50 protein-coding genes and 1 tRNA gene (1 of these 51 running past the window's edge) are annotated in these 56,185 nt (G+C 70.8%); 25 read left to right on the top strand and 26 right to left on the bottom strand.

Going from position 1 to position 56,185, the window contains the following annotated elements; translation table 11 throughout:
• Window positions 1-80: 80 nt before the first annotated feature.
• The 3 genes from AO398_RS05600 to mfd all read left to right on the top strand — a co-directional run bounded on the left by AO398_RS05600 (window position 81) and on the right by mfd (window position 4,914).
• Window positions 81-377 (top strand): succinate dehydrogenase assembly factor 2, encoded by a 297-nt coding sequence (locus tag AO398_RS05600; protein WP_058191038.1) that lies wholly within the window; start codon window positions 81-83, stop codon window positions 375-377.
• A gap of 15 nt (window positions 378-392) precedes the next feature.
• Window positions 393-623 (top strand): hypothetical protein, encoded by a 231-nt coding sequence (locus AO398_RS05595; RefSeq protein WP_058191037.1) that lies wholly within the window; start codon window positions 393-395, stop codon window positions 621-623.
• Window positions 624-1,305: 682 nt separating this feature from the next.
• Window positions 1,306-4,914 carry a transcription-repair coupling factor gene (gene mfd / locus AO398_RS05585; protein WP_058191035.1) on the top strand — a complete coding sequence of 1,203 codons (3,609 nt, stop codon included), beginning with the start codon at window positions 1,306-1,308 and terminating at the stop codon, window positions 4,912-4,914.
• Between the two features lie 300 nt (window positions 4,915-5,214).
• Here the strand turns inward: mfd and AO398_RS05580 are convergent, their stop codons facing one another.
• A complete protein-coding gene (locus AO398_RS05580) occupies window positions 5,215-5,718 on the bottom strand; it encodes a VOC family protein (RefSeq protein WP_058191034.1) in 504 nt (167 codons plus the stop codon).
• A gap of 17 nt (window positions 5,719-5,735) precedes the next feature.
• Window positions 5,736-6,632 (bottom strand): AEC family transporter, encoded by an 897-nt coding sequence (locus AO398_RS05575; RefSeq protein ID WP_058191033.1) that lies wholly within the window; start codon window positions 6,630-6,632, stop codon window positions 5,736-5,738.
• A 294-nt stretch (window positions 6,633-6,926) separates the two neighbouring features.
• Between AO398_RS05575 and AO398_RS05570 the strand changes: the two genes are divergently transcribed.
• From AO398_RS05570 to AO398_RS05545, 6 genes are all read left to right on the top strand, one after another.
• Window positions 6,927-8,246, top strand: coding sequence for an MFS transporter (locus AO398_RS05570; RefSeq protein WP_058191032.1), 1,320 nt, complete (start codon window positions 6,927-6,929; stop codon window positions 8,244-8,246).
• 278 nt (window positions 8,247-8,524) lie between these two features.
• Window positions 8,525-9,889 carry a tlde1 domain-containing protein gene (locus tag AO398_RS05565; protein ID WP_058191031.1) on the top strand — a complete coding sequence of 455 codons (1,365 nt, stop codon included), beginning with the start codon at window positions 8,525-8,527 and terminating at the stop codon, window positions 9,887-9,889.
• Between the two features lie 104 nt (window positions 9,890-9,993).
• Window positions 9,994-11,043, top strand: a complete 1,050-nt coding sequence (locus tag AO398_RS05560; RefSeq protein ID WP_058191030.1) for a CoA ester lyase — start codon at window positions 9,994-9,996, stop codon at window positions 11,041-11,043.
• A gap of 421 nt (window positions 11,044-11,464) precedes the next feature.
• Window positions 11,465-11,824: a hypothetical protein gene (locus AO398_RS05555; protein ID WP_058191029.1), complete on the top strand. Its 360-nt coding sequence runs from the start codon at window positions 11,465-11,467 to the stop codon at window positions 11,822-11,824.
• A 135-nt stretch (window positions 11,825-11,959) separates the two neighbouring features.
• Window positions 11,960-13,279, top strand: a complete 1,320-nt coding sequence (locus AO398_RS05550; protein ID WP_058191028.1) for an efflux RND transporter periplasmic adaptor subunit — start codon at window positions 11,960-11,962, stop codon at window positions 13,277-13,279.
• A 10-nt stretch (window positions 13,280-13,289) separates the two neighbouring features.
• Window positions 13,290-16,553 carry a CusA/CzcA family heavy metal efflux RND transporter gene (locus tag AO398_RS05545; protein ID WP_058191027.1) on the top strand — a complete coding sequence of 1,088 codons (3,264 nt, stop codon included), beginning with the start codon at window positions 13,290-13,292 and terminating at the stop codon, window positions 16,551-16,553.
• Here AO398_RS05545 and AO398_RS05540 read toward each other — a convergent pair.
• The 8 genes from AO398_RS05540 to AO398_RS05505 form a co-directional block, all read right to left on the bottom strand.
• Window positions 16,451-19,630: a CusA/CzcA family heavy metal efflux RND transporter gene (locus AO398_RS05540; RefSeq protein WP_058191026.1), complete on the bottom strand. Its 3,180-nt coding sequence runs from the start codon at window positions 19,628-19,630 to the stop codon at window positions 16,451-16,453. The two genes, AO398_RS05545 and AO398_RS05540, sit on opposite strands and share 103 nt — an antisense overlap.
• Complete coding sequence (locus AO398_RS05535; protein WP_058191025.1) at window positions 19,627-21,054, bottom strand: efflux RND transporter periplasmic adaptor subunit; 1,428 nt, start codon at window positions 21,052-21,054, stop codon at window positions 19,627-19,629. The genes AO398_RS05540 and AO398_RS05535 overlap by 4 nt, the downstream gene beginning before the upstream one ends.
• Window positions 21,051-21,416, bottom strand: a complete 366-nt coding sequence (locus AO398_RS05530) for a FixH family protein (protein ID WP_058191024.1) — start codon at window positions 21,414-21,416, stop codon at window positions 21,051-21,053. Before AO398_RS05530 ends, AO398_RS05535 begins: the two co-directional genes overlap by 4 nt.
• 121 nt (window positions 21,417-21,537) lie before the next feature.
• Entirely contained in the window at window positions 21,538-21,963 is a 426-nt protein-coding gene (locus tag AO398_RS05525) for a hypothetical protein (protein ID WP_058191023.1), read from the bottom strand.
• Window positions 21,964-22,133: 170 nt separating this feature from the next.
• Window positions 22,134-22,784, bottom strand: coding sequence for a carbonic anhydrase (locus AO398_RS05520; RefSeq protein WP_244498673.1), 651 nt, complete (start codon window positions 22,782-22,784; stop codon window positions 22,134-22,136).
• 326 nt (window positions 22,785-23,110) lie between these two features.
• On the bottom strand, window positions 23,111-23,515 hold the full coding sequence (locus AO398_RS05515) for a DUF393 domain-containing protein (protein ID WP_058191021.1): 405 nt from the start codon (window positions 23,513-23,515) through the stop codon (window positions 23,111-23,113).
• Window positions 23,516-23,770: 255 nt separating this feature from the next.
• A tRNA-Ile gene (locus AO398_RS05510) sits at window positions 23,771-23,846 on the bottom strand.
• Window positions 23,847-23,884: 38 nt separating this feature from the next.
• The gene (locus tag AO398_RS05505; protein WP_058191051.1) at window positions 23,885-24,550 is read right to left on the bottom strand and encodes a DNA-3-methyladenine glycosylase; all 666 of its coding nucleotides are present in this window, start codon (window positions 24,548-24,550) and stop codon (window positions 23,885-23,887) included.
• A 239-nt stretch (window positions 24,551-24,789) separates the two neighbouring features.
• On the opposite strand from AO398_RS05505, the gene AO398_RS05500 reads away from it, so the two are divergent.
• The 3 genes from AO398_RS05500 to AO398_RS05490 all read left to right on the top strand — a co-directional run bounded on the left by AO398_RS05500 (window position 24,790) and on the right by AO398_RS05490 (window position 26,016).
• Window positions 24,790-25,347 (top strand): metallophosphoesterase, encoded by a 558-nt coding sequence (locus tag AO398_RS05500; protein ID WP_058191050.1) that lies wholly within the window; start codon window positions 24,790-24,792, stop codon window positions 25,345-25,347.
• A 54-nt stretch (window positions 25,348-25,401) separates the two neighbouring features.
• Window positions 25,402-25,704 carry a hypothetical protein gene (locus AO398_RS05495; protein WP_058191020.1) on the top strand — a complete coding sequence of 101 codons (303 nt, stop codon included), beginning with the start codon at window positions 25,402-25,404 and terminating at the stop codon, window positions 25,702-25,704.
• 72 nt (window positions 25,705-25,776) lie between these two features.
• The gene (locus tag AO398_RS05490; protein ID WP_058191019.1) at window positions 25,777-26,016 is read left to right on the top strand and encodes a hypothetical protein; all 240 of its coding nucleotides are present in this window, start codon (window positions 25,777-25,779) and stop codon (window positions 26,014-26,016) included.
• A 205-nt stretch (window positions 26,017-26,221) separates the two neighbouring features.
• On the opposite strand, the gene AO398_RS05485 is transcribed toward AO398_RS05490, so the two are convergent.
• Window positions 26,222-26,971, bottom strand: coding sequence for a sigma-70 family RNA polymerase sigma factor (locus AO398_RS05485; protein WP_058191018.1), 750 nt, complete (start codon window positions 26,969-26,971; stop codon window positions 26,222-26,224).
• Window positions 26,972-27,244: 273 nt separating this feature from the next.
• Here AO398_RS05485 and AO398_RS05480 point away from each other — a divergent pair, with 273 nt between their 5' ends.
• From AO398_RS05480 to AO398_RS05455, 6 genes are all read left to right on the top strand, one after another.
• The gene (locus AO398_RS05480) at window positions 27,245-28,426 is read left to right on the top strand and encodes a YihY/virulence factor BrkB family protein (RefSeq protein ID WP_058191017.1); all 1,182 of its coding nucleotides are present in this window, start codon (window positions 27,245-27,247) and stop codon (window positions 28,424-28,426) included.
• Between the two features lie 293 nt (window positions 28,427-28,719).
• Complete coding sequence (locus tag AO398_RS28130) at window positions 28,720-29,172, top strand: acyltransferase (protein ID WP_210171925.1); 453 nt, start codon at window positions 28,720-28,722, stop codon at window positions 29,170-29,172.
• A gap of 218 nt (window positions 29,173-29,390) precedes the next feature.
• Window positions 29,391-30,695 (top strand): LarC family nickel insertion protein, encoded by a 1,305-nt coding sequence (locus AO398_RS05470; RefSeq protein WP_058191016.1) that lies wholly within the window; start codon window positions 29,391-29,393, stop codon window positions 30,693-30,695.
• Entirely contained in the window at window positions 30,692-31,507 is an 816-nt protein-coding gene (locus tag AO398_RS05465) for a hypothetical protein (RefSeq protein WP_058191015.1), read from the top strand. Before AO398_RS05470 ends, AO398_RS05465 begins: the two co-directional genes overlap by 4 nt.
• Entirely contained in the window at window positions 31,504-32,184 is a 681-nt protein-coding gene (gene larB / locus AO398_RS05460; protein WP_058191014.1) for a nickel pincer cofactor biosynthesis protein LarB, read from the top strand. The genes AO398_RS05465 and larB overlap by 4 nt, the downstream gene beginning before the upstream one ends.
• A gap of 55 nt (window positions 32,185-32,239) precedes the next feature.
• Window positions 32,240-33,364, top strand: coding sequence for an aldo/keto reductase (locus AO398_RS05455; RefSeq protein ID WP_058191013.1), 1,125 nt, complete (start codon window positions 32,240-32,242; stop codon window positions 33,362-33,364).
• A 34-nt stretch (window positions 33,365-33,398) separates the two neighbouring features.
• Here the strand turns inward: AO398_RS05455 and AO398_RS05450 are convergent, their stop codons facing one another.
• Complete coding sequence (locus AO398_RS05450) at window positions 33,399-35,672, bottom strand: xanthine dehydrogenase family protein molybdopterin-binding subunit (protein WP_058191048.1); 2,274 nt, start codon at window positions 35,670-35,672, stop codon at window positions 33,399-33,401.
• Between the two features lie 144 nt (window positions 35,673-35,816).
• Window positions 35,817-36,362, bottom strand: a complete 546-nt coding sequence (locus AO398_RS05445) for a PepSY domain-containing protein (protein WP_058191012.1) — start codon at window positions 36,360-36,362, stop codon at window positions 35,817-35,819.
• 221 nt (window positions 36,363-36,583) lie between these two features.
• Between AO398_RS05445 and AO398_RS05440 the strand changes: the two genes are divergently transcribed.
• From AO398_RS05440 to AO398_RS05430, 3 genes are all read left to right on the top strand, one after another.
• The gene (locus AO398_RS05440; protein WP_201025712.1) at window positions 36,584-37,822 is read left to right on the top strand and encodes an alanine--glyoxylate aminotransferase family protein; all 1,239 of its coding nucleotides are present in this window, start codon (window positions 36,584-36,586) and stop codon (window positions 37,820-37,822) included.
• Between the two features lie 108 nt (window positions 37,823-37,930).
• Window positions 37,931-38,218, top strand: a complete 288-nt coding sequence (locus tag AO398_RS05435; protein ID WP_058191010.1) for a hypothetical protein — start codon at window positions 37,931-37,933, stop codon at window positions 38,216-38,218.
• Between the two features lie 51 nt (window positions 38,219-38,269).
• Entirely contained in the window at window positions 38,270-38,518 is a 249-nt protein-coding gene (locus tag AO398_RS05430) for a hypothetical protein (protein ID WP_058191009.1), read from the top strand.
• 12 nt (window positions 38,519-38,530) lie between these two features.
• Here the strand turns inward: AO398_RS05430 and AO398_RS05425 are convergent, their stop codons facing one another.
• On the bottom strand, window positions 38,531-39,295 hold the full coding sequence (locus AO398_RS05425) for a 3-hydroxyacyl-CoA dehydrogenase (RefSeq protein WP_058191008.1): 765 nt from the start codon (window positions 39,293-39,295) through the stop codon (window positions 38,531-38,533).
• 304 nt (window positions 39,296-39,599) lie between these two features.
• Here AO398_RS05425 and AO398_RS05420 point away from each other — a divergent pair, with 304 nt between their 5' ends.
• Window positions 39,600-40,334 (top strand): GDSL-type esterase/lipase family protein, encoded by a 735-nt coding sequence (locus tag AO398_RS05420; RefSeq protein WP_058191007.1) that lies wholly within the window; start codon window positions 39,600-39,602, stop codon window positions 40,332-40,334.
• A 125-nt stretch (window positions 40,335-40,459) separates the two neighbouring features.
• On the top strand, window positions 40,460-40,708 hold the full coding sequence (locus tag AO398_RS05415) for a hypothetical protein (RefSeq protein WP_244498672.1): 249 nt from the start codon (window positions 40,460-40,462) through the stop codon (window positions 40,706-40,708).
• A 17-nt stretch (window positions 40,709-40,725) separates the two neighbouring features.
• Here AO398_RS05415 and AO398_RS05410 read toward each other — a convergent pair whose 3' ends face one another.
• Complete coding sequence (locus tag AO398_RS05410) at window positions 40,726-41,598, bottom strand: LysR family transcriptional regulator (protein ID WP_058191006.1); 873 nt, start codon at window positions 41,596-41,598, stop codon at window positions 40,726-40,728.
• Between the two features lie 88 nt (window positions 41,599-41,686).
• Here AO398_RS05410 and AO398_RS05405 point away from each other — a divergent pair, with 88 nt between their 5' ends.
• A complete protein-coding gene (locus AO398_RS05405) occupies window positions 41,687-42,661 on the top strand; it encodes a quinone oxidoreductase (RefSeq protein ID WP_058191005.1) in 975 nt (324 codons plus the stop codon).
• Between the two features lie 115 nt (window positions 42,662-42,776).
• On the opposite strand, the gene AO398_RS05400 is transcribed toward AO398_RS05405, so the two are convergent.
• Complete coding sequence (locus tag AO398_RS05400) at window positions 42,777-45,029, bottom strand: cyclic nucleotide-binding domain-containing protein (protein WP_058191046.1); 2,253 nt, start codon at window positions 45,027-45,029, stop codon at window positions 42,777-42,779.
• Window positions 45,030-45,361: 332 nt separating this feature from the next.
• Here AO398_RS05400 and AO398_RS05395 point away from each other — a divergent pair, with 332 nt between their 5' ends.
• Entirely contained in the window at window positions 45,362-46,750 is a 1,389-nt protein-coding gene (locus AO398_RS05395; protein WP_058191004.1) for a hypothetical protein, read from the top strand.
• Between the two features lie 27 nt (window positions 46,751-46,777).
• Here AO398_RS05395 and AO398_RS05390 read toward each other — a convergent pair whose 3' ends face one another.
• The 10 genes from AO398_RS05390 to AO398_RS05345 form a co-directional block, all read right to left on the bottom strand.
• Window positions 46,778-47,047, bottom strand: a complete 270-nt coding sequence (locus AO398_RS05390) for a hypothetical protein (protein ID WP_058191003.1) — start codon at window positions 47,045-47,047, stop codon at window positions 46,778-46,780.
• A 203-nt stretch (window positions 47,048-47,250) separates the two neighbouring features.
• The gene (ssuD, locus tag AO398_RS05385; protein ID WP_058191045.1) at window positions 47,251-48,426 is read right to left on the bottom strand and encodes an FMNH2-dependent alkanesulfonate monooxygenase; all 1,176 of its coding nucleotides are present in this window, start codon (window positions 48,424-48,426) and stop codon (window positions 47,251-47,253) included.
• A gap of 116 nt (window positions 48,427-48,542) precedes the next feature.
• Window positions 48,543-49,400: an ATP-binding cassette domain-containing protein gene (locus AO398_RS05380; RefSeq protein ID WP_058191002.1), complete on the bottom strand. Its 858-nt coding sequence runs from the start codon at window positions 49,398-49,400 to the stop codon at window positions 48,543-48,545.
• Complete coding sequence (ssuC, locus tag AO398_RS05375; protein WP_058191001.1) at window positions 49,400-50,182, bottom strand: aliphatic sulfonate ABC transporter permease SsuC; 783 nt, start codon at window positions 50,180-50,182, stop codon at window positions 49,400-49,402. The genes AO398_RS05380 and ssuC overlap by 1 nt, the downstream gene beginning before the upstream one ends.
• Window positions 50,182-51,183: a sulfonate ABC transporter substrate-binding protein gene (locus AO398_RS05370; protein ID WP_058191000.1), complete on the bottom strand. Its 1,002-nt coding sequence runs from the start codon at window positions 51,181-51,183 to the stop codon at window positions 50,182-50,184. Before AO398_RS05370 ends, ssuC begins: the two co-directional genes overlap by 1 nt.
• A gap of 5 nt (window positions 51,184-51,188) precedes the next feature.
• Window positions 51,189-52,139: an aliphatic sulfonate ABC transporter substrate-binding protein gene (locus tag AO398_RS05365; RefSeq protein WP_058191044.1), complete on the bottom strand. Its 951-nt coding sequence runs from the start codon at window positions 52,137-52,139 to the stop codon at window positions 51,189-51,191.
• A gap of 8 nt (window positions 52,140-52,147) precedes the next feature.
• The gene (gene msuE, locus AO398_RS05360) at window positions 52,148-52,726 is read right to left on the bottom strand and encodes an FMN reductase (RefSeq protein ID WP_058190999.1); all 579 of its coding nucleotides are present in this window, start codon (window positions 52,724-52,726) and stop codon (window positions 52,148-52,150) included.
• Window positions 52,727-53,302: 576 nt separating this feature from the next.
• Complete coding sequence (locus AO398_RS05355; RefSeq protein ID WP_058190998.1) at window positions 53,303-53,503, bottom strand: hypothetical protein; 201 nt, start codon at window positions 53,501-53,503, stop codon at window positions 53,303-53,305.
• Window positions 53,504-53,845: 342 nt separating this feature from the next.
• Entirely contained in the window at window positions 53,846-55,369 is a 1,524-nt protein-coding gene (locus AO398_RS05350) for a carbohydrate porin (RefSeq protein WP_058190997.1), read from the bottom strand.
• Window positions 55,370-55,441: 72 nt separating this feature from the next.
• Window positions 55,442-56,185: the 3' portion of a Gfo/Idh/MocA family oxidoreductase gene (locus AO398_RS05345; protein WP_058190996.1), read on the bottom strand. 192 nt of this gene lie beyond the right edge of the window; 744 of the gene's 936 nt are visible here — the last part of the coding sequence; the start codon falls outside the window, past its right edge; its stop codon occupies window positions 55,442-55,444.

Genomic DNA, 56,185 nt, shown 5'->3' with positions numbered 1-56,185 from the left:
TCTGAAACCCGGATCCTGGATCCATGGCGCCCGGCCGCCTATCTTCACCCTGCCTACCCTCCGACCGGAAGTCCCACAAAATGTCCGGCACCACCCGCACCAGCGCCGACCTCGATCCGCGCCGCCGCCGCCTGCTCTTCCGGTCCTGGCACCGGGGCATCCGCGAGATGGACCTGATCATGGGCCGCTTCGCCGATGCGGAGATCGGGACCCTGTCGGAGGTGGAACTCGACCAGTTCGAGGCGCTGATCGAGGTGCCGGACCGCGACCTGTTCAAGTGGCTCACCGGCGAGGCCGAGACGCCGTCGAACTACGACACGTCGGTCTGGCGGCGCGTGCGGGCGTTCCACCGGCACGACGCGCCGATCCATTCCTGAGAGCGAGATCCCGCGATGGACGAGCCCAAGCCCCCCTACGACCACCCGGCCCGGTCGATCGCCACCGAGATCGTGGTCCGCATCATGCTGGAGATGATGGAGCGCAGCGACCCGGCGCTGCGCTCCGAGATCCTGCGCCAGGCCACCGGCCGGGCTGCCACGATGACCGAGGGCATGCCCAACGCCGACTTCTTCCGCGGCCGGGTCGAGGCGGCGCTGGCCGAGATCGTCGGGCCCGACGCGTAGGGTTCAAGGGCTCAGCGCCCCTTCCCGGCTGCCCGCAAGGGGGGCTGCCCAATCAGGTTTTCGCCTTTGAACAGGTCACGATGTGACTCCTGGCGGGCGCGGGTCCCCTCTCCCGTGCGGGAGGGGGGACAGGGTGAGGGATGCGCCTCCTCCTGATGAACCTGTCCCCTCACCCCTGCCCTGTCCCACACGGGAGAGGGCGCGAGTGGCAGTCTGCAAGAGCGACAGCGCCTCGAACCTGTGTCGCTTGCTCCCAGAAGGCATTGTCGAGACTGGGATGATCCGGGTCGGATGCGCCCATGCGCTCTATCTCTTCGTCCGTCAGGGCCGCGAGCTTGACGCGGTCGCTCCGGGTAACCACCGGCGCGGAACGCGCCATCGCGATGACGTTGCAGCAGCGTTCCATCCGCCAGGCGCGTGAACAGGATAGCGTCGTCATGCGCCATGGCGGATTCCCCTGTGATCGTCCGACGCGGTGAAAGTGCCGCGCCTCCAGCAAGAGCGCCTGCTTCCCCGAATCGCACTTGAACACGCGTTCCATGCTGGAGCGTAGCCGCCATATAGGGCACCGTCAGCCACCCCAACGCCGCCGCCGGGATGCTTTATCACGACGGCTCAATGGGCTAACGCCGGCCCGCGTCAGCCCTCCCTGTGCCCGGCGGGACTCCCCGCGAAAGACCCGATGGCCAAGCCCCAGCCGAAATCCTCCCCGAAGCCCCCTGCCCCCGCAGCAAAGCCGCAGGTCGCGCGCTTCGCCCTGCCGAAATCCTCGGCGCTCGCGCAGGTGCTCGAGGCCCTGAAGCGCGGCGACAGCCCGGTCCTGGCGAACGCGCCTGAGGGGTTCGACGCCCTGGCGGTGGCCGACCTCGCCCGGGCGCTGGCGCCCACCGTCGACGCCCCCGCGGTGCTGGTCCACGTGGCGCGCGATTCCGGGCGTTCGGCGGCGTTCCAGTCGGCGCTCGGCTTCGTCGCGCCCGAGATGGACGTGATGAACCTGCCGGCCTGGGACTGCCAGCCCTACGACCGGGTCTCGCCGACCACGGCCACGGCCGCCGCCCGGATGACCGCCTTGGCCCGCCTCGCCCGGACCCGCTCCGCCGAGGACCGCCCGCGCATCCTCTGCACCACGGTCAACGCCCTGGTGCAGCGGGTGCCGCCCCGGGGCCACATCGCCAAGGAGGCGTTCTCGGCCGCGATCGGCAACGTCGTGGCGATGGACGACGTGGTCGCCTGGGTCGAGGCCAACGGGTTCCTGCGCACGGGGACCGTGCGGGATACCGGCGAGTACGCGGTGCGCGGCGGCATCCTCGACCTGTCACCGCCGGGCCTGCCGGTGCCGATCCGCCTCGATTTCTTCGGCGACACGCTGGAATCGATCCGCGCCTTCGATCCGGAGACCCAGCGCACCACCGGCCAATTGCGCTCGCTCGACCTGATGCCGATGAGCGAGGTCCAGCTCACCACCGAGACGATCCGGCGCTTCCGCCAGGGCTACATCCAGAGCTTCGGCGCGGCGACCCGGGACGACCGGCTCTACGAGACCGTGAGCGAGGGCCGCCGCTATGCCGGCCTCGAGCACTGGATGCCGCTGTTCTATGACGGCCTCGACACCCTGTTCGATTATCTCGGCGGCGTGCCGCTGGTGTTCGACCCGCAGGTCGAGGACGCCGCCGCCGAGCGGATCAGCCTCGTGCAGGATTACTACCAGGCCCGCGAGGGCGCGATGAAGACGCCCCAGTCCGGCGTCGCCCCCTACAAGCCCCTGCCGCCGCGCGCCCTCTACCTGACCCCCAACGAGCTGAAGGAGCGGATCGCGACCGCCACGGTGGCGCGGCTGACGCCCTTCGCCCAGCCGGACTCGCCCGAGCGCGCGGTCATCGATTGCGGTGCCAAGGCCGGCCGCACCTTCGCCCCGGAGCGCGCGAACGAGAGCGCCAGCGTGTTCGACGCGGCGGTGGCCCATATCCGCGACCTCCAGGGATCCGGGCATCACGTGATCCTGGGATCCTGGTCCGACGGCTCCCGCGACCGGCTCTGCGGCGTGCTCACCGACCACGGCCTGAAGAAGCCGGTGGCGATCACCCGCCTTTCGGACGTCTACGCGCTCAAGCGCGGCTCGGACGCCGCCGTGGCGGTCTGGGGCCTCGAGGCGGGCTTCACGGTGGGCGAGCTCGCCGTCGTGTCCGAGGGCGACATCCTGGGCGACCGGCTGGTGCGCCAGAAGCGCAAGGCCAAGCGACCCCAGGACGTGATCCTAGAGGTGCAGGCGCTCCAGCCCGGCGACCTCGTCGTCCATGCCGACCACGGCATCGGCCGGTTCTCCGGCCTCAAGACGATCCACGCCGCCGGCGCCCCGCACGATTGCCTGGAGCTGAGCTATACCGGCGGCCTACTGCTGCTGCCGGTGGAGAATATCGAGCTCCTGACCCGGTACGGCTCGGAGGATTCGGAGGTCGCCCTCGACCGGCTCGGCGGCGGCGGCTGGCAGGCCCGCAAGGCCAAGATGAAGCGCCGCATCCTCGAGATGGCGGGCGAGCTGATCAAGGTCGCGGCCCAGCGCTTCGTCCGGAAGGCCCCGGTGCTCAAGGCGCCCGAGGGGCTCTACGGCGAGTTCGCCGCCCGCTTCCCGTTCGAGGAGACCGAGGACCAGGCCAACGCCATCGACGCGGTGCTGGACGACCTCAATGCCGGCCGACCGATGGACCGGCTGGTCTGCGGCGATGTCGGCTTCGGCAAGACCGAGGTGGCTCTGCGCGGCGCCTTCGCGGCGGCGATCGCCGGCAAGCAGGTGGCGGTGATCGTGCCGACCACCCTGCTCGCCCGCCAGCATTTCCGGACCTTCTCCGAGCGCTTCAAGGGCCTGCCGATCGAGGTCGCGCAGCTGTCCCGGTTCGTCTCGGCCGGGGACATGAAGCAGACCCGCGCGGGCCTGATCGCCGGCACGGTGGACATCGTGGTCGGCACCCACGCGCTGCTGGCGAAAAACATCGCGTTCAAGGATCTCGGCCTGATCATCGTCGACGAGGAGCAGCATTTCGGCGTCGCCCACAAGGAGCGGCTGAAGGCGCTCCAGGCGGATGTCCACGTGCTGACGCTCTCGGCGACCCCGATCCCGCGCACGCTCCAGCTCGCCATGACCGGCGTGCGCGAGCTCTCGATCATCGCCACGCCCCCGGTGGACCGGCTGGTGGTGCGCACCTTCGTGACGCCGTTCGATCCGCTGACCATCCGGGAGGCACTGCTGCGCGAGCGCTACCGCGGCGGGCAGTCGTTCTACGTCGTGCCGCGCATTGAGGACTTGGCGGAGGTCAAGAAATTCCTCGATGCCGAGATGCCGGAGATCAAGGTTGCGATCGCCCACGGCCAGATGGCGGCGGGCCAGCTCGAAGACGTGATGACCGCGTTCTACGAGGGCAAGTTCGACGTGCTGCTCTCGACCACCATCGTGGAATCCGGCCTCGACATCCCCACCGCCAACACGCTGATCGTGCACCGGGCCGACATGTTCGGCCTGGCCCAGCTTTACCAGCTGCGCGGCCGCGTCGGCCGCTCGAAGGCCCGGGCCTACGCGCTGTTCACGACCCCGGCCAACCGCCAGCTCACGACCCAGGCCGAGCAGCGGCTCAAGGTGCTGCAGACCCTCGACACCCTCGGCGCGGGCTTCCAACTCGCCAGCCACGACCTCGACATCCGCGGCGCCGGCAACCTCCTGGGCGACGCCCAGTCCGGCCACATCAAGGAGGTCGGCTACGAACTCTACCAGCAGATGCTGGAGGACGCGGTCACGGCGCTCAAGGCCGGCATCGAGGACGTGCCCGAGGAGGCGTGGTCGCCGACCATCGCGCTCGGCGCCCCGGTGACCATCCCGGAGACCTATGTCGAGGATCTCGGCGCGCGGCTGTCCCTCTACCGGCGGCTCGCCACCCTCCAGGACGATGCCGAGATGGAGAGCTTCGGGGCCGAGATGATCGACCGGTTCGGGCCGCTGCCGCCGGAGGTGGAGCAGCTCCTCAAGATCGGCACGATCAAGATCCTGTGCCTCAAGGCCAATGTCGAGAAGGTCGAGGCCGGCCCGAAGGGCGTGGTCGTGCACTTCCGGGACAAGTCCTACGCCAACCCGCAGGGCCTGGTGGCGTTCGTGGCCGAGCAGGCCTCCTTCGCCAAGGTCCGGCCCGACATGAGCGTCGTGTTCGTGCGCGAACTCACCACGATCCCGGCCCGGCTCAAGACCGCCACTGAGGTGCTGCGCAGCCTGGTGAAGATCGCCGAACGGGTGAAGAAGGCGGCGTGAGGGGGGGGCCGAGCAACACTCCTCCCACCCACCTCCTCATCCTGGGCGCCGGAACGCAGCGCAGGCCTTAGAGGAGGGCTCCGGCCAGCCGCGCGATCCCTGGAGGCGCCTTCGAAGCTGCTAGGCGGCAGCTCAGGATGACGTGGCCTGGATCGGCGGACCGTTGGTTGCACCGCCAGCCCCACAGGCGGGCGCGAGGCTGTGGTAGGTAGTCTCGCGCAGGGCGTCCCGTTCCGCGCGTTCAGCTGACGGTGACCTTGACGCATGCGGCGATCCGGCAGCCTGCGCCGCCGGATCGATTCAACACCAAGTGCCCGTCGGCACCTTGGTGAAGCTCTTGAGTTCGATGGCGTTGCCCGAGGGGTCGAGCACGAACAGCACCCACTGTTCGTGGCCTTTCTCAAGAAAACGCTTGTGCGGCTCCAGGACGAACGCGGTGCCGGCCTCGACGAGGCGCTTGGCAGCGGCGTGGAAGGCCTCCACGTCGAGGGCCGCCCCGAAATGGGGGACCGGCACATCCTCGGCGTCGACCTCGCGGTGGAGATTCCCGGCGTTGTAGCCCGCGACCTCGTGCAGCGTGAGCTGGCTGCCGAAGAAGTCGAAATGCACCGATGTCGGGGTGCACCGGCGCTCGCGGCAGCCGAGGAGCGTGTCGTAGAAATGGCGCGCCTCGGCGAGGCTTCGGCAGCAGGTGCTCAGGTGCATCGGGAACAGGGTCGCCTCGGCCTGCCTCGCTGCGGCGGCGTCCGGACCGTCCGAGTGTCCGGGAAGCCCCGAAGCTCTGTCGTTCGTCGCGCGTTCCATGGCTGGATCCTCCCGCTTCAAGCCTGATTCAGCAGGCTCATCAAGATGATCGGTGTCGAAGCGATCGATAGGATCGTCGAGACGAAGACGACACCGGCAACCTCTTCGGGCTGATTGTTCCATCTCTGGGCAAAGAGGAACGTGTAGACGGCCGATGGCATCGAGCACTGCAGGATGAAGGCTGGTCTCTGGATCCCCCGCATCCCGAACACGAACGCGACGAGCAGTCCGATCACCAAACCCAATCCGATGCGCAGTGCGGATGCCGCCAGGGCGTGGTTGATCGCCGGAACCGACAGCTTCGCCAACGACGCGCCGAGCAGGAGCAGCATCAGCGGGACGGCCATGCCGCCGACGAGGGTCAGGGTGTCGACAAGAGCCTTCGGGACGGGGATCCGACAATAGGCCGCCGCGGCGCCGACGATGACCGCATAGATCAATGGCATCCGCAGGATCGCCCGCCAGTTCGAGCGTCCCGAGATGATCGCTTGGCCGATCGTGTAGTTCGCGATCGAAGAAAGGGCGAAGAAGATCACGGCGTGCGCCAAGCCCGGCGGCCCGAAGGCGTAGAGGGCGATCGGCAGTCCGAGATTGCCCGCGTTGGGGAAGGCGATCGCGGGCAAAAACGTCGTCACCCGCAGGCCGAGGGCCATGATCAGCGGCGCACCGAGCAGCGCGAAGAGAGCCAGCGCCACGACCGAGGCGGCAGCCGTCGAGACGAAGATCTCCGGCTCAAGCTGCGTCTTCAGGAGTGTCGATACGATCAGGCAGGGTGTGGCGATGTCCGTGGCGATGGGCGTCAGGATCGCGCCGTCCAGCTTTCGACCAGAAATGACCCAGAGATATCCGGTCAGCCCGACGCATATGACCGGAAGGACGCATTCGATGACCTTGATGGCAAGTTCATAGCCCATGTGTCGTCAGTCTTGATGAGATGTATGCGGAGCTGATCGGCGCGAATCATCTCGGAATGTGCTTGGTGTATCTGTAGCGTAAGCGAAGAAGATCGAAAGTCTACTGTCTGCGACACGGTCGGCCCGCGGGTGCGTTGGGCCTGGCGGTCGGTCCCCGGTCCGGCAGGACCTCTCCTGCCCACCCGGCTCCTCCTGGCGGTGAACCCTCCAGCCGCGACCCGGGGGACGGTCGCGCGGTCGTTGCACACCCGGCCCATCTCTGCTCTCTCTTCCCGAGGCTCAGGAGACGCATGAATGGCAAACCCGGCGCAGGCCACCGGCGCGCCCGAGCCGGTGAAGGCCGCCACAGGCGCCTTCCTCACGCCCCTGTTCACCGACCGGCGCGTCGCCGCGGTGCTCGGGCTCGGCTTCGCCCAGGGCATCCCGTTCCTGCTCGTCTACGCGACGCAATCCGCCTGGCTCGTCCAGGCCAAGGTGCCGCTGGCGACGATCGGGCTGATGAGCGAGCTGACCATCGCGTACAAGCTCAAGTTCCTCTGGGCGCCGTTCCTCGACCGCTACGATGCGCCCCTGTTCGGGCGCTGGCTCGGGCGGCGGCGCGGCTGGATCGTGGTCTCGCAGATCCTGGTGGCGCTGGCGCTGGCCGGGGTGGCCTTCGGCGACCCGGCGAACTGGCTCGCCTGGACGGTGGCCTTCTCGCTGGCGCTCGGAGTGGCGGGCGCGACCCAGGACGTGGTGATCGACGGCTGGCGCATCACCGTCGCGCCGCCCGAGCGCCAGGCACTGATGTCGTCCTGGGCCGAGATCGGCTTCCGGATCGGCAACCTCGCGGCCGGGGCAGGCGCCCTCTACCTGTCCGATGCCTACGGCTGGCGCGTCGCCTACCTGTGCATGGCCGTGCTGCTCGCCCCCGGCACGATCGCGGCGCTGCTGGCCCCGGAGCCGCCCCCCGCGCCGCCGCAGGAGGGCGGTTTCGTCGGGACGGTCTGGGCGCCGATCCGCGACCTGCTCGCCCGCCTCGGACCCCTCGCGGCGGCGGTCCTGGCGCTGGTGGCGGGCTTCCGGATGCCCGGCTACGTCTCGAACGCCATGGCGATCCCGCTGTTCAAGACCTTGGGCTACACCAACACCGACATCGCCACGGTGACGAAGCTGTTCGGCTTCTGGATCGCGCTCGGCGGCACCTTCCTGGCGAGCGCCATCATCCCGCGGATCGGCATGATGGCGAGCCTGCTGATCGGCACCGTGGTGGCCTCGGCCTCGCATCTCGCGCTGGCCTATCTCGCCTGGCACGGCGGCCATGGCGGGGCGGCCTTCTGGACCTTCGCGGTCACGGTCGGGATCGACGGCTTCGCCTACGCCTTCGCGTCGATCGTGCTCATCACCTACATGTCCCGGCTCGCGGCCACCGAGCACGCGGCCAGCCAATACGCCCTGCTGACCTCGCTCTGCGCCCTGCCGGGGAGCGTGCTCGCCGGGTTCTCGGGCTTCGTCATCGAGCAGACCGGGTTCGCGTGGTTCTTCGTCGGCACCGCCCTGATCGGCGTGCCGGTGGCCCTGCTGTGTCTCCTCGTGGCGCGCCGTCACGGGCCCATGGAGGCGCCGGCGGCCTGACGGGCGGCAGGCCGCTTTCCGCGGGCGTCAGTCTTCGGGAGGGCGGCGACCGATGTTCGGACCGATACTCTGGTGTTCCGCGCCGCTTCGACGGGTGTTCCATGTCGGCCCGCGCGAGGCATCCGGGTCTTTAGCCAAGATTAACCATGGGGATGCCTAATGGGCTGGACGGTTGATGTCCTCCCCAGACGGGCAACCCAGGCCACGTGCGCGGAAAAAGCCTCCGCGGGCGAACGGCGGCGGCTGCCAAGTGGGGAAGCGCGTACGCGAGTTCCCGCATGGCCCAGGTTGCGTATTCCCGACCCGCGTACCGCGACGCGGCCCCGATCCCGGCGCTTGCCCAGGCCTTTGCCCCGGCGCCGTACCCGCGCCTCGCCTACGAGACGCCCGACGCGCCCCCGACCCGGGCCCCCTACCCGAGCGCCATGCGGCGCGCCCGCCGCCGCGCCCGGCTGACGGCGCTGATCTCGCTGGCCGCCCTGTCCATGGCCGGCTGGACCGTGCTGACCCTGCCGCACGGCCTGCCGATCACCCTGCCGACCTTCGGGAGCGAGCCCGCTCCGGTGGCCGAGGTGCAGCCCGTCCCCGAAGCCCGGCCCGCGCCGCGGCCGAGCATCGCCTGGATCCTCGATCCGAGCCCGGCTTTGGGCTCGGGCGCCGCCACGGCCTTCGGGGCGCCGCCCCCGGCCGCGTCCTTCCAGGTCGCAGTGGCCGAGCCATCCCCGGCGGTCCGAGAGATCGCCCAGCGGGTCGCCCGCAAGGTGGTCCAGGCCAGGATGGCGTCGGTCGAGCCGGCCCTGGCTCCCGTCGTGCAGGCCCCCGTTGTACGAGCCCCGATCGCGCAGGCTCCTGTCGTTCAGGCCGCTGCCGTGCCCGCCAAGACAGCCGCGCCGGTCCGGATCGCCGCCGTAGAGCCGACGCCCGCGGCCCTCGCGCCGAGCGTCGTTCCGCTCCCGGTCGCCCGGCCGTCCGAGCTGCGGCGCCCGGCCGTGGCTCCGGCCCCTCGGGTCGCCACCCGCGCCCTGCCCCGCACCCGCGACGTGTTCCGCGCCGCCATGGCGGAGGAGCCGTCCTTCCTCGAGAAGCTGTTCGGCGTCGGCGCCGCCGCGCCCCGTTCCGAGCCGCGCCAGGCGCTGGCCTATGCCAGCCCGGACGCCCTGCCCCAGGAGGCCCCGCGCACCCGGATCAGCGCCGCCCCGGAATCGGTCGCCGGCACCGCCGTCTACGACATCAGCGCCCGGACCGTGACCCTGCCCTCCGGCGAGGTGCTGGAGGCCCATTCCGGTCTCGGCGAGGCCATGGACGATCCGCGCTACGTCCATCTGCGCATGCGCGGCTCGACGCCCCCCGCCACCTACGACCTGACCGAGCGCGAGCGCCTGTTCCACGGCGTGCGGGCGATCCGCCTCAACCCGGTGGGCGGCAGCGGCGCCATCCACGGCCGCGACGGCCTGCTCGCCCACACCTACATGCTGCGCCAGCCCGGCGCCTCGAACGGCTGCGTCTCGTTCCGCGACTACAACCGCTTCCTGCAGGCGTTCCTGCGGGGCGAGGTCCGGCGCCTCGTGGTGGTGGCCGGCAGCCGGGGCGACTTCTTCGGCGGCCGGGTCGGCATGGTCGACCGGCCGGGCCGGCGGGGCTGATCTGCGCCGAAAGTCGGAGGGGCGTTCGGCACGGCACGCCTTTACGTGCCCGCCCAAGCCTGCCTTACCGGGGCCAGACGCCAAGCCCTAACAAGAGGCACCCGATGAAACTGCCCCGCCGCTTCTTCCAGCCCCTCGCCACCGGCGCGCCGGCCCCGTTCCGCGAGCTGCCGGTGCGGCTGGAGCGGATGATCCATTTCGTCCCGCCCCACAACGACAAGGTCCGCGCCCGGGTGCCCGAGCTCGCCGGCACCGTCGACGTGGTGCTGGGCAACCTGGAGGATGCGGTCCCCGCCGACCAGAAGGAGGCGGCCCGCAAGGGCTTCGTCGCCCTAGCGCAGGCAACCGACTTCGCCGCCACCGGCACCGGCCTCTGGACCCGGATCAACGCCCTCAACTCGCCCTGGATCTTGGACGACCTGTTCACCATCGTCGCCGAGGTCGGGGACAAGCTCGACGTCGTGATGGTGCCCAAGGTCGAGGGACCGTGGGACATCCACTACGTCGATCAGCTGCTCGCCCAGCTCGAGGCCCGGCACGGGGTGACCAAGCCGATCCTGATCCACGCGATCCTGGAGACCGCCGAGGGCGTGGCCAATGTCGACGCCATCGCGTCGGCCTCCCCGCGGATGCACGGCATGAGCCTCGGGCCGGCGGATCTCGCGGCGTCGCGCGGCATGAAGACCACCCGGGTCGGCGGCGGCCACCCGGATTACCGGGTGCTCAGCGATCCCGCGGGCGACGCGCCCCGGGCCACCGCCCAGCAGGACCTGTGGCACTACACCATCGCCAAGATGGTCGATGCCTGCATGGCCAACGGCCTCAAGGCGTTCTACGGCCCGTTCGGCGATTTCTCCGACGGCGATGCCTGCGAGGCGCAGTTCCGCAACGCCTTCCTGATGGGCTGCGCCGGCGCCTGGACGCTGCATCCGAGCCAGGTGGCGATCGCCAAACGCGTCTTCGCCCCCGACCCCGCCGAGGTCGCCTTCGCGGCCCGCATCGTCGCGGCGATGCCCGACGGCACCGGCGCCGTGATGCTCGACGGCAAGATGCAGGACGACGCCACCTGGAAGCAGGCCAAGGTCATCGTGGATCTGGCCAAGCTGGTCGCCGCGAAGGATCCGGAACTGGCAGCGGTGTATCAGCTGGGGTAGCCCGCGGGCGATGGCGGGGCTTTGCCGCTCGTTTCGGAGAGGGACAATCGCCTGTGAAGACCGCAACGTGCCCGCTCTCCCGTGCGGGCTAGCAGATTCACAGATCGGCTTCGTTCTTTGACAGGCTTCTGAAACGCAACGCGTTTCCCCTCCCCACAAGGGGGAGGAGAGCGCGTCGTGCCGCACCGAAGACGATGCGTGAACATCATAGCCCGTGCGGGCGATGGGGCCTGAGCCGTGTTCGAAGACGTGTGTATCCGCTAGCCCGCAGCGGGAGGAGGAAGACGCACGTGCCTTGCTGGGCCCGCGCTTTCTTCGAGCCTGGGGCCGATCCAAGACCTGTCGCCCTCAGTCGAGCCCCCAACCCCCGGTCGAGGGCGGCCCTTGTGCGTCCGGGGCCGGATCGCCCATAAGAGCCGCGATGGAATCTCGGGTTCGGCATGGGCGCTCGGTGCGCGGCTGGTGGGCGATCGCCGGCCGCATGCTCGCGCTCGTCCTGGCGCTGTCGCTGGCCGGACCGGGCGTCAGCCTCGCATCGGACCTGGCGTTCCACGCGGGCGGCGAGCACGGCCGGAACGTGGGGCCGTCCATCGCGGATGCCGGCGGCGCCGTCGATCCCGGCGTGACCGCACATCTCCATTGCGGTTGCCATCAGGTCGCGCCCCTGGAGACCGGACTTGTTGCCCCGCCGGCGGGGCCAGGCCGGCCCGTCACGGACCGCATCGCCCGCGCCCTGCCCTCCATCATCCCCGACCGACTACCCCGGCCTCCCCGCGCCTGAGCTGACGCCGCCGCTCGTCGGCGCGCGTCCTGTCCGGGCGGCTTTGCAGGCGCCCGGCTCGCCCTCACGCGTCCTCTGAACGGGAGCCATCGGAGCCGCCGTGCGGCTGTGTGCGGTCCCGGCTGGGCAGGCCCCATGCGCATTCTCGTCTCCGCCCTCCTCCTAGCCGCCGGCATCGTCGTCGGCGCGACGGTTCCCACCGTGTCCGGCTTCGTCCGGGACAGCGTCGCGGCGATCGGCCGGGCCGGGCCCGCCGGCAAACCCGGCCCCGCACCGGCCGGGCACGATCACGACCCGCCGCGGGCCGCGTCGTCCGAAGGACCCGGCGATCATGACCCTGACGGTCACGGGCACGGGGAGCATGCCGAGGCCGGCGTGATCCGGATGAGCCCGGAGCAGGTGGCGTCCCAGGACATCACGGTCGCGCCGGTGACGGGCGGGACCCTGGCGCGCCACCTCCTCGTCCCCGGCACGATCACCCCGGATACCGACCGGATCGCCCGGGTCCCGGCCCCGGTGGTCGGGACCGTCGCGGAGATGCGCAAGCGCCTGGGCGATTCCGTCAAGACGAACGAGGTCGTCGCCGTGCTCGACAGCCGGGAGGTCGCCGACGCCAAGAGCGAGTACCTCACCGCCCTGGTCCAGGTCGAACTCCAGACCATCAACTTCGAGCGCCAGCAGAAGCTGCTGGCCTCGCGCTCGGCCTCGGAATCGGCGTTCCAGAGCGCCCGGGCGGCGTTCCTGGAGGCTCAGCTGCGCGCCGACCTGGCCCGCCAGAAGCTGTCGGCGCTCGGGCTCGACGCCGCCGCGGTCGCGGCCGCGCAGAAGCGCGACGAGGCGACCCCGACCCTCTCGACCCTGCGCCGCTACGAGCTTCGGGCGCCGCTCGCCGGCCGCGTGGTCGAGCGCCGGGTCGATGTCGGCTCGGCGGTGGGCAAGGAGGGCGACCCGGCCGATGTCTATCTCGTGGCCGACCTCTCTACGGTCTGGATCGAGCTGTCGGTGCCGACCCTCGACCTCGCCCAGGTGCAGGAGGGGGCGCGGGTCACCGTCACCCCGAGCCGGGAGGGGGGCGATCGCCGCGCGGAGGGGCGGGTGATCTTCGTGAGCCCGTTCCTCAACCCGGAGACGCGCTCGGCCCGGGTCGTGGTCGCCCTGCCCAATGCCGACTTGGCTTGGCGGCCCGGTACCTTCGTGACTGCCGAACTCGAGATCGCCCGGGAGGATGTGCCGGTCCGGGTACCCAAGGCGGCCCTCCAAACCGTGGCGGGCACGCGGGTGGTCTTCGTGCGCAATCCCGATGGCTTCGCGATGCGCGCGGTCGAGCTCGGGCGCGCCGACGATGAATCCTACGCGGTCACCGCCGGGCTCGCGCCGGGCGAGGCCATCGCGGTGGGCAATACCTTCCTGCTGAAGGCCGAGCTCGGCAAGGCCGAAGCCGGCCACGACGATTGAGGCGCCGGACATGCTCAGCCGCATCCTCGACGTTTCGATCCGCCAGCGCTGGCTGGTCCTGCTCCTCGTGCTGCTGGCGGCGGGCTTCGGCGCCACGGCGCTGACCCGGCTGCCGATCGACGCGGTCCCGGACATCACCAACAACCAGGTCCAGATCAACACCCTCGCCCCGGCTTTGTCGCCGGTGGATATCGAGCGCCAGGTGACCTACCCGGTCGAGACCGCGCTCGCCGGCATCAAGGGCCTCGACCACACCCGCTCGCTCTCGCGCAACGGCTTCTCGCAGGTCACCGCGGTCTTCGACGAGGGGCTCGACATCTACTTCGCCCGCCAGCAGGTCGCCGAGCGCCTGTCCCAGGTGAAGGGGGACCTGCCGCCCGGGGCCGAGCCGCATATGGGCCCGATCTCGACCGGCTTGGGCGAGATCTACATGTGGTCGGTCCATTACGCGAAGCCCGGCGAACGGGATGTGGCGGCCGCGGGCCGGCCGGGCTGGCAGCCGGACGGCAGCTACCTGACCCCGGAGAGCCAGCGCCTCGCCACCGCGCTGGAGCAGAACGCCTATCTGCGCACGGTCCAGGACTGGATCATCCGGCCCCAGATCCGGACCGTGCCGGGGGTGGCCGGCGTCGACGGCATCGGCGGCTACGAGAAGCAGTACCACGTCCAGCCGGACCCGACGAAGCTGACCGCCCTCGACCTGTCCTTCGCGGACGTCGTCCGGGCGCTCGAGGCCAACAACGCCAACCAGGGCGCCCGCTACCTGGAGGATAACGGCGAGGGCTACGTCGTGCGCGCCGCCGGCCGCCTGGAGAGCATGGAGGCGATCGCCGACGTGGTGGTGGCCACCCGCGGCGGCGTGCCGGTGCGGGTCCGGGACGTCGCCGCCCTGCGGTTCGGGCGTGAATTGCGCACCGGCTCGGGCAGCAAGGACGGCCGGGAGGCCGTGATCGGCACCGCGCTGATGCGGATCGGCGAGAACAGCCGCACCGTTGCCGCCGCGGTCGACGCGCGCATGGTCCAGATCCGCCGCACGCTGCCCCCCGGGATCGTGGTGCAGACGGTGCTGGACCGGACAATCCTGGTCGAGGCCACGATCCGCACGGTGGCCCGGAACCTCGCCGAGGGCGCGGCCCTGGTGATCGCGGTCCTGTTCCTGCTGCTCGGCAACGTCCGGGCCGCCCTGGTCGCGGCCCTGGTGATCCCGGTCGCCATGCTGATGACCATCACCGGCATGGTCGAGGCAAAAATCTCGGCCAACCTGATGAGCCTTGGCGCCCTGGATTTCGGGCTGATCGTCGACGGGGCGGTGATCATCACCGAGAATGCCCTTCGCCACCTCGCCGAGCGCCAGCACGCGCTGGGGCGCCGGCTCGACCTGGAGGAGCGCCTCGAGACGGTCCGGGCCTCGGCCGAGGAGATGATCCGTCCGTCCCTCTACGGGCAGGCGATCATCATCCTGGTCTACGCGCCGCTCCTGACCTTCACGGGGGTCGAGGGCAAGATGTTCGAGCCGATGGCACTGACCGTGATCCTTGCGCTGGCCTGCGCGTTCCTGCTGTCGCTGACCTTCGTACCGGCCCTGATCGCCATCGTGATCACCGGCCGGGTCACCGAGGCCGACAACCCGCTGATCCGGGGCCTGAAGGCCGCCGCCCGGCCGCTGCTCGCCGGGGCGATCCGGGCGCCGGCGCCGTTCCTCGGGGCGGCCCTGCTGCTGCTCGCCGGGGCGGCGCTCCTGTCCACCCGGCTCGGCACCGAGTTCATCCCCCGCCTCGACGAGAAGAGCATCGCGCTCAACGCCAGCCGGATCCCCTCGACCTCCCTGACCCAGTCGCAGGCGATGCAGCTCAAGGTCGAGCAGGTCGTTGCGGCCTTCCCGCAGGTGGCCACGGTCTTCTCGAAGACCGGCACCGCCGAGATCGCCTCCGACCCGATGCCGCCGAGCGCCTCGGACACCTTCGTGATCCTGAAGCCGCAGGCGGATTGGCCCGATCCCACGCTCACCAAGGCGGCCCTGCAGGAGCAGATCGAGGCGGCGGTCGGGGCGCTCGCCGGCAACGTCTACGAATTCTCCCAGCCGATCCAGCTGCGCTTCAACGAGCTGCTGGCCGGGACCCGGGGTGACCTCGCCGTCAAGGTGTTCGGCGACGCCTTCGAGCCGATGCTGAAGACCGCCAACCAGATCGCCGCGATCCTGCGCGGCATCGACGGCGCCGACGACGTCAAGGTCGAGCAGATCGCCGGGCTGCCGTTCTTCGAGATCGGGATCGACCGGACCGAGGCGGCGCGGCTGGGCCTGAGCACGAGCGCGATCCAAGAGGTGATCGGCGCCGCGATCGGCGGCCGGGACGCCGGCTACGTGTTCGAGGGCGACCGGCGCTTCCCGATCGTGGTTCGCCTGACCGACGCCGTCCGGGAGGACCGCGAGGCCCTGGAGAACCTGCCCGTCCCCCTGCCCCCGGGGCCGAACGGCAAGGTCGCCTCCGTGCTCCTGCGGCAGGTCGCCAGCTTCTCGGTGACCGAGGGGCCGAACCAGATCTCGCGGGAGAACGGCCGGCGGCGCGTCGTCGTCACCGCCAATGTCCGTGGCCGGGATATCGGCTCGCTGGTGGCGGAGGCGGAGACGAAGGTCGGCGAGCAGGTCGCGCTGCCGGCCGGCTCCTCCGTGACCTGGGGCGGCCAGTTCGAGAACCTCGCCTCGGCCCGGCGGCGCCTGACCCTGGTGGTGCCGGCCTGCTTCGTCCTGATCTTCCTGCTGCTGACCTCGGCGCTGGCCAGCGCCCGCGACGCGCTGCTGGTGTTCTCCGCCGTGCCCCTGGCACTCACAGGCGGGATCGCGGCGCTGTGGCTGCGGGGCATGCCGCTGTCGGTGCCGGCCGCCGTCGGGTTCATTGCGCTCTCGGGCGTGGCGGTGCTGAACGGCCTGGTGATGCTGACCTTCATCAAGCAGCTGGTCGCCCAGGGCCGGCTCCTGCGGGCGGCGATCCTGGAGGGGGCCCTGACCCGGCTGCGGCCGGTGGCCATGACGGCACTCGTCGCCTCGCTGGGCTTCGTCCCGATGGCGCTGGCCACCGGTACGGGTGCGGAGGTGCAGCGGCCGCTGGCCACCGTGGTGATCGGCGGCCTGATCAGCGCGACCCTGCTGACCCTGGTGGTCCTGCCGGCCCTCTACGCCCGGTTCGGAAGGGCCGAGCGGGCCGCGGCCCCGTCCGGGGCAGAGCCCGGCAGGTCGGCCTCCGCCGGCAGGCCGCGGCCCTTGATCAGGCCGTAGACCGCTGGGATCACGATCAGGGTCAGCAGCGTCGAGGAGGCCATGCCGCCGATCATCGGCACGGCGATCCGCTGCATCACCTCGGAGCCCGCGCCGGTGCTCCACAGGATCGGCACCAGGCCGGCCATGATCGCCACCACGGTCATCATCTTCGGGCGGACCCGCTCCACCGCCCCGACCATGATGGCGGCGCGCAGGTCTTCCCGTGTGAAGGGCCGCCCGGCCCGCGCGGCCGCCGCGCGCCGCTCGGTGAGCGCCTGGTCGAGATAGACCAGCATCAGGATCCCGGTCTCGGCGGCGACGCCGGCCAGCGCGATGAAGCCCACCGCCACGGCAACCGACAGGTGGAAGCCCAACGCCCACATCAGCCAGACGCCACCCACCAGCGCGAAGGGCAGCGACAGCAGCACGATCAGCGTCTCGGTCACCCGGCGGAACACCAGGTAGAGTAGCAGGACGATCACCATCAGGGTCGCCGGCACGACGATCCGCAGCCGCGCCTCGGCCCGCTCCAAGGCCTCGAACTGGCCGCTCCATTGCAGCGTCATGCCCTCCGGCAGTGGCACCGCGCGGGCCACCACGTCCCGCGCCTCTCCGACGTAGCCGCCGAGGTCGCGCCCGGCGATGTCGACGTAGAGGTAGAGGGCGAGCCGCCCGTTCTCGGTGCGGATCGATGTCGGCCCGCGCGCGAGCTGGATCGACGCGACCGCGCCGAGCGGCACGGTCCCGCCGGTGGGCAGCGCCACCTGGACGTCGCCGGCGATGGCCTGCGGGTCGGACCGGAGGGCGCGCGGGTAGCGCACAGTGACGCCGTAGCGCTCGCGCCCCTCCACGGTGGTGGTGACGGTGGCCGCGCCGAGCGCCGTGGCGACCACGTCCTGGACGTCGCCGACGCTGAGCCCGTAGCGGCCGAGCGCCTCCCGGTCCGGGGTGATGTCGAGGAACGTGCCGCCCACGACCCGCTCGGCATAGGCGCTCGTCGTGCCCGGCACCGTGCGGAGCGCCGCCTCCACCGCCCGGGCGACCGTTTCCATCGCCGAGAGATCGGTGCCGAACAGCTTGATCCCCACGGGGGTGCGGATGCCGGTGGCGAGCATGTCGATCCGGGCGCGGATCGGCTGGGTCCAGGCGTTGGACACGCCGGGAAACTGCAGCGCCTTGTCCATCTCGGCCCGCAGGCTCGCGAGCGTCACCCCGGGCCGCCACGCCTCCGGGGCTTTGAGCCGGATGATCGTCTCGAACATCTCCAGCGGCGCCGGATCGGTCGCGGTGCCGGCGCGGCCCGCCTTGCCGTAGACCGAGGCGACCTCCGGAAACGTCTTGATGATCCGGTCCTGGGTCGCCAGCAGCTCCGCCGCCTTGGTGACGGAGAGGCCCGGCAGGGTGGTGGGCATGTAGAGCAGCGTGCCCTCGTTGAGCTCGGGCATGAATTCCGAGCCGAGCTGGCGCGCCGGCCAGAGCGTGGCGGCGAGCACCCCGAGAGCCAGGAGGAGCGTCAGGATCCGGGCCCGCAGCACCGCGGCGATCAGCGGGCGGTAGGCTCCGACCAGGAGGCGGTTCACCAGGTTGCGGTGCTCCGGCACGATCCGGCCGCGCACGAACAGGATCATCAGCGCCGGCACCAGGGTCACCGACAGGAGCGCGGCGGCGGCCATCGCGAAGGTCTTGGTGAAGGCGAGCGGCCCGAACAGCCGGCCCTCCTGGCTCTCCAGGGTGAAGATCGGCAGGAACGAGACCGTGATCACCAGGAGGGACAGGAACAGAGACGGCCCGACCTCGGCGGCGGCCTCGACCAGGATCTCGGCCCGGGGGCGGTCCGGGGGCGCGCGCTCCAGGTGCTTGTGGGCGTTCTCGATCATGACGATGGCGGCGTCGATCATCGCCCCGACCGCGATGGCGATGCCGCCCAGACTCATGATGTCGGCGCTCAGCCCCAGGGCGCGCATGGCCGAAAACGCCATCAGGATCGCGACCGGCAGCATCAGGATCGCCACCAGCGCGCTGCGCAGGTGCAGCAGGAACACCACGCAGACCAGCGCGACGATGGCGCATTCCTCGACCAGGGTGTGGGTCAGCGTCGCGATGGCGGCGTCGATGAGCTGCGACCGGTCGTAGACCGGCACGATCTCGGTCCCGGCCGGCAGGCTCTTGGCGATCTCGGCCAAACGATCCTTGACGCTGGCGATGACGGCGCGGGCGTTCGCCCCGAAGCGCTGCACCACGATGCCGCCGGCGACCTCGCCCTCGCCGTCGAGCTCGGCGATCCCGCGCCGCTCGTTGGGTCCGATCTCCACCCGGGCGACGTCGCGCACCCGCACCGGCGTGCCGTTGTCGCTCTTGAGCACGACGGCGCCGAGATCCTGGGGGCCCTTGAGATAGCCCCGGCCGCGCACCACCACCTCGAACTCGGACAGCTCGATCGTGCGGCCGCCGATCTCGGCGTTGCTCGCCCGGATGGCATCGCGCAGGCGGTTCAGGCCGATGCCCTGCGCCCGCAGGCGGTTCGGATCGACCACCACGCTGTACTGCTTGACGAAGCCGCCCACCGGAGCGACCTCCGCCACCCCCTCCCCGCGCGAGGCGGCGAACCGGACCACCCAATCCTGCAGGGACCGGAGTTCGGCCAAAGTCCGCTGCCGGGCCAGGATCACGTATTGGTAGACCCAGCCGATGCCGGTGGCGTCGGGTCCGAGCGTCGGGGTCACCCCGGCGGGCAGGCGGCTGGCCGGGCCGTTGAGGGATTCGAGCACCCGCGAGCGCGCCCAGTACGGGTCGGTGCCGTCCGCGAAGATGATCGTGACGAACGAGACCCCGAACATCGAGACCCCGCGCACCACCTTGGAGCGCGGCACCGTCAGCATGGCGGTGGTCAGCGGGTAGGTGACCTGGTCCTCGACCACCTGCGGCGCCTGGCCCGGATACTCGGTGTAGACGATGGTCTGCACGTCCGAGAGGTCGGGGATGGCATCGAGCGGCAGGGTGCGCAGGGCCTGGATGCCCCCCGCCACCGCGAAGACGGTGCCGATCAGGACGAGCACACGGTTGCGCGCCGACCAGGCGATCAGCCGGGCGATCATCGCCCTCCCTCCCCTGCAGCCGGCGGGGCGGCGAGGCTGGCCAGGGCGGCCTTCAGGTTGCTCTCGGCGTCGATCAAAAAATTCGCCGCGGTGACGACCCGCTCGCCGGCCCGGAGGCCCGCGCGGATCTCGACATAGCCGTCGCCGCGCCGCCCGATCTCCACCGCCCGGGGCGCGAACCGGCCCTCCCCGGCCTCGATCAGCACCGCCTGGCGCGATCCGGTCTCGATCACGGCTTCCTCCGGCACCGCCACCACCGGCTCGGTGGCGCCCGTGGCGATCTCCACATCCGCAAACATGTCGGGCAGGAGCAGCCCGTCCGGGTTCGGCAATTCGATCCGGATGCGGGTCGAACGGGTCTCCCGGTTCACCTGCGGGTAGATCACCTCCACCCGGCCGGTGAGGCTGCGGCCGGGCACCCGCACGGTGGCGGCCTGGCCGACGCGGATGCCGGCGAGGTCGTGCTCCGGCACGTCGGCCAGGACCCAGATCCGCGACAGGTCGGCGATCCGGAACAGGGTGTCCCCGGCCGCGGCCTTCATGCCCTCAATGGCCCGCCGTTCAAGCACCAGCCCGTCCCGGGGTGAGGCCCAGGTGATGGCGCGGGGCACCGTGCGAGTGCGTTCCATCTCGGCGATCACCGCCTCGGAGACGTTGAGATTGCGGATCCGCCGGCGGGCGCCGTCGAAGCCCGGATTGGCGATCAGCTGCGCGGCGGCGGCGTTGATCTCCGGCGCGTAGACCGAGAGGAGGGGCTGGCCCTGCCGGACCCGGTCGCCGGTGGTGACGTCCTCGACATGGTCGACATAGGCGTCGGCCCGGGTCGCCACCACGGTGACCCGGCGCTCGTCCAGCGCCACGGTGCCGGGCACCCGGACCGGCCGCGACACGACCCGGCGCTCGACCACGGCGCTGCGCACGCCGGTGCGCTGGATCCGGCCCGGCGAGACCGTGACGGTGCTCGGGTCCGGATCGTCGCCGTCATAGACGGGGATGTAGTCCATCCCCATCGCGTCCTTCTTGGGCACCGGCGAGGTGTCGGGCAGGCCCATCGGGTTGCGGTAGTAGCGCACCGCTCGATCAGGCGTGGCAGGCCCGCCGCCCTCCCCCGCCGGGACGGAAGGTTCATCCGCGTCGGGCCGGTCGAAGCGCAGATCCTCGCTGGCCCGGACGGCCCGGAACAGGCGCCCGTCCCCCGTCATCATCGGCGACAGCGAGTAGACCGGCTTGCCGTCCGGATCCTGGTAATAGACCACCGGCCCCGCAGGCTTCGGCGCGGCAGCCGGAGCCTGTGAGGCGAAGCCCGCCCAGGCGCGGGCGACGGACAGGGGCGTTGCGCCGTCGCTCACGCGCCCCGCCCCATAGCCGGTGCCCCCCGCCGCCAGGGCGGCGAGGGTCCCGGCCAGCCAGGCCGCGCGGCTCACGGTACGGCCCGGACGACGAGCTTATCGCTCACCGTGCCGGTCTCGCCCTGGACCTTGGCCCCAAGCGACAGCCGCCAGCCGCCCGCCATGGTGAGCTGGGTCTTGAACCGGTAGAGGCCGGGCTCCGTGGACGGGAGCTGCGCCAGGGTCGAGGTCATCTCGTCCATGCTGTCGGGGGCCATGTCGATGCGCTTGGCGAAGATCACCGCGTCGGTGACGGGCTCGCCGCTGCGCGTGTCGACCAGGCGGACCGTCAGGACGGCCTCGCCGACCTTGGCCTCCCGGGTGACGAGCTCGAACCGGTAATCCGCCGGGGCAGCCCGCGCCGGGACGGACAGGGTGGCGCCGACGAGCGCGGCCATGCCGGCGCGCGCCCAGGATTGGGCAACAGAGTGAAAGGTCACGAAAAAATCTCCTGAACCACGATGGCCGGCCGAACGGGCGTGCGGCCTCACGCGGGCCTTGCGGCCCGCTTCATCGGGGTCAGGCTCGGGGCGGCTCGGGTGGCGGCGTCCCGGTGACGCTGGCGAAGCCCTCGGCGCGGCGCGCGAACGCGGCCGTCCCGGTGGCGAGCGGCACCGGCAGGCCAATCCCGGAGGGCGGCAGGGAGGCGAGGCTGCCGAGGCACAGGGCCATCAGCGGGCAGCCCTTGAGGCAGCCCTTTGCGCCATCGGCAGGGTGGTCCGCCGGCGTCGCAGCCTCGGGCGGGCAGCATGGCATGGCGTCCATCGCCGCCATGTCCATCGAAGCCATCGCGGGGCCATGCTCGTGCAACACAGGAGCCTGATCCGCCTGGACCATCGGCGCATGCATGCCGGCGACCGCCGCCGGGGCGGCGACCGGTGTCAGGGCAAGGCTCAGAACCGCCAGGAGCGGAAGCAGCCGCCGAAGGGCCAACCAGAGGATCACGGCGTTAGGATGCCAGCTTTCGCGGCTGGGCGGAAGCGCTTCGGTGGATGTTCGGCGCGACCGAACCAGGGCCGATCGCAGCAGCCCGGAGTCAAGGACGGGCGCCCGCGGGCGGCTCGGCGCATGTCGGGACGGAGGTCGCTCGCCGGCGAAGCGGGCGAGCGACCCCGCTACCCTTCGTTGAAGAAATCCACGTTGCCCGTATCCAGGCTGTAGGCGGCGCCGACCACGCGCAGCTTGCCGGTCTTCTGCGGGTCGGTGAGAAGCGGCTCGGCGGCCGAGCGCAGGCGCATCACCGTGCGATCGACGTTGGCGCGGACCGCGTTCTCCACGAGGTCGCCCGGCTTGTCCCGGACCGTCAGGACCGCGGGCACGATCGGCTCGATCATCTGGCCGATGGCCCCCGGGAAGGTGGTGTTGTTCCGGATCACGCTCACGGCGGCCTCGACGGCCCCGCAGCGACTGTGGCCCATCACCAGGATCAAGGGAACGCCGAGCTGCGCCACGGCATACTCGATCGACCCCAGCGCCGTCGTGTCGACCGTGTTGCCGGCATTGCGCACGATGAACAGCTCGCCGAGGCCGCGACCGAACAGGATCTCCGGCGAGACACGGCTGTCGGAGCAGCTCACCAGCACGCAGAAGGGCGTCTGCCCGAGCGCGATTTCGATGCGGCGCTCACGCCCCTGAGCGGAGCGCACCGGCGAGTCGGTGAGATAGTTGGTGTTGCCGTCCTTGAGCGCCTGGAGCGCCTGATCCGGCGTCATGTCGGTCTTCTTGGTGCTCGGCGCGGCAGCCCGGGCCGGGTGCGGCGTCGTCATCGCGGCGATCATCCCCGCGCCGAGACTGCAGCCGCATCCGAGAAGGTGCCGACGGCTCAGCATGTGCGTCATCGCGTTTCCCCTGGCCATCCCTGACGCCGTCAGTGCGCGCGCCGGATGAGAACCACACTGGCAACGATCCGGTCCCGATGGCCAATCCAGTCTTGGCCGCGCAAGGCCGCTTCCCGTGACATCATCTGCGTTTGTTACGCGGTCGGTCACAGGTTCGGCCGCATCGCGCGCCGGAGAGGTCTCATGAAATCGGGCTCCCGGAGATCCGCTGCGCGTTCCCGCAGTCATCGTCCGCGGAATGCGAAGTCACGGGTTCAGCGGTGCCGGCGGGCGACCAGCCGTGCCAGCCGTGGCCGCAGGGGCAGCGACAGTCGATAGGCCGCCTCCGCCAGCGGCAGGACGAGGGGCAGCCCGAAGACGCGCACCTCGACGAGGCGGCTGAGCCAGCGCCAATTCGGCAGGACCCGCCACAGCCGCGCGAACGCCGCCGCGCCCGACACCAGCCGACCGTCGGCGCCCCGCACGTGGAAGCGCCGCAGCGCGTCGCCCCGATCGAGATCCGGCCCGAGACCGACCTGCGGCGCGTCGCGCCCGACATCGACGAAGGCGATCCGCTCCGCCCCCCGGCAGTGCTGATAATGGCCGATCTCGGCCCGGCAGAGGGGACAGCCGCCATCGTAGTAGACAGTCAGGTCGGAGCCCATCGGATCAGTGCTCATGGTTTGCAGGGCGACGCCGCGCCCCGCGCCCGAGGCAGGAAAGGTGCGGCCGTCCGCGACCGGGTTTCGGTGCGGACTTCGAGGGAACGCCGGAGTGCCCGGATCGCCGCGTGAGCGGACGCTGTCTCAGGGTCGCAGATCGTCCGGCCTGTGGTCATGGGAGGCTGGGCCGAGGCCGTGCGAGGCCGCGAGAGCTGGGGTGCGGGCCGGGCCGGGCCGGAAACCCTGTCGTGCGCTGGTCCTTGGCAAAACGGGTGGTGGGCCCGGCAGGACTCGAACCTGCAACCAGACCGTTATGAGCGGTCGGCTCTAACCATTGAGCTACAGGCCCTGCGCCCGCGAAACGGATAGCCGATCGGGGGACGTCCGTCACCCGGATTCCGTCGTAGAGCGGGGGCGCCGGAGGCGGCGGGTGGGGAGGCTTGGCGGCTCGGCCGGGGTGGTGTCCTTGATGCGCCACAGGTAGCGGGCGAGGATCGAGCGGTAGGGCGCGAATGGGGCCGCGAGGGCGCGCGTGTCGGTGCCGCCGGTGAGCCGGCGCAGGCAGCCCACCGCCGCGACATCGCCCTCGGGCCAGATGTCGGGATCGTGGAAATGGAAGATGCCGACCATGTCGGCGGTCCAGGGGCCGACCCCGCGGATGCCGCACAGGATCGCGGCGCGCTCGGAATGGGGCAGGCCGACAAGCCCAGGGCCGAGCAGACCCGCCGCCTCGGCGGCGACGATCGCCTGAAGGGCACGGACCTTGTTGCCAGAGATCCCGCAAGCCCGCAGCAACGCTGGGTCGCCGACCTCGAATAGCCCGCGTGGGCTCCAACCCGCCGCCGCCGCGGCGGCCTCGACCCGCGCCCAGATCGCCGCCGCGGCCCGGGTGGAGAGCTGTTGGTTCACGACCTCGACGAACAGCCGGTCGGCCACGCAGGCCTGCAACGGCGGCTCGATCCGGGACGGGCCGGCCTGCCGGATTGCGGCTTCCAGAGGCGGATGAGCGCGGGCGGCGTCGAGCAGGTGCGCGTAGGCGGCAGGGTCGAGCATCGCGGCCAAGATAGGGAGGGGCCCGAGCGCCGGGCAATCGGGTGCGGCCTCAAGGCCTTCGACCAGGGTGCGCCGCCGCTTCGTCCCGAAAGCCCCGAAGCCACCGTCCGGGACGATGCTCCGTTCCGTGAGCCGCGGCCACGATGCCGCGCAAGCCTTGCCGGGCGCTCGCGCCGGTCCACCTCGGAGCGGCGCCGGATGCGACGGTGGGTTTGGACGGGACTCGCGGATTCGGCCTCATGGCGATCTTCTTCATCGCGGACACGCATTTCGGCGACCCGCACATCCTCCGCCATCGCGGGGCGCGGTACGACAGCATCGCGGCGCATGACGCGGCCCTGGTCGACGCCTGGAACGCTGTGGTCGGTCCGGAGGACATGGTCTGGCATCTCGGCGACTTCGCCGCGGGGGCGAGCCGCGAGCATTGCGCCGCGATGTTCGCGCAGCTCAACGGCATCAAGCGCCTGATCCGGGGCAACCACGATTCGAACCGCGTGCTCGACCTGCCCTGGGCCGAGCCCCCCATGGAGAGTGCCCGGATCTCGGTCCCGGACGCGCGGGGCCGGGAGCACCGTCTGTTCCTGTCGCATTACGCGCACCGGGCCTGGCCCGGCCTGTGGCGGGAGACCCGCCATCTCTACGGCCACAGCCACGGCTGGCTGCCCGATACCAGCCGCTCCTGCGATGTCGGGGTCGATGCCTGGGACGACCGCCCGATCGCCATCGACGCCATCCTGGACCGCCAGGACGCGGCCGAGCTGGTCCCGGAGGAGATCGCCCGCCACGGGCTGCGCTGACCTCCGCGGCGCATGCGCTATGTCAGAGGCGATCGAAGACCGCGCGAGGCCGCCATGACCGTACCCCCTGCCCCGCTCGACTGGGCCGCGACAGCTACGAAAGCCGCCGCGCAGGCCGCCGTCGAACTCGGCCTCGGAAGCGCCGCCTTAGCCGGCCTGGACGCGCAGGCCTGGGGGCGGATCCGCGGGCGCACTGCCGAGATCCTGGCCGTGCAGGGCAGCCCCCTGCCGCCGGATTGGGAGCGCACTCTGGCCCGGGCTCTGGGCCGCGCCGACGCGGATGCCCTGGCCCGCGACGAGGCCGACACAGTCCTCGCCGAGAAGGGCGAAGTGTTCGCGCCCGAGGACGACGCATAGAACTGGGGGCTGCCTGAGACTTCCTGGCGCCGGGTGGTTGCCGTCGCGCCCCTCCAGACCGATGTAGGCGGGATGCCACAGCCCGACCATCAGCGCGCCGCTCCGAGATCCGCGCCCCGGACCGCCCCCGCGGCCCTGCGGGTATTCCCGGTCGCGAGCGGCGCCCCGGCCCTCGACGCGCAGACACGGATGCGGCTCGGCCGCCAGCTGCAAGCGCTCTATGATCCGGTGATCGACGAGGCGCTGGATCCGAGGCTGGCGGAACTGCTGCACCAGCTCGACGCAGACCGGGCGGACGACGCGACGCGCTGACGCGTATGTCTCGAAGGGGCTCCCGTCGGTGGATCGGGGGGATGTCACACCGACGGGAGCTGAGCCGGGACGACGGATCGACCCAACCCGCCCTATGTCGCCCGGGAATCAGCCCGGGCGCCTTCACTTAAGTCAAATTTTTGGGTGAATACAGAGGCGGATCCACTGAAGACGGGTATTCGCCGGTGGATACCCTCAGGGCCCGTCAGGCCGTGGTTCCCGTCACCGACAGCATCACCCCGTCGTTGCCGATCTCGGCTCCGGTATAGCCGAGCATGCGGGCGAGCTGCTCCCGGGCGCGCCAGACCCGGCTCTTCACCGTGCCGATTTGGCAGTTCATGACGGCGGCGGCTTCCTCGTAGCTCAGGTTCTCGATCGCCACGAGGACCAGGGCCTCCCGCATCACCGGCGCGAGACGTTCGAGGGCGGCGCGTACGTCCTGGAGGTCGAGGTGGCCGCCCTGCTCCGGCACGCTGGTCAACCGCTCGGCATAGCTGCCGTCGGTGTCGGCAACCTCACGGCCGTGCTTGCGGTGCTGGCTGTAGAACACGTTGCGCAGGATCGTGAACAGCCACGCCTCCAGGTTGGAGCCGGGGGTGAAGCCGGCGCGCCCACGCCAGCCGCGCAGCAGCGTGTCCTGCACCAGATCGTCGGCCGCAGCCGGATCGCGGGTCAGTGAAACGGCGAAGCGGTGCAGGGCCGGGACCACCTTCAGCAGGCCGGCCCGGAACGTGGCCTCCCGCTCGCCCGCGTCCAGATTTTCATCCTTGGCGAGCGCAGCGTCGAGGCGCGCCAGCAGGTCGGCAAAGCGATCCGAGGCAGCCCCCGGGGTCAGGCCGACCCGATCGTAGGTGAGGCCGAGCAGGGCTCCGAGATGAATGCGGACCGCCTCCGGCAGGCCGTGCCGGACGTCGCGGGCCGGATCGAGCAGGGGATGGCCTTCTAGGTCGGGCATCAGGTCCGGGCGTCGGCGAACGGGCCGGTCGTGCCCGTCGAAACCGGTTGTGGCGTGCTTGCGTCGCCCTTGCCCCAACATGGGTTAGAACCCGCCGCATCGACGGTGAAACCGGTCCAATACAAGCAAGACTGCGGCACTGAGGGCTGGATGCTGCCCTGGATCACAACAGCCCGGCGAACCGGGACCGTGCCGCGGCGTTCCCCTCTGGGATCTGTGGGCCGTCGGGGGGCGGATTGCAGGCGATCCGTGACTCCGTGCCGAGGCGTAGCGATGGCTTTTCCCGATCCAGACCGCAGCGTGACCCGCGAGCCCGGGGGGGCGGCCTCAACGGTCTGGACCCTGGCCCTCGCCACCGCGCTCGTCGGCTTGGTCGCGTTCCCGCGCCGGGCGGCCGGCCCCGCCGGGCCGCAAGCGGATGCGCGCCCCCGGCCCGCCTTCGCGGGTTCCTCGGCGCACGAGCCTTCGCCCACGCATGAGGGCGACGACGCGAAGGCGGTCGCCCGGACCCAGGCCGATCGTGGGCGGGGCGCCAGCCATCCGGCCGAGATTCCCGCCAAGGGCTGGAAAGACATCGCGCTGCGCACCTATCGCGACATCGGCGAGAACCGACTGCCGCTGATCGCGGCGGGCGTGACGTTCTTCACCCTGCTGGCGATCTTCCCGGCTGTGGCGGCGCTGGTCTCCTGCTACGGCCTCGTAGCCGACGCCTCGACCATCAACGATCAACTTGCCAGCCTCCAAGGCATCATGCCCCAGGGCGCCCTCGACATCCTCGACGATCAGGTCAAGCGTCTGAACGAGAAGGGCAACACCGCGCTGGGCTTGAGCCTGATCGTCAGCATCGCCCTGTCGGTCTGGAGCGCCAATGGCGGCGTGAAGCACGTCTTCGACGCGCTCAACATCGTCTACAACGAGCGCGAGAAGCGCAATTTCGTCCTGCTCAACGTGGTCTCCCTCGGCTTCACCGCGGGAGCGCTGGCCTTCCTGATCCTGGCTCTGGCCGCGGTCGTGGTGCTGCCTGTGGTGCTGACTTATGTCGGGCTCGGCACCGATGCGTGGTGGCTGACCCTGGTGCGCTGGCCGGCGCTGCTCGTGGCGGTCCTGCTCGGGCTCGCCATGCTCTACCGCTACGGCCCGAGCCGGGACGCGCCGCGCTGGCGCTGGGTGACGCCCGGGGGCGCATCGGCCGCCCTGCTGTGGCTCGTCGCCTCGCTGCTGTTCTCCTGGTACGTCGCCCATTTCGGCAGCTACAACAAGACCTACGGCTCGCTCGGCGCGGCCATCGGCTTCATGACCTGGATCTGGATCTCCACCATGATCGTGCTCGCCGGCGCCCAGCTGAATGCCGAGATGGAGCACCAGACCGCCGAGGATACGACGGTGGGCGAGCCCCAACCGCTGGGCACGCGCCGGGCTCGGATGGCGGATTCCGTGGGGGCCGCCGCCGCGTGAGGCGACCGGCGCACCGCTCGCCGTGATCGGTGCGTTGCCGGTGCCTCGCCCGGATGCGGAGGCGGGGAACCCGGGCGCACGGACGAGCGCGCCGATGTTGACGCGCGACCTGATGCGCTTGCCCTGGGTGTCGTTTCTAGAATAATATTTGATTGTACCGTTGCATCATCGGCGGTCGGAGATGGGCTTCTAAATTGCTGGCGCCTTATTTATTCCGAATATACGTCTTCTTTGTTTTGAGCATATACAATCAGCTGCCAAATTTTTACGTGCTGAACGGTGTCCGATGTGCGTTGCTGCGCACTATTGGCGTTCGAATCGGGGCAAGATCCCATATTTCAAGTCCGCTCGTTTTCGAGCAAAGTCTCGGCGAAGAGACGGTACGCGGCCTTACGATCGGGTATCAAACGTTTGTCAATTCCGAAGTCCGGTTTGCGTGCCGAAATTCTCGGATCGCGATCGGCAATCGATGCATGATCGGTCCCAGGGTAAGCTTCGAAACATCGACCCATAATCTTGTGATTGAAGATTTTCATGATCGTGTCGATGAGACGCGTCTGACTTTCCATAGAGACATCGTCGTGCGCGATGGGGTCTGGATCGGGGTCGGCGCCATCATCTTGTGCGGTGTCACGATCGGAGAGCAATCGATCGTTGCGGCCGGTTCAGTCGTAACCAGAGATGTGGAGGCGGGAATATTGGTCGGCGGTGTTCCGGCGAGGATGATCAGGCGGATCGTCGCGTAGCGACATCAAACGTTGCGCCGGAGTCCCCGGTTTCGATCGGGTGCCCCATCCTGGGCCGAGCCCATGCGGCGACTCGCGCGGCACCGGCGGATTGAAGGCCCGGCCCGGACCCACGGCGATACGCCGCGTCGCCGGATCGGGGCCGTGTCCCTTGCCTTGGGCTCGCGGCGGCCGATCTGAGCAGCATCAGGATTCCGGTTCGGGCTCACCGACACACTATGCACATTCACCTCGACGCGCTCGGCGGCGTGGCCGGCGACATGTTCGCTGCCGCGCTGCTGGATGCCTTTCCCGAGCATCTGGATGGCGTGCGCGCGAGCGTGCGGGCGGTCGATCCGCGCATCGCCTGCGCGGCGTCCGCGCACAATGACGGCATCCTGCGGGGCTCGCGCTTCGCGGTCTCGGATCCCGGGGCGGAGGCAGCGCCTGCACCGCATCGGCATGGCGGCCACGCGGACCACCACCATCACGACCATCACCATCACGATCACCCGCACAGCCACGCCCACGATCCGGCGCATCACGGCCACCGGCCCTGGTCCGAGATCCGTGCGGAGCTGGAGCGGGCGGAGCTCGCGCCGGCCGTCCGGGCGCATGCGCTCGCGATCTTCGGGCACCTCGCCGAGGCGGAGGCCCGGGTCCATGGCATCGCGGTCGACGCGGTGGCGTTCCACGAGGTCGGCGCCTACGATTCGATCGCCGACATCGTCGCCGCCGCCCACCTGATCGCCGCGCTGGACGTGCGGAGCTGGAGCGTCTCGGCCCTGCCGCTGGGTTCCGGGCGGGTCCGGACCCAGCACGGTCCCCTGCCGGTGCCGGCCCCCGCCACCACGCTGCTCCTCGAAGGCTTTCCGACCCTCGACGACGGGATTGCGGGCGAGCGCGTGACCCCCACCGGCGCCGCGATCCTGCGCCATCTCTGCGGCCTCGATCCCGGGCGCGGCCGGCCCTCCTTCACGATCGGGCGGAGCGGCATCGGCTTCGGCACAAAGGTCCTGCCGGGCCTCAGCAATTGCCTGCGCGTCCTGGTACTCGACGAGGCAGCCGCATCCCGGCCGGACCGGGGCGAGCTCGCCGTCCTCGCGTTCGAGATCGACGATCAGTCGGGCGAGGACCTGGCCATGGGTCTCGACCGCCTGCGCGCGGAGCCCGGCGTGCGCGACGTCGTGCAGATGCCGGTCCTGGGTAAGAAGGGCCGGATGATGGCCCATATCCAGGTCCTGGTTCAGCCCGAGAGCCTGGAGGCGGCGATCGCCGCCTGCTTTCGCGAGACCACCACGATCGGGCTGCGCCACCACCGGGTCGCGCGCGCGGTGCTCGACCGCGAGGCCGTGACGGTCGCGCCGGAGGGGCACTCGGTCCGGGTCAAGGTGGTCGACCGGCCGGGCCGGGGCACCGCCAAGGCCGAGGCCGACGACGCCCTGCGCCAAGCGGGCCAGGCCGACCGGGCGCGCCTGCGCCGCGAGGCCGAGGCCCTCGCCCTGCAACAAATCACGCAAGAGTTCACGAAGGAGGAGCGGTGACGCGCGCGCATCTCGAAGCCGTGCTGGCGGAACTCGGGCCCGTCGCGGTGGCGGGAAGCGGTGGGGTCGACAGCCTGACGCTGGCCACCCTCGCCCACCGGCTGGCGCCGCGCGCGGTCTTCGTGGTCCACGCGGTCTCCCCCGCCGTGCCCGGCGAGGCGACCGCGCGGGTCCGGGCCGAGGCCGCCCGGGAGGGCTGGGACCTGCGGGTGATCGAGGCCGGCGAGTTCGCCGACCCGGCCTACCGGGCCAACCCCGTGAACCGCTGCTTCTTCTGCAAGACCAACCTGTACGGGGCGATCCGCAGCGTCACCGAGCGGCAGATCCTGTCCGGCGCCAATCGCGACGACCTCGGCGAGTACCGCCCCGGCCTCGACGCCGCCCGGGAGCACGGGGTGCGCCACCCCTACGTGGAGGCGGGCCTCGACAAAGCGGCCGTCCGGGCGCTCGCCCGCGACCTCGGCCTCGGGACTGTGGCCGACTTGCCGTCCGCGCCGTGCCTGTCGAGCCGGGTCGAGACCGGCATCCCGATCGAGCCCGAGACCCTGGGTTTCATCCACGCGGTCGAGCGGCTGGTCGGCGGCGCCCTCGATGCCGGCACGGGCGCCGGCCGGGCCGTCCGCTGCCGGGTGCGCGCCGAGGGCGTGGTGGTGGAACTCGATGCCGGCAGCCTCGCCGCCCTGGACTCGACGCGGCGCGAAAAGCTCGGGGCCGGCATCCGGGAGATCGCGCCGCCGCGGCTGTCCGGCCCGGTCCGGTTCGCCCCCTACCGGGTCGGCAGCGCCTTCCTGACCGGAGCCTCCCCGACATGAGCGTTGCGGACGAGTTCACCCTCGACTTCGCCCGGCCTGAGCGGATCGGCCTGGAGGAGGCGATCTTCTGCGCCGGCAAGAGCCCTGAGCAGATCGACGCGATCCTGGTCGCCGCCGGGGACCGGGGCGCCTCGCTGCTCCTGACCCGGCTCGACCCGGAGAAGTGCTCCCGCCTCGGGCAAGCGGCGCGGCTCGACTATTGTCCGGTCTCGCGCACGGCGGTGTTCGGGCAGCCCCCGGCCGTCGCCGGTCCGGCCCGGGTCGCCGTCGTTGCGGCCGGGACCTCGGACGTCCCGGTCGCCCGGGAGGCCCTGCGCACGCTCGGCTATGCCGGCCGGGCCGCGACGCTGTTCGCCGATGTCGGCGTCGCCGGCCTGTGGCGGCTGACCACGCGACTGGAGGAGATCCGGGCGCATCCGGTGGTGATCGTCGCCGCCGGAATGGATGCGGCGCTGCCGAGCGTGGTCGGCGGCCTCGTGGCCGGCGCGGTGATCGCGGTGCCGACCTCCGTGGGCTACGGCGTCGCCGCGGGCGGGCGCGCGGCCCTCGACGCGGTGCTGGCGAGCTGCGCCCCCGGGATCACGGTGGTCAATATCGACAACGGGTACGGGGCGGCCTGTGCCGCCCTGCGTCTGCTCAACGCGGCGAGCCGCCTCGCCCAGGAGGCCGAACGATGATGTCCCGCCACCCGTTACCGCACGAACCCCAATTCTTCCCGAACGGAGATATCCGATGGAACGCCGCAGCTTCCTCCAGGGCGCCGTGCTCGGCGCGGGCATCACGGGAACAGGCCTCGCGGGCGCCGGCAGCGCAGGTGCTGCCGTGAGCGTCCCGCCGCTTCCGAACACCCGGCCGCAGGACCCGGCCGACCTGCCGCTGATCTCCGATCCGGGCGAGCGCCGGGGCGAGATGCTCTACCGCACCTTCGGGCGAACGTCCGAAAAGATCTCGGCGATCGGGATGGGCGGGTTCCACCTCGGCAAGAGCGCGGTGACCGACGACGAGGCGACCAGGCTGATCCACGAGGGCGTCGATCGCGGCATCACCTTCATGGACAATTGCTGGGACTACAACGACGGCCGCTCCGAGCTGCGCATGGGCGCGGCGCTGGCCCAGGGTGGCTACCGGGACAAGGTCTTCCTGATGTCCAAGATGGACGGGCGGACCAAGGAAGAGGCGCTCAAGCAGATCGACCAGTCGCTCCTGCGCCTGCGCACCGACCGGATCGACCTCGTCCAGCACCACGAGATCCTGCGCTACGACGACCCGGACCGCGTCTTCGCGGAGGGCGGTGCCATGGAGGGCTTCCTGGAAGCCAAGAAGCAGGGGAAGCTGCGCTATATCGGCTTCACCGGCCACAAGGACCCGCGCATCCACCTGCAGATGCTGGCGGTGGCGCAGGAGCGCGGCTTCCAGTTCGATTCCTGCCAGATGCCGCTCAACGTGATGGACGCGCATTTCCGCTCGTTCGGCCATCTCGTGCTGCCGCACCTCGTGGCCGAGGGCATCGCGCCGCTCGCCATGAAGACCTTCGGCGACGGGGTGATCCTGAAGGCCGACGCGCCGATCAAGCCGCTGGAATACCTGCACTTCTCGCTGAACCTGCCGGTCTCGGTGGTGATCACCGGCATCCAGAACCAGCGCGATCTCGACCAGGCCTTCGAGGCGGTGAAGACCTTCAAGCCGATGGACAAGGCGGCGGTGGCCGAATTGCTGTCGCGCGCGAAGCCCTACGCGCTGGAGGGCAAGTACGAGCTATTCAAGACGAGCGCGACCTTCGACGGCACCGCCAAGAACGCCGCCTGGCTCGGCGAGGACGTGCAGAGCGTGAAGAAGCTCGCGCCGACGATGGAGTAAGGGCAGCCCGGGGGCCGGGCGCCCTTGCCCGCCCTCAGGCCACATCCTCCAGCTGGATCGGCAGCTTGCGGATCCGGCGCCCGGTGGCGTGGTGCACGGCGTTGGCGATGGCCGCGTTGACGCCGATGATGCCGAGCTCGCCCAGGCCCTTGAGGCCGAGGGCGTCGACCTGATCGTCCGGGTCCGGCACCAGCAGCGCCTCGACCTCCGGGGCGTCGGCCGAGGTCGGGACGAGATACTCGGCGAGATCCGGATTGCGGTAGGCGGCTCCGTCCAGCACGGTCTCCTCGAGCAGCGCCGAGCCGAGGCCCCAGATCATCCCGCCGGTGAGCTGGCTCCGGGCGGTCAGCGGGTTGAGGATCCGCCCCGCCGCGAAGGCGCCCGTGAGCCGGGCCACCCGGATCTCTCCCGTCTCGCCATGGACGTGGACCTCCGCGAACTGGGCCCCGAACCCCCAGGAGACCGAGCGCCCGCCCCCGCCGAAGGCCAGCCCGATATGGCCTTGCCGCAGGCTCGCCAGCGCCTTCTCCCGGTCGCCGCCCGCGGGCACGAACTCGGCCAGCGTCTCGACCCCCGCGGGGCCGATCGCGTCGGCCAGCGCGACGCCGGTGCCGTCCGGGGCTGAAAGCCGCCCGCCCGCCAGCGACAGGGCGCCCGGGTCCTGCCCAGCAAGCCCGCCGCCGGAGGCGGTCGCCGCCCGGGCCAGGTTCTCCCGGATCTGATCGCAGCCCAGCGCCAGGGCGTTCATCAGGCTCGTGGTCGTGCTCGACCCGCCCGAGATGCCGGCCGCCGGTAGCGCCGTGTCGCCGAGCCGGACCGTCACCCGCTCCACCGGCACGCCGAGACCCTCGGCCGCCCCCATGGCCAACAGCGTGGTGATGCCGTTGCCGATCTCGTGATGGGCGCAGGCGACCTCCGCGGTCCCGTCCGGGTTCAGCCGCACCCGCATCGTCGCGGCCGCGATCTTCACCGGCCGCACCGAGGCCGCGCAGCCCAGTCCCACCCGCCAGGGCCCGTCCCGCATCGTGCCCGGGCGCGGTGCCCGGCGGCCCCAGCCGAAAGCCCGCGCGCCGGCGTCGAAGCAGGCCATCAGCGGCCGGGTCGAGAACGGCTTGCCGGAGACGGGATCGATCGGGGTGTCGTTCAGCCGCCGCAGGGCGATCGGATCCATCCCGAGGGCCACGGCCGCCTCGTCGGCGGCGCTCTCCAGGGCGAACAGATAGGGTACCTCCGGCGGCGCCCGCATCGGCCCCGGCGTGTTGCGGTCGACCCGCACCGCCCGCTCCTCGGTTCGGATCGCCGGGCAGGCGTAGAGGCTGGCGGTGACCTCGGCGCCTTCCATGACGAACGGATCGAACCGCGACGTGACCGTCTCGGCCTCGTGCACCAGGGCGGTGAACCGGCCGTCGCGGTCGGTCCCGAGCCGGATGTCGTGACGCGATTCCGGCCGGTAATTGGCGATGGTGAAGCATTGCCGCCGAGTTGGCACCAGCGACACCGGCCGACCGAGACGTCTGGCCGCCAGGGCGACCAGGGCCGTGTGCTGCGACAGGGCGAATTTCGAGCCGAAATGGCCGCCGATCAGCCCGGATACGACCCGAACCTGTGTGGGGTCGAGGCCGAGCTGCGCTGCGAGCCCGTGCTGCACGGCGCCGACATAGCGGGTCGGCTCGTGCACAGTGAGCCTGTCGCCGTCCCAGGCGGCCCGGGTGGTGAACAGCTCGATCGGGTTGTGGTGCTGGACCGGGGTCTCGTAGCGCGCCTCGACCCGGATGGCGGCGTTGCGCCATCCGGCCTCGGCGTCGCCCCGGGCGATATCTTCGTGCTGAGCCTTGAGGTCCGCCAGCCGGACGGTCTCGGCCCCGGCCGCGTCGAAGCCGCCGGCGGCGGGCTCCTCCGCGTAGGAGACCCGAACCGCACCGGCGGCCTCCTCGGCCGCCTCCTGGGTCTCAGCCACGACCAGGGCTACGATCTGGCCCGCATAGGCCACCGCGTCGGAATCCAGCGGCCGGTGCGAGCTGTTGGCGTAGCCGCCGGCCATCAGGTGCTTCACCGGTGCCACCGCCCCGGCGAACGCCCGGTGGGTGAAGATCCCCAGCACCCCCGGCACCCGCTCGGCGGCGCCGAGGGCGAACCCGGTGACCCGGCCCCGGGCGATGGTGCTGGTGACCAGGGCGGCATAGGCCATCGTTTCCGGACCGGTCCGGTCGGAGGCGTAGAGCGCCCGTCCGGTCACCTTGTCGGGGCCCTCGACCCGGGTATGGGCCGTCCCGAGGATTCTCTGGGGGGCCTGCGTACCTGATTCCATGTTGGCGCTCCCGATCCGCAGTCTCGTTCGGGAGCAATCGCCGAGGCGGCCGCCCGGCTCCGCGTCCGAGCGCCGGGGCGACACCATGCAGCGGCGGGGCAGTTTTGGGGCTGCCCCGCCGCTTCGGATGGTGATCCTACAGGATCAGTCGACCACCTTGCCGTCCGGGCCGACCTTGACCGTCTGCTCCTTGTCGGCGCCGGCCACCTTGATCTCGTACTCGACCGCGGAGCCCTCCTTCTCGACCTCGGCCTCGTAGGCCTTGCCGCCGCCCGCCTTCTGCTCGGCGATGACCAGCGCGTCCTTGAGCGAGGTCTTGGCGTTCTGGAAGTCGGCGGGCTTCAGCCGGGTGAAGTAGCGCTCGATCGGCTGGTTCTCGGTCTTGTACAGGGCGCCGGTATCGGCGTTGATGCCGTATTCCACCAGCTTGCCGCTCGGGTAGACGACCTTGATCGCGTAGTGGGCCGGGTCCTTGCTGCCTGCCTTCTCGAAATCGGCGTCGATGGCGCGGCCGCCCTTCTCGTCGCCCTGCGCCTGGGCTGTGGTCAGTGCCTGAGCAAGGCTGACCTTGGCGACCTTGGCGACCTTCCACTCCTTCAGGTTGCTGTCGGTCTGGGTGGCGGTCTGGGCCAGGGCGAAGCTCGTGGAGAGCGCGAGCAGGCCGGCCGCGGTGGCAAAGCGTTTGATCATGGCGGGTTTCCCTTTGCGGGTTCGATCTTGGTGGCTTGGGTCTTGGGACCGAGAAACGCCGAGGCCCGGATGAGGTTTCCGCCGATGGGAAAAAACGCACCGCTTGATCGGAGGGCCGCGGATCCCTAGCACCGCTCCCAACCGCGACATGGCCCGAAGCGACATGGCCAGAGGATTGCGTCGCCCCGCCCGGAATGCGCGACAACGAAGGAAGACAGCCCGTGCTCGATCAGATCGGCGAGATCGACCCGCCCCAGCGGCTCCTGATGGGGCCGGGCCCCGTCAATGCCCATCCACGCGTGCTGCGCGCCATGTCGGCCGACCTGCTCGGGCAGTTCGACCCCGAGATGACCGCCTATATGAACGAGGTGATGGCGCTCTACCGCCCGATCTTCGGCACCGAGAACCGCTGGACATTCCTGGTCGACGGCACGGCGCGGGCCGGGATCGAGGCGGCTCTGGTGAGCCTGGTCGCCCCCGGCGAGCGGGTGCTGGTGGTCAATTTCGGCCGGTTCGGCCTGCTGCTCACCGAGATCCTGGAGCGGGTTGGCGCCGTGGTCGAGACGGTGGACGCGCCGTGGGGCGAGGTCGTGTCCCTGGAGGCGATCGCCGCCGCTGTGGAGCGCTTCGGCCCGAAGGTCGTGGCCACCGTCCACGGCGACACCTCGACCACCATGGCCCAGCCCCTTGACGGGCTCGGCGCGCTCTGCCGCCGGGCCGGCGCCCTCTCCTATGTCGACGCCACCGCGACCATCGGGGGCATGGAAATCGCCGCCGACCGCTGGGGCGTCGACGTGGTCACCGGCGGCCTGCAGAAATGCCTCGGCGGCCCCTCGGGCTCGTCGCCGATCACCGTCTCGGCGGCAGCGGCCGAGCGGATCTTTTCCCGGCGCCATGTCGAGCACGGCATCCGCCGGGACGACATCGACGACGGCTTGGGCGTGCGGATCGGTTCGAACTACTTCGACCTCGCCATGATCATGGATTACTGGTCGGAGAAGCGGCTGAACCACCACACCGAGGCGACCACGATGCTCTACGGCGCCCGGGAATGCGCCCGGGTGCTGCTGGGCGAGGGGCTGGAGGCCTGCCACCGCCGGCATGCGGCCGCCGGGCGCGCGGTCGCGGCGGGCATCCGGGCGATGGGGCTCACCGTGTTCGGCGACGACCGGTACCGGATGACCAACGTCACCGCGCTCCACATCCCGGACGGGATCGACGGCGAGGCGGTGCGGCGCCGGATGCGGGAGGATTTCGAGATCGAGATCGGCACCGCCTTCGGGCCGCTGGCCGGCAAGGTCTGGCGGATCGGCGCGATGGGCTACAACGCCCGCAAGCACAAGGTGCTGATCACCCTGGGCGCCCTGGAGGCGGTCCTGCGGGCGGAAGGCTTCTCCGTCCCGCCGGGCGCCGGCGTCGCGGCGGCCCTGGCCGCCTGGACCGAGAGCGCGGCCGCCTGACCGCGGCGCGTCCCGGGATCGACCTTACCGGCCGCGGGAGCGTATGGCTGGCCCGAGGCGTCGCCCGTCACTCGGATGGTGCGGCGGCCTGATCCCGGGAGACCGTGCATGCCCGACACGCCAGAAGCCGGCGCACCGCCCCAGGTTGACGGCGGCATCGAGGCGCCGGTCGTCTATTTCGAGTCCGTCTCGGCCTTCGGTGTCGGGGCGGGGATCGGGCGGATGACCCTGGAGATGGAAGTCTACGAGCCCACCACGCCGGGTGCCCCGTCGCGGACGCGGCGGCGCCTCGTCGCCCATCTGCGCGGGCCGCTGCCCGCCTTCGAAGCCCTGCGCAGCGCCGTCAACCAGATGGAAGCCATGCTGACCCCGCCCGCCGGCGAGCGGCCGAATTGAAGCCTGCGGTCGCGCAGACCGGAAGCCGGCGCCACCCCCACGGAGCACCCCATGAACGCCAACGAGCCGGAACCGCTGGACGACTTCACCCGCGTGCACGCGAAGCTCTCCGCCCTGGAGATCGTTCTGGGCGTTCTGATCGGCCGCCTGTCCGAGGAGAACCCGGAGATCCGCGAGGACGTGAAGCGCGATGTCGCCGCGATCCTGTCCGACATGCCGATCGAGGGCCCGAGCGAGGAGCTGATCGTCACCGAGGTGCGCCGGGCCGCCGCGCTCCTGACCAGCGTCTCGATCGGCTGAACCGACTTCGCTTCAGCGGGGCGGCATCCGCAACGCCCCATCGAGGCGGATCGTCTCGCCGTTCAGCATCGGGTTCTCGCAGATGTGCCGGACGAGGTCGGCATATTCCGACGGGCGGCCCAGCCGCGGCGGGAACGGCACGCTCTGGCCGAGCGCGTCCTGCACCTCCTGGGACATCCCCGCCATCATGGGCGTCTCGAAGATGCCCGGCGCGATGGTGACGACCCGGATGCCGTGGCGGGCCAGCTCCCGGGCGATCGGCAGGGTCATGGAGACCACGCCGCCCTTCGAGGCTGCGTAGGCCGCCTGCCCGATCTGCCCGTCGAAGGCCGCGATCGAGGCGGTGTTGACGATCACCCCCCGGGCACCCTCCGCATCCGGCGCCTCCTTGGCGATCGCCGCGGCGGCGAGCCGGATCATGTTGAACGTGCCGATCAGGTTGACCGACACCGCTCGGGCGAAGCTGTCGAGCCGGTGCGGGCCGTCGCGGCCGATCACCTTCTCGCCCGGCGCGATCCCGGCGCAATTGACCAGCCCGTGCAGGTGCCCGAACGCGTCGAGCGCCGTCTGGACCGCCGCCTGACCGTCCGCCTCGCTGGTGACGTCGGTGGCCGCGAACCGCGCCTGCGCGCCCAGCTCCGCGGCCACACCGGCCCGGGCCTCCCGGGCGATGTCGGCCACCACGACGCTGGCGCCCGCTGCCACGAGGCTGCGCGCCACGGCGGCGCCCAACCCCGAGCCAGCGCCGGTGACGATGTAGACGCGATCCTTGATCATCCTGGCTCCCCCCGCTCGTCAGAAGCCCCGGCGTAGCGCGGGATCGTGAAACCCGGAAGGCCATCCAAGCAGCTGGACCATTGACGTGTGAAAAATTCCCACATATGCAGGATGAAGTCATCGCGGGTTGTCGCATCTAGTTTTGCTTGTCGTTTCGCCGATAATGCAAAGTAACGAAGTGTTTCTGCTGCTGTAACGCCAGGATATCCGGCCGGCGGCACGGTCTCGTCACGGTTCTTTCCGAATCCCCGCGCCCGGGCAGCCCCGGGGCGCGACCGATCCCTCACGCCTGTTCTGGACCGCCATGCACGCACCCTGGATCGCGACGGCTGCCCGGCATTGGCGACACGGGCGGTGCGTTCGAAACCGCCTGGCCGAGCGCGGCCCGGCTCTGCGCGCGGCGCTTCGCAAAGCCGGGCCGCAGAGCGTGATCCTGGCCGGCAACTCGCATGTCGAGTTCCTCGGGGCGCCGGATTGCGGTGGCCGGCCCTGCATCAATCTCGGCATCGGCGGCAGCACCGCCGCCGATTGCGCGGCCCTTCTCGCGGACCTGCGAGCGCCGATGCGCTGCGCGGCCTCGGTGCTGATCATCGGCACCAACGACATCCTGCGCTGGCGGCATCCGGAGCGAGCCTCCACCGAACGCCGGTTCGAGGCCGAGGTCCGGCGCATCCTGCGGATCCTGGAGGTCTGGTCGGCGCAGGTCTTCGTGGCTGCGATCCCGCCGATCGGTGCCTGGGCGACGGGCCGGGATCCCACCGCCGTCGCGGCCTTCTCGGACCGCCTCGAAGCGCTCTGCCGGGCGGGCGGCCACAGCTTCTTCGACCCGTTCGCGGCCCTGCGGGACGGTGGCTCGGGGCTCGCTCGCACCGGTCTTCATCCGGATGGCGTGCATCTGGCGGATTATACCGGACTGGCCGCCGAGCTGGTCCGGCTGGTCGCCATCAGCTCGGTCTCGCCTGCACCCCGGATCCGCCCGGCGATCCCGATGGGCAGCCTCCGAGCGCTCCACGCCGCGGCCTGGGGCGTCCGCCCGTGACGTCCCGGATCGTCCGCGACGCGATCGGTCTTCGATTCGGGATCCTTTCCTCCCGAAAGTCGGAAGCCACCGTGCGGGATGATGCGCATGCGCCCGGACCGCGCCGACGCGGCGCCCGGCATCCCGTGCGCTTGTGGCCCGCGGACGAAACCCTCTGGCTCCGCGAGAACGGCGCCTGGCGCCCCCGCGCGGCCCGGCACGCCCTGCGTGCCCTGGCCTCGCTCGGCCGCAAAGGCCGCTACGCCGCGCGACCGGATGGCGGCGCCAAGATCATCGCCGGGCCGGTCAGCGCCTTGGCACTGCTGGATGCCGAGGCCGAGATCCGGTTCGTCTTCCGCGTCACCCCGCTCGGCTATGGTGAGGCCGATCTCTGAAGGCTCCGCGCGCCGACCTACTCAACCTGCGCGCCGACCGGGCATCCCTGGCCGATCACCCGGGCTAGAAAATCCATCGCCGCGCGGATCACAGGCGACCGTTTCAGGTCGGGATAGGTCACGAGCCAGACATCCCGGGACGGCGGCTTTGGCTCCACCGGGAGGTGGACCAGCGTCGGGTCGCCATCTCCGAGGAAGCGGGGCAGGACGACGGAGCCGAGGCCGGCCCGGGCCGCCTCCTTCTGGCCGAACAGGTCGCTCGCCTGGAACACGATTGGTCGGCCCGCCAGCACGGTCCGCAGCCACGCCTGCTGCGGGACGTGCTCCAGGACGGAATCGTAGCCGATGAATGTCCACTCCTCCGGGGGCGTCGCCGCTTGGTCCGGTGTCGCGTAGAGCCCGAACCGCATCACGCCGACGCGGCGGATCAGGAGATCCGGATCGTCGGGGCGGCTCAGGCGCACGGCGATCTCCGCCTCCCCGCGGTCGAGCGCCGCGATCCGGGCGGCGCCCGACAGGACCAGGGTGATGCCCGGTTGCGCACGGTGGAAGCCTGCGACCTGCGGGGCGATGAGACGAGCCGCCAGGGCGGGCGGCGCGCTGATCCGGACCGTGGCGACCGGCGATGCCGCGTAGCCCCGGGCGCGGCGCTCGATCGCCTGCACGGTCCCGGCGATTTCGGCGGCCAGGGCCGCGATGGCGATCCCCTCCGGGGTCAGCGCGACCCGGCGCGGCAGGCGCTCGATCAGCCGCAGCGCCAGGGCGTCCTCGAGGGACGCGACCCGCCAGCCGATCGTCGCGTGATCGACGCCGAGGTCCCGCGCCGCGGCGGAGAGCGAGCCGGCCCGGGCGAGGACCGCGAAGTGGTGGAGGTCCTGCCAATCGACCATCGGTGAAGTTTCGCACGGGATCCGTGAAGAGATCCCGAATTCTCGCGCAGATCAAAACGCGGTTCTCTGCCCGGGCAGGAGGTGGACCATGACGACAGCGATGATGATGGCCGGACCCGGCGGGCCGGAAGTCTTGACGGCGACCGAGATCGACCTCGGCGAACCCGGCCCGGGTGCGGTTCGCATCCGGCACTCCGTGATCGGCGTGAACTTCGTCGATATCTACTTTCGAACCGGCCTCTACCCGCTCGACGCCTATCCGGCGGTGCTGGGCTTCGAGGGGGCCGGGACGGTCGACGCCGTCGGTCCGGGGGGCGCGATGCTGAAGCCCGGCGACCGCGTCGCCTATCACGGCCAGCCGATGGGCGCCTATGCCGAGGCCCGGATCCTGCCGGCGGAACGCCTGGTGCGGCTGCCCGACGCCCTGCCCGACCACGTCGTCGGCGGCACGATGCTGCGCGGCCTGACCGCCCATATGCTGCTGCACAAGGTCCGCGCCGTCGGACCCGGCGACTGGATCCTGGTCCACGCCGCCGCCGGCGGCCTCGGACAGATCGTCACCCGCTGGGCCAAGCGCCTCGGCGCGCAGGTGATCGGCACGGTCGGCTCCGAAGGGAAGCGGGCGCTGGCGCTGGAGGCCGGGGCCGATGTGGTGCTCCTGCACGGCGCGGACGACTGGGCCGAGCGGGCCCGGGCCCTGGCGGATGGGCAGGGCGTGCATCTGGCGATCGACGGCATCGGCGGCGGCATGCTGGCCCGGACCTTCGCGGCGGTCCGGCCCTTCGGCATGGTTGCAAGCCTCGGCCAGCCGGCCGGGCCGATCCCGCCGGTCCGCGTCGAGACTCTGGGGAGCGGCCGTCCAGTCGCCCTCATGCGGCCGAGCGTGATCGCCTACGCCAACGATCCGACGCTGTATCAGCGCGGCAGCGTCGACTTGATCGCGGCTCTGCAAGACGGATTGATCAGTCCGATCGGGGCCGAATACGACCTTCGGGATGTGGCCCGGGCCCATGCCGATCTGGAAGGCGGGCGCACCGCGGGGCGCGTGATCCTCACGGTTTAGCGCATTATCCCAAGAGACCCCTTCGGTAACCGGTTTCTCCCTGTCTCGGGCGATGGCCTGTGTGCCCCATCACGCCGCCAGGGACGCAGCCCGTGTGTATGGGAAAGATCAAGTCTCAGGTCAGCTCGGCCTCGAGCAGCCGGTTGGTGTCGGCGACCTTGCCGGCGAGTTCCAGGATCAGGAAGCGCTGCAGGGACAGGGCGAGGTCCGGGCGCTCGCGCTCCATCCGGGCCAGGGCGGCCCGGTCGACGCCGACCACCCGGCAGGGGCTCTCGGCGATGGCGGTGGCAGTGCGCCGCCCACCCTGCACCAGCCCGATCTCGCCGATCACCGTCCCGGCCGTGGTGGTGCGCAGGCGCAGGTTCGGGCGGCCGGGCACCTCCATCTCGATGGAGACCACGCCCTGTTCGAGGAAGTACAGGCTGTCGGCCGCCTCGCCCTGGCGGAGCAGGGCCTCCCCGGCCGCCAGGGTGCGGACGGCGAGATACGGCGCGAAATCGGCCGGCGCGAGGGCGCAGCCGAGCCGGTCGGCCATGTGCTCGGCAAACAGCGCGACAGCCCCCTCCCCGCCGGAGCCAACCTCGGTGAGCAGCAGGGTCTCGGCCTCGCGCAGGGCCTCGTCCAGGGTGTCGCGCGTCCGCAGCCGCGGCCCGGCGAGACCGCCGCGCTCGACCTGCTGGCGGGCCGCCGGGCTCAGATGGACCAGGAGCACGTCGAAGCCGCGCTGCTCGGCGAGCTGGCTGATCTTGCGGAACGCGATCAGTGCCGAGCTGTCGAACCCGACGCAATCGCGGAAATCCAGGATCAGGCTGCGCAGGGTACCAGGCTCCGCGGCGGCCCGGCGATAGATCGTCTGGGCGTTGAGGAAGAACAGGTAGCCCTGCAGCGCGTAGATCCGCGTCCGGTGCCCGGATTCGCGCAGCAGCTCGGCGGTGTCGGGGGCGCGAATGATGCTGCTGCGCCGCTCCGCGCCGGACAGCGCCCGGCGTACCGCCGGGATCTGGCCGTACTGGACCGCAAAGATCAGGATCGCCAGCACGACACCGACCAGGAAGCCCACGGTGGCGCCGAACGCAGCGGTCGCCCCGCAGACTGCCAGGGCGATGCTGGTCTCCCAAACCGGGAAGGTCCGGCAGGCGAGCGCGAGGTTGACCAGCAGGCCCAGCCCGATGGCGATCAGGGCGCCGCCGGCGAGCGGGCGGGGCAGCAGCGCCAACGGGCTCGCGCCGAAGACCAGCAGCGCCGCCATCACGGCCAGCGTCAGCCACCAGCCCAGCCAATGGCTGCCGCCGATATTGTGCAGCAGCAGCGTCGAGGTTCGCCCGAAGCCCATGGCGGGGCTGCCGAACAGGCTGCCAAGCAGGTTGGCCGCTCCGGAGGCGACGAACATCCGGTCGATATCGAGCTCGCGCCGCATCTCCAGCTCGACGCTGATGACGTAGAGGATCTGGATGATGACCGCGACGACGATCTCGGTGGCGATCCGCGGCAGGATCGGCAGGAGCAGGGCGGGGTCGAGGGCCTGGAGCGCCATCGCCGCCGGGGCTTGCAGCAGCGATCCCGTGGGCAGGGCCTCGATCAGCCAGCCGGCGGCCTGCGCGGCGGCGGTGTCGATGCCTCGCCAGGCCAAGCCCAGATGTACGACGACGAGGCTCGCTAGGATGACCGTCGGGTAGGTGCCCCAATGCCTGATGCGCCGGGGCAGGTAGAAGGCGCAGAACCCGATGCCGAAGGTCAGGGCGATGCGGCCGAGCATTCCGAGGTCGATCCGGCTCGGGTCGAGCGCCGCCGGATCGAGCAGTCCGTGAATCGCGGCGGTGGGATCGTCGAGATGCGCGCCGATCTGCAGGCCGCTCTTCAGGAACAGCAGCCCGACGCCGCCGAGGAACCCGGTCAGGACCGGGTAGGGCAGGAGCTGCGCCAGCAGCGAGGCGCGCAGCGTGCCGAGCAGCGCGAAGACGATACCGGTGGCGAAGGTCGAGACCCCGCAGGCGACGAGCACGATCCGGCCGACCGTGGCGGGATCGGTGATGCCCGCGTCCCGCAGCTCTCCGGCCACCGCGGCCGCGATCGCCGCCTGCACGATCGCGGCCGCCCCGATGAAGGAGAGCGACACCAGCACGGTCCGCCGCAGCGCGACGAAGACGAGGGTGCCCAGCACGTAGGCCGCCAGCATTGCCGACATCCCGGCGACGCGGCTCTCCGCCAACGGTCCGGAAAAGATCAGCTGCGAGAAGCTGATGAGATCGAGCAGCAGCGCCATGGCGGCGACGGCCGCCGCCGCGATCGTGCGCGCGGTGCGGACCAGCGCCTGGCGCCCCTCGGTCGGCCGCCCGCCCCGAGCAGATGCCATATCGGTGGTGGTCATCGGGACGGCATCCGTATTCCGAAGGTTCGATCCAGGCCGGGACAGCAGATCGCCGGCCGCCGCATACACACGCGCAGCGGAGCGGGGGGAATCGGGCTTGGCCGCAACCTTCTAGCCCCATCGCAGCCCGGGACTTAAATTATCGTGCCGCTGGCACGGGGCGGATGACGGGCCTGTCCAACTTTCAACCGGTTCTGATGGGATCAGAACCATGCCGGAGGTCGGTCTGGGCCAGGAGGGCGGGACTGTCTCTGTGCTCGGCTTGCCAAATCTAGCGTCGGATTCCCCTCCCCCGCGCCATGCTCTAAGCCGGCTCCGCCCAGGAGCTGCCGATGCCCGCCTCGACCCCCTTGTCCCGTCCCGTGCGCGTCGCGCTTTTGCTCGCCGGCTTTGCAGGAGCCGCGCAGGCCGAGGACGCCCCGTCGATCGCCTGGCCCGAGCCCGGCGGCCGGGCGACGATCAGCCGGGCCTTCAACGGATCGCCGATCACGGTCGGCGTCTCGTCCCGGACCGGCGGGGCCATCGACAGCCTGACCTGGGGCGGCACGCAGTTCATCAACGCGCACGACCACGGCCGCGAGCTGCAATCGGCGTCTTCGTATGATGGCTACGGCGAGTGCCTGAACCCCACCGAGGCGGGCAGCGATTCCGACGGTACCGGCCCGCGCAGCACGACCCTGCTCACCGAGCTCAAGATCGGCCCCAACACGCTCCAGACGCGCGCGCAGATGGCCTACTGGATCGAGCCCGGCCGCGTGACCGGCAGTTGCCCGAAGGGACCCGGTCCCCATGCCGGTCCTCGTTCGGACGACGTCCTGGCCAAGACCGTCACCCTGGGCGCGGCGGGCGTGGCCAACGCCATCGCGTACCGGGTGACCTACATCACTGCGCAGGCCCATGCCTCGGCCACGTTCGAGGCCGCCACCGCCTACATGCCGCCGGACTTCACGGCGTTCTGGAGCCTCGACCCGGCAACGGGCCAGTCCGCGCCGCTCTCGGCCGGGCCCGCCGAGCAAGGCGTTCCGGTGATCCTGGCCACCCCCGACGGCTCCCGGGCGATGGGCGTCTACAGCCCCGCCCTCCCCCAGGCGACCGTTCCGAATGCCGGTTACGGCCGGTTCAACTTCGCGACCCTGCTGGGCCCGGGCAACGCCACGGTGAAATGGAACTGTGCCTTCCGGGAGAACAATGTCCCGGCGGGGGCGCACAGCTACACCTGCTACGTGGTGGTCGGCACCTTGCAGGATGTCCGTGCGGGCCTCGTCGCCCTGCGGTCAGCCCTGGCCGGCGGGCATCCGGCCTCCCTCCCCGCCCCCCCGGCCCCCGCACCCAGAGCGGCTGCCGCCCCGCCCGTGCGGAGCCCGGGTGTGGCGCTCTATGTCGGGACGCAGCAGGGCTGCAATGCCGGCGCGGTGACGATCGACCCGGGCTACAAGGGCTGCGCCACGGCCCCGATCGGCGCGACCCTGGGGCAGCCGTCCTCGCCCGCCGACGCGCCGGTCTATGCCGGCACCGCGGCCGGGCTCGATGTCGGCCTGGTCACCAACAACCCGCACCATCTCGACGCCGGTACGCGCCCGATCGGCTACCTCGCGGCCGCCGGCGCGGGCGGGACCCCGCTCTATGTCGGCCTGGAGGGCGGCTGCAATGCCGGGGTGGTCTCCACCAATCCGGCCCATCTCAATTGTCGCGGCGCCCCGCTGGGCATCGCGGTACGGTGAGCCGCATCCTCTCTCGCGGCGGTCGCCTCAGCGCACTTCGCTGACGCGCTTGGTCGCCCGCTTCTCCTGCTTGTAGGCGGTGATCGCCGCGGAGCAGCCGGGCGACAGGTTCTTCATGTTCGCCTTGAAGCAGGCCTCGACCTCCGGGCCGCCGGGCGCGTAGGCGCTGCAATAATCCATGTAGTCGCCGGTGCAGTGCTGCTTGAGCGCCTCGCGGGCCGGGGATTGCTCGGCCAGCGCCGCGGCCGGGCCGAGGCAGAGACCGAGGGTCAGGACGACCGCCTTGGTCAAAGTCATGGATGTCCTTGTCGCTATCCGATGATCGCGCGAGCAAGCCACGCGGTGATAAGCGCGGCACCTGGGCGCCAAGGATGGCACGACCATGACGCCCGGATGGCAAGGGTGCAGCCCGGCCATGTGTGCACAACACGAGAGCCGAATACGCATCCTATGCGTATTCGGCTCCTCCCGATCGGGTCCGGGCGGTCAGTTCGACGGGATCAGTGCGCGCCGACGCGACGGGCGGGCACGAGGTCGTTGGCGATGATCTCGCCGAACGGGCCGTCGTTGCGCGCATTGCCCGCCGCCCGGCCCGTGGTGGCGCGGAGCGGCAGCTTCGGGAAGACCAGCTCGGCGAAGCGGTAGGCTTCCTCGAGATGCGGGTAGCCCGAGAGGATGAACCGGTCGATCCCGAGATCGATGTATTCCTTCATCCGGTCGGCGACCTGATCGGCCGAGCCGACCAGTGCCGTGCCGGCGCCGCCGCGCACCAGCCCGACCCCGGCCCACAGGTTGGGCGAGACCACGAGCTTGTCGCGGTTGCCGCCGTGGAGCGCCATCATCCGGCTCTGACCGACCGAATCCTGCCGCTTCAGGGTCTCCTGCGCCTTGGCGATGGTGGCGTCGTCGAGCTTCGAGATCAGCTTCTCCGCGGCGTCCCAGGCCTCGGCCTCGGTCTCCCGGGCGATCACGTGCAGGCGGATGCCGTAGGAGAAGGTCTTGCCCTTGGCTTCCGCGGCCTGCCGGGCGGCGGCGATCTTCTCCGCGACCTGGGCCGGGGGCTCGCCCCAGGTGAGGTAGACGTCGCAATGCTCGGCCGCGACCTCCATCCCGGCGGGCGAGGAGCCGCCGAAATAGAGCGGCGGATAGGGCTTCTGCACCGGCGGGAAGATCACCCGGCCGTTCTCGGTGCGCAGGTGCTGGCCCTGGAAGGTCACGGTCTCGCCCGAGAGCAGCCCGCGCCAGATCGTCAGGAACTCGTTGGTGACGGCGTAGCGCTCGTCATGGGACAGGAATACGCCGTCCCCGGCCAGCTCCACCGGATCGCCGCCGGTGACGACGTTGATCAGGAGACGCCCGTCCGAAATCCGGTCGAGGGTCGCGGTCATGCGGGCTGCCGCGGAGGGCTCCATCAGGCCCGGCCGCACCGCCACTAGGAAGCGCAGCCGCTTGGTCAGCGGCACCAGCGCGGAGGCGACGATCCAGGAATCCTCGCAGGAGCGCCCGGTCGGCAACAGCACGCCGTAATATCCGAGCTCATCGGCGCCCTGGGCGATCTGCCGAAGATAGTTGATCGAGACCTCCCGAGCCCCTTCCTGGGCGCCGAGATAACGGCCGTCGCCGTGGGTCGGCAGGAACCAGAGTACGTCGGCGCGCCCGTCATGCGTCGTGGTCATCAGGGTCTCCATTGCGGTTGCAAGCCGGGTGCGGAAAAGCCGGATCCGACTTCTCGCATCCGGCGATCATCAAGAGCTAGGGCAGGCCGCCGATTCCGGGAAACGGCGGCCCGATGTCAGATGTCCGTTTGTGCGCCGAGCAGATGATCGAGGATACGCCCCTCCAGCCGGGCCAGATCCGGATCCCCGCGCCGGCGCGGGCGCGGCACGTCGACCCGCAGGTCGAGGGCGATGCGTCCGGCCTCGACGACCAGGATGCGATCGGCCATCGCCACCGCCTCGGCCACGTCGTGGGTGACCAGCAGCGCGGTGAAGCCCTGCGCCAGCCAGATCCGCTCGATCAGATCCTGCATGCCGATGCGGGTGAGGGCATCGAGGGCGCCCAGCGGCTCGTCGAGGGCCAACAAGCCCGGCCGGCTCACCAGCGCCCGGGCCAGTGCCACGCGCTGCCGCTGGCCGCCCGACAGGGTCAGCGGCCATTGCCCGGCCTTGTCGGCCAAGCCGACCTCAGCGAGCGCCGCCAGCGCCCGCTCCCGGCGCTCGGCCCGGGAGCCGTGGCCGGAGAGGCCGACCGCGACGTTGTCCACCACCCGAGCCCAGGGCAGCAGGCGCGGCTCCTGGAACATGATCCGCTTCGGCGGCTCGCTCCGGCGCGGGCCGGTCTCCGGCCCTTCGAGCACGATCCGGCCGCCGGTGGGCGTCTCCAACCCGAGGATCAGGCGGAGCAACGTGCTCTTGCCGCAGCCGGAGCGCCCGACCACGGCGGTGAATCCGCCGGCCGGCAGGAAGAGGTCGAGCCCCTCGATGACGGCGTGGCCGTCGAAGCTCTTGCGGAGGTCGCGGGCCGTCACCGCAATGCCGCGGCCGGCGGCCTCCGCCGGCTGGCGCGCCGACGCGGGCGTCGGGGGCACGGTGGCCCGGGTCTCGGGGAGGGGATCGGCCGGAGCCTCGCGGCGAAGGGCGTCGAGCAGCATCAGGCGCTCCTGTAGGCGGGGTTCCAGGCGAGGCAGGCGCGCTCGAGCTGACGCGTCAGCGCATCCGCGAGCTTGCCCAGGGCGGCGTAGATCAGGATCGCCAGCACGACGACGTCGACCAGCATGAACTCACGGGCCTGCATGGCCATGTAGCCGAGCCCCGAGGAAGCGGAGATCGTCTCGGCAACGATCAGCGTCAGCCACATGATCCCCAGCGCGTAGCGTAAGCCGACGAAGATCGATGGGAGGGCGCCGGGCAGTACCACCTTGGTGAACAGCTCCGTGCGCGACATGCCGTAGACGCGACCCATCTCCACCAGCGCCGGGTCCACCGAGCGGATACCGTGCAGGGTGTTGGCGTAGATCGGGAAGAACACGCCGAGCGCCACCAGGAACAGCTTGGCCTCCTCGCCGATGCCGAACCACAGGATCACCAGCGGGATCAGCGACAGATGCGGTACGTTGCGCACCATCTGCACCGAGGTGTCGGTCAGCCGCTCTGACAGGCGCGAGAGGCCGTTGGCGAGGCCCAGCGGGTGGCCGATGCCGCCGCCGACCGCGAAGCCCGACAGCGCCCGCAGGGTGCTGACCCAGAGGTTGGTCCAGAGCTCTCCGGTGCGCGCAGCCTCCCAGCCGGCCCGGACCACGTCCAGGGGCGCCGGCATGAATCGGTTGGAGACGAGGCCTGTCGAGACCGCTGCCTGCCAGCCCAGGAGGATCGCGACCGGCAGGAGCCAGGGTACGGCCGTGTCGCGCAGGCGACCGAGAGGGGTGGGGCGCATCATCGATTCTCCGCCCGGCGTTCGGGCTGTGTCCAGACCGCATCGGCCACGCGGATCGGCTTCGGCAGAAGGCCGAGGCCGTGGAAGGCGTCCGCCACCCGCTGCTGGTCGGCGATCGCCGCGGCATCCAGGGGCGTGACCCCATAGGACAGGCGGTCGAGGGCGACGCGGAGCACGGGGGCTGGAATGCCCACGGAGGGCGCAAGTTCCGCCGCCACGGTGTCGGCATGGCCTTCCGCCCAGGTATCCACCTCCCCGATTGCCTTGAGCACGACCGAGACGACCTCCGGGCTGGCATCTGTGAAGCCGCGGCGGGACAGGTAGAACTGGCGGTTGGGGGCAAGCCCCTGCGCGTCCGCCAGCACCTGGGCGCCGGTGGCCCGTTCTGCGGCGGCGAGATAGGGATCCCAGATCGCCCAGGCGTCGACGGAGCCGCGCACGAAGGCGGCGTTGGCGTCCGCCGGGGCCAGGAAGGCGAACTTCACCGCATCGTAGGGCAGGCCGGCCTGCTCCAGGGCGCGCACCACCAGGAAGTGGACGTTCGAGCCTTTGTTGAGGGCCAGCGTCCGGCCGCGCAGGTCGGCGACACTGCGCACCGGGCTATCCTTGGGGACCAGGATCGCTTCGCCCCGGGGGGCCGGGGGGGGGGTGGCGACGTAGCGCAGGTCCGCGCTCGCGGCCTGCGCGAAGATCGGCGGCGCCTCGCCGGCCGAGCCGAAATCGACCGCCCCAGCATTCAGGGCCTCCATCAGCGGGGGGCCGGACGGGAATTCCGACCATGCCACCGTGTAGCCGAGGGGCTGGAGCGCCTTCTCGAGGGTGCCGCGGCCCTTCAGCAGGACGAGGGAGCCGTATTTCTGGTAGCCGACCCGGACGGCGCCGCCCGCGGCCCGGGCCGGGCGCAGGGCGCCAGCCGCCGCGAGGCCGAGCCCTGCGGACAGGAGGTGGCGCCGGCTCGGGGCGAGCCCGAATAGCCCCAAAGGAGATGATCTCTCGGTCATGGATCTCAGCCGTTTCGGGCAGGCGCCGTCCAGACCGCGTCGGCGATGCGGATCGGCTTCGGGATCAGCTTCAGGGCGTGGAACCGGTCGGCGACGGCCTGCTGCTCGGCGATGATCCGTTCGGTCATTGGGCCGATCACGTACTCGGCGCGGTCCACCGCCCGGCGCGTAGCCGGCAGCGGCACGCCGGTGCCCTGGGACAGGAGCGCGGCCACCGCGCCGCGGTTCTGCCGGCACCAAGCCGCGACCTCGCTCAGGGCGTCGATTGTCGCGACGAGCACCGCTCCCTGCGTCTCCGCAAAGGCCCGGCGTGCCAGGAAGAAATTGTTCTGCGGCGTGATCTCGGTGGCGAGGGCGAGCACCCGCACTCCGTCGCCCTCCTCGGCGATGGCAAGATATGGGTCCCAGATCGTCCAGGCATCGACGCTGCCGCGGGTGAAGGCCGCCGCCGCGTCGGCGGGCGCCAGGGTCACCGGCTCGATGTCGGCGTAGCGCAGGCCCGCCTTCTCCAGGGCCGCGACCGTCAGGTTGTGGGCGCTGGAGGCCTTGGCGAAGGCGACGCGCTTGCCCTTGAGGTCGGCGAGGCTGCGCACGGGCGAGCCCTTGGGCAGCAGGATCCCGATGCCGGAACTACCGCCCTCCTGGGCCGCTGCGTAGACGAGGCTCGACCGGGCCGCCTGGGCGAAGATCGGCGGTGCGTCGCCGGTCTGGCCGAAATCGATCCCGTCGAGGGACAGGGCCTCCAGCAGCGGCGGCCCGAACGAGAACTCGACCCAGCGCACCGTGTGGCCGAGAGGCTCCAGGCGCCGCTCGATGATGCCCTGCTGCTTGGCGACGACCAAAATCCCGTTCTTCTGGTAGCCGATGCGCAGCACGCCGGGCCGTCCCGGCCGGGCGCCCCGCAGGGCCGGGACGGCCGCAAGGGATGCGGCCAGGAAGGTGCGGCGGTCGAGCATCGTCGGGCTCACTCGGCGGCGGCGAGCTCGGCCGGGCCGGTCGCCGCCGACGCCCGGTGCAGGAGCAGGGCGGCGAGCTGGCCGCCGGCCTCGGCGGCGCGGGCGCGCACGCCGGCCTCAGTCAGCACGCCGTCGCTGAAATCCGCGTCGGACGCGTAGACCGCGGTCGGGATCTGGAGGGCGCCGAAGAAACCGAACAGCGGCCGGAAGGCGTGCTCGACCACCAGGGCATGCCGCGCTCCGCCCCCGGTCGCCACGATGGCCACGGGCTTGCCGGCGAGCGCGGTGGGATCGACCAGATCGAACAGGTGCTTGAACAGGCCGGTATAGGCGCCCTTGTAGACCGGCGAGCCGACCACGAGCCCATCCGCCTCCTCGATGGCGTCGAGCACCCGGCGGGCGGGCAGCGGCAGCTGGTCCCGGGTCCAGGCGGCCCCGAGGCCGGAACCGGCATCGACGAAGTCGAAGATGCGCCCGTCGAACGCCGCCTGCGCGCAGGCCTCGTGCAGCACCGCATCGACCAGCGTGCGGGTCTTGGACGGGCGCTGAACGTTCGCGCTCAGCCCGACGAGTCTCGGTCGTGTCATTGCAGAAGCCTTGCGACAATGCCGGCCCGCCCTGCTCGGTGAGGAGCGGCTGAGGCGTGATCGGATATCCAAATAGAGCGCTAGAATTGCTGACTGCGCTGCACGGCGTCAATGAAACGGCTTTCCCAATTCATTCCGAATAGAAAAATGTTCTCCTCGGAATAGGCGCTTTGAAGCCTGATTTCATCTCGCCCTTGGGTGGCGCTGCGTGTGGATTGCGGCTCCGCGCACGCGTCAATCGGATTTCGAGCTGGTTTTGATCTCTCAATATGGAGTCGGAGAGATAAAAATACTTCAGATCTGCGCATCGGGAGGCGGATCGTTCTGTCGGGTTGATCCGGCCGCCGGAGGGGCGAGCGCGTAAGCTGGAAAGGCCTCTGGACATGCAAGGCACGTCATTTCGGTCGGGACGGAGTCGTCCGGATTCTGAGGTTTCAGCTCACGCGTTCCGGCCCTGACCGTCCGATCCGCGCACGAAAAAGGGCCAGCCGTGGCGGCTGGCCCTGCGTCTCGCGACGACTCGTCCGTGCAGCGTTTGCGCGCCCGTCACCGGATCGGCGGTGAGCGCGCCCGGGTTTACTCGGCCGCGGTCATCTCGGCGGTGAAGTGGCCGCACCAATCATTGTTCGTCACGACCGGCCACAAGCCCTTGGACTCGGGCGCCGGCTGACTCACGGGGGGGTTGAAGCGGCACAGGCCGGCATCGCCCTGGGCGTTCGCGCCGTTGCCCTTGTGCTCGTCGAAGAACTTGCAGCTCTCGCAGTTTGCGCTGGCCATGTCTCGATGCTCCCGTGTCGGTTCGGCGGCGTGCCGTTCTCTCTTGCGAATTAGAACAGCTACAATCTGCTGGTCAACCCACGACTGCGTGTCTGGTTCCATGTCGGGGCCGTGCGCTTGGTGTCAGTGCCGGCTCCGCGCGGCTGCCGAGAGGGGCTGGCGACCTGGGGCGACGTGGGACGATTCGGGCTCCGGCCGCCCCTCCCCCCTGCCCAGCCCGGATCGCCCACCCTCAAACGCAATCGGCGCGCGCGGATGCTCCGCGCGCGCCGATCCTTGTCGGTTTCCGCCCACGAGCCCACCGGTGATGGGTTCGCAGGCTCTGCCGTGATGCGCTCGATGTCAGAGGCTTCCCGGACCCTTGGCCAGGCCGCCCAGGGTGAACAGGTCGACCGAGAGCTTCGCGCCGATGACGAAGGCGTCGGGGATCGGCTTCGGCCGGAGCGGGAAGCGGGTCTGGTCCGGACCGATCACGTATTGCAGATTCGGCATCAGCCGGATCGCCGGGGTGAGCTGAATGCCGTAGCTCAACTCCAGGATGGTCTGCAGCATGTCGACGTTGCGGCTGCTGAGCCCGTACGACGCGCGCGCCGCCCGGATTCCGGCCGAGCCGAGGGGCGAGAGCTTCTCCATGGCGAACACGAACCCGAGGGTGTCGTAGGGCCGGCCCGGGAAGGTACCGGTCAGCACCGCGCCGGCCTCCAGGAAATAATCCTGGATCTGCCGGCCGCCCGTGCCGCCCAGCGCGACGCCGAACACCGACAGGCCTTGGACGCCGTTCGGATCCGGACGCCAGACCATCTGGTCGAAGCGGGCATAGACCGCCGACCGACCGAAGCGGGTCAGCGGGTCGAGGTCGCTGAAGACACGAAGCCCGCCGCGCACGTCATAGACCGGATCCTTGTAGTCGGACTGGTCGAAGACCACGCCGACACTGTAGTTGCGCGGCAGCGGATCGTTGCCGAAGTTGGTCGAGTAGCCGGCCTCAACGGGAATCAGGACGCCGGTGGCGCCGCGGGTCGACCAGTCGATGCCGTTCTGGTTGTCCTGCTGATCACGGGGATTCACCTCGTAGACGCCGGCATGGACGAACACCTTGTCGGTGACCCAGGCTTTCGCATGGGCGCCCCAGGTGGCGATCGGCCAATAGCTGAAATTCGTCAGCTTGAAGATCGATTTAGGTGCGCCGCAGGTTGCATTATTTTGAAAATTGCAATACAGCGGTGAGGCTAGGAAGTTTGGATTGGCCAATAGCCGCCCAACTTCAATATCGACGCGATCGTTAAATAATTTTTGCTCGTAAGAGATCGACGTGAGGTGGGCGGTCTGGCCGCCGCCGTAGATTTCCTGCACGCTCCCGTCGAAGCCGATGCTGTCTCGCGCCAGGCTACGGCCGTGACGTTGCGTCACGATCGTGTGGAACGAGCCGCCGTCGATCCCTGCGAGGCGGCCGAGATCGGCATCCAGGCCGAACACCACTTGGCCGGCATAGGCCGATCCCTGGCGGATGCCGCCGGACGGGTTAGCGGCGAATTCGCCGGTGTAGTTCAGGATCATGCTGATCCCGTTGCCGAGGTAAAAGGTGCCCGGCGGCAGGCCGGGCGGCGTCGCGCTGCTGCCCTGCACGTCGATCGAGGCCGCGGCGCTGCTGGCGCCGGCGGCACTCCTGGCTTCGCGGATGGTCCGCCGCCTGGTGCGGTTCGCTCGGTACTGGGCCTTCGCTGCCGGGCTCGCCTTCGGGCCCGGGTTCACCAGGGAGGGACCCCCGTCCGGAGCGTTGGCATCCTGTGCCTCGGCCGCCTGAATGCCGGCCGAGAGTGATGCGGCGCAGAGTGCGAGCGCCGCCCATCGCGTGTACGTTCCCATAACAGTGACTCCCCCTAAGACGCGCGGCCCTGATTGGCTCTGTCGCGTTCGTGTCCGCCGGGATCCCTCCGGTCAGTCCGTGAAGGCCTCCACGGTGCGGCGCTCGCCGCGCAGGAAGGCGTCGGCGATGTGGATCAGCGGGTTCAGGTCGACGTCGCTCGTGCCGGACCGGACGAGGGCGGCGAAACGGTCGTAGAGGCCGCGATACTCGGCCTCCGGAGGCAGCGGCTGCGGGTTGCCGTCGATCGTGAGGACGCTGCCGCCCTTCGACAGCACCAGCAGGCCGTCTTCGGTGTCGACGCGGATGTCCCAGGTCTGCGGGCCGGTCTGGCGCCAGTCGAACACCGCCTCGATCGGGGTGCCGGCGGCGTCGGTGAAATGCAGGTTGGCGGCGATCGGCGCCTGCCGGTTCTCCGGGACCGACAGGGTCGCGCCGGTGAGGAGGAAGGGCGGCAGGATGTGGGTCGCGATCGACAGGGCGTTGATCCCCGGATCGAACACCCCCATGCCGCCGGCTTGCCAGATCCAGGCCTGGTTCGGATGCCAGTGCCGGACATCCTCCATCCAGGCGATCGCTACCGACCGGATCCGGCGGCCCGACAGCCAGCGGCGCGCAGGCTCGACTCCGGGGGCGTAGCGAGAGTGCCAGCTGGCGAACAGGCTCACGCCCCGCGCGCGCGCGGCCTCCACCAGGATCCCGACTTCTGCCAGGGTTGCCCCGGGGGGCTTCTCCAGGAAGACGTGCCGCCCGGCCGCGATTGCTTCCAGGGCGGCCGAGAAGCGCACCTGCGGCGGCTGACACAGGGCGACCGCGTC

It is taken from the genome of Methylobacterium sp. GXS13, from assembly GCF_001455965.1.
Classification (GTDB): Bacteria; Pseudomonadota; Alphaproteobacteria; order Rhizobiales; family Beijerinckiaceae; genus Methylobacterium.
Note: the sequence above shows the minus strand (reverse complement) of the source record. Positions and strands in the feature narration are given on the sequence as shown.

What these genes read in the sequence shown, in the direction of transcription:
- AO398_RS05410 (WP_058191006.1), bottom strand. Translation starts at nt 41,598, where the DNA reads ATGGTCGATTGGCAGGACCTCCACCACTTCGCGGTCCTCGCCCGGGCC.
- AO398_RS05395 (WP_058191004.1), top strand. Translation starts at nt 45,362, where the DNA reads ATGCCCGCCTCGACCCCCTTGTCCCGTCCCGTGCGCGTCGCGCTTTTG.
- msuE (WP_058190999.1), bottom strand. Translation starts at nt 52,726, where the DNA reads ATGACACGACCGAGACTCGTCGGGCTGAGCGCGAACGTTCAGCGCCCG.
- AO398_RS05455 (WP_058191013.1), top strand. Translation starts at nt 32,240, where the DNA reads ATGGAACGCCGCAGCTTCCTCCAGGGCGCCGTGCTCGGCGCGGGCATC.
- AO398_RS05540 (WP_058191026.1), bottom strand. Translation starts at nt 19,630, where the DNA reads ATGATCGCCCGGCTGATCGCCTGGTCGGCGCGCAACCGTGTGCTCGTC.
- AO398_RS05555 (WP_058191029.1), top strand. Translation starts at nt 11,465, where the DNA reads ATGGAATCTCGGGTTCGGCATGGGCGCTCGGTGCGCGGCTGGTGGGCG.
- mfd (WP_058191035.1), top strand. Translation starts at nt 1,306, where the DNA reads ATGGCCAAGCCCCAGCCGAAATCCTCCCCGAAGCCCCCTGCCCCCGCA.
- AO398_RS05570 (WP_058191032.1), top strand. Translation starts at nt 6,927, where the DNA reads ATGGCAAACCCGGCGCAGGCCACCGGCGCGCCCGAGCCGGTGAAGGCC.
- AO398_RS05370 (WP_058191000.1), bottom strand. Translation starts at nt 51,183, where the DNA reads ATGACCGAGAGATCATCTCCTTTGGGGCTATTCGGGCTCGCCCCGAGC.
- AO398_RS05515 (WP_058191021.1), bottom strand. Translation starts at nt 23,515, where the DNA reads ATGAGCACTGATCCGATGGGCTCCGACCTGACTGTCTACTACGATGGC.
- AO398_RS05355 (WP_058190998.1), bottom strand. Translation starts at nt 53,503, where the DNA reads ATGGCCAGCGCAAACTGCGAGAGCTGCAAGTTCTTCGACGAGCACAAG.
- AO398_RS05350 (WP_058190997.1), bottom strand. Translation starts at nt 55,369, where the DNA reads ATGGGAACGTACACGCGATGGGCGGCGCTCGCACTCTGCGCCGCATCA.
- AO398_RS05405 (WP_058191005.1), top strand. Translation starts at nt 41,687, where the DNA reads ATGACGACAGCGATGATGATGGCCGGACCCGGCGGGCCGGAAGTCTTG.
- AO398_RS05380 (WP_058191002.1), bottom strand. Translation starts at nt 49,400, where the DNA reads ATGCTGCTCGACGCCCTTCGCCGCGAGGCTCCGGCCGATCCCCTCCCC.
- AO398_RS05480 (WP_058191017.1), top strand. Translation starts at nt 27,245, where the DNA reads ATGGCTTTTCCCGATCCAGACCGCAGCGTGACCCGCGAGCCCGGGGGG.
- AO398_RS05490 (WP_058191019.1), top strand. Translation starts at nt 25,777, where the DNA reads ATGCCACAGCCCGACCATCAGCGCGCCGCTCCGAGATCCGCGCCCCGG.
- AO398_RS05545 (WP_058191027.1), top strand. Translation starts at nt 13,290, where the DNA reads ATGCTCAGCCGCATCCTCGACGTTTCGATCCGCCAGCGCTGGCTGGTC.
- AO398_RS05520 (WP_244498673.1), bottom strand. Translation starts at nt 22,784, where the DNA reads ATGACGACGCCGCACCCGGCCCGGGCTGCCGCGCCGAGCACCAAGAAG.
- AO398_RS05500 (WP_058191050.1), top strand. Translation starts at nt 24,790, where the DNA reads ATGGCGATCTTCTTCATCGCGGACACGCATTTCGGCGACCCGCACATC.
- AO398_RS05495 (WP_058191020.1), top strand. Translation starts at nt 25,402, where the DNA reads ATGACCGTACCCCCTGCCCCGCTCGACTGGGCCGCGACAGCTACGAAA.
- AO398_RS05400 (WP_058191046.1), bottom strand. Translation starts at nt 45,029, where the DNA reads ATGACCACCACCGATATGGCATCTGCTCGGGGCGGGCGGCCGACCGAG.
- AO398_RS05445 (WP_058191012.1), bottom strand. Translation starts at nt 36,362, where the DNA reads ATGATCAAACGCTTTGCCACCGCGGCCGGCCTGCTCGCGCTCTCCACG.
- AO398_RS05505 (WP_058191051.1), bottom strand. Translation starts at nt 24,550, where the DNA reads ATGCTCGACCCTGCCGCCTACGCGCACCTGCTCGACGCCGCCCGCGCT.
- AO398_RS05450 (WP_058191048.1), bottom strand. Translation starts at nt 35,672, where the DNA reads ATGGAATCAGGTACGCAGGCCCCCCAGAGAATCCTCGGGACGGCCCAT.
- AO398_RS05470 (WP_058191016.1), top strand. Translation starts at nt 29,391, where the DNA reads ATGCACATTCACCTCGACGCGCTCGGCGGCGTGGCCGGCGACATGTTC.
- AO398_RS05530 (WP_058191024.1), bottom strand. Translation starts at nt 21,416, where the DNA reads ATGGCCGCGCTCGTCGGCGCCACCCTGTCCGTCCCGGCGCGGGCTGCC.
- AO398_RS05595 (WP_058191037.1), top strand. Translation starts at nt 393, where the DNA reads ATGGACGAGCCCAAGCCCCCCTACGACCACCCGGCCCGGTCGATCGCC.
- AO398_RS05430 (WP_058191009.1), top strand. Translation starts at nt 38,270, where the DNA reads ATGAACGCCAACGAGCCGGAACCGCTGGACGACTTCACCCGCGTGCAC.
- larB (WP_058191014.1), top strand. Translation starts at nt 31,504, where the DNA reads ATGAGCGTTGCGGACGAGTTCACCCTCGACTTCGCCCGGCCTGAGCGG.
- AO398_RS05580 (WP_058191034.1), bottom strand. Translation starts at nt 5,718, where the DNA reads ATGGAACGCGCGACGAACGACAGAGCTTCGGGGCTTCCCGGACACTCG.
- AO398_RS05425 (WP_058191008.1), bottom strand. Translation starts at nt 39,295, where the DNA reads ATGATCAAGGATCGCGTCTACATCGTCACCGGCGCTGGCTCGGGGTTG.
- AO398_RS05485 (WP_058191018.1), bottom strand. Translation starts at nt 26,971, where the DNA reads ATGCCCGACCTAGAAGGCCATCCCCTGCTCGATCCGGCCCGCGACGTC.
- AO398_RS05365 (WP_058191044.1), bottom strand. Translation starts at nt 52,139, where the DNA reads ATGCTCGACCGCCGCACCTTCCTGGCCGCATCCCTTGCGGCCGTCCCG.
- AO398_RS05420 (WP_058191007.1), top strand. Translation starts at nt 39,600, where the DNA reads ATGCACGCACCCTGGATCGCGACGGCTGCCCGGCATTGGCGACACGGG.
- AO398_RS05565 (WP_058191031.1), top strand. Translation starts at nt 8,525, where the DNA reads ATGGCCCAGGTTGCGTATTCCCGACCCGCGTACCGCGACGCGGCCCCG.
- AO398_RS05550 (WP_058191028.1), top strand. Translation starts at nt 11,960, where the DNA reads ATGCGCATTCTCGTCTCCGCCCTCCTCCTAGCCGCCGGCATCGTCGTC.
- AO398_RS05435 (WP_058191010.1), top strand. Translation starts at nt 37,931, where the DNA reads ATGCCCGACACGCCAGAAGCCGGCGCACCGCCCCAGGTTGACGGCGGC.
- AO398_RS05560 (WP_058191030.1), top strand. Translation starts at nt 9,994, where the DNA reads ATGAAACTGCCCCGCCGCTTCTTCCAGCCCCTCGCCACCGGCGCGCCG.
- ssuD (WP_058191045.1), bottom strand. Translation starts at nt 48,426, where the DNA reads ATGACCACGACGCATGACGGGCGCGCCGACGTACTCTGGTTCCTGCCG.
- AO398_RS05390 (WP_058191003.1), bottom strand. Translation starts at nt 47,047, where the DNA reads ATGACTTTGACCAAGGCGGTCGTCCTGACCCTCGGTCTCTGCCTCGGC.
- ssuC (WP_058191001.1), bottom strand. Translation starts at nt 50,182, where the DNA reads ATGCGCCCCACCCCTCTCGGTCGCCTGCGCGACACGGCCGTACCCTGG.
- AO398_RS05600 (WP_058191038.1), top strand. Translation starts at nt 81, where the DNA reads ATGTCCGGCACCACCCGCACCAGCGCCGACCTCGATCCGCGCCGCCGC.
- AO398_RS05575 (WP_058191033.1), bottom strand. Translation starts at nt 6,632, where the DNA reads ATGGGCTATGAACTTGCCATCAAGGTCATCGAATGCGTCCTTCCGGTC.